The sequence below is a fragment of the Streptomyces sp. NPDC085927 genome (assembly GCF_044540975.1).
Taxonomy (GTDB): Bacteria; Actinomycetota; Actinomycetes; order Streptomycetales; family Streptomycetaceae; genus Streptomyces; species Streptomyces hirsutus.
The window spans coordinates 313,626-369,322 of the sequence record NZ_JBITSN010000002.1 but is presented as its reverse complement, the minus strand read 5'-3'; the positions used below and the strand labels follow the sequence as shown (position 1 = coordinate 369,322).

General features: G+C 72.3%; 53 protein-coding genes, 1 other RNA gene, 3 pseudogenes and 1 riboswitch (1 of these 58 only partly in view). Of the genes and pseudogenes, 35 read left to right on the top strand and 22 right to left on the bottom strand.

Going from position 1 to position 55,697, the window contains the following annotated elements:
- Positions 1–89: 89 nt before the first annotated feature.
- The 3 genes from ACIF80_RS06640 to ACIF80_RS06630 all read right to left on the bottom strand — a co-directional run bounded on the left by ACIF80_RS06640 (position 90) and on the right by ACIF80_RS06630 (position 4,423).
- A complete protein-coding gene (locus ACIF80_RS06640; protein ID WP_399800203.1) occupies positions 90–821 on the bottom strand; it encodes a hypothetical protein in 732 nt (243 codons plus the stop codon).
- A gap of 210 nt (positions 822–1,031) precedes the next feature.
- Positions 1,032–2,321 (bottom strand): serine/threonine-protein kinase, encoded by a 1,290-nt coding sequence (locus tag ACIF80_RS06635; RefSeq protein WP_399800201.1) that lies wholly within the window; start codon positions 2,319–2,321, stop codon positions 1,032–1,034.
- A 389-nt stretch (positions 2,322–2,710) separates the two neighbouring features.
- Positions 2,711–4,423: a serine/threonine-protein kinase gene (locus ACIF80_RS06630; protein ID WP_399800198.1), complete on the bottom strand. Its 1,713-nt coding sequence runs from the start codon at positions 4,421–4,423 to the stop codon at positions 2,711–2,713.
- A gap of 389 nt (positions 4,424–4,812) precedes the next feature.
- Here ACIF80_RS06630 and ACIF80_RS06625 point away from each other — a divergent pair, with 389 nt between their 5' ends.
- The gene (locus ACIF80_RS06625; protein ID WP_399800195.1) at positions 4,813–5,163 is read left to right on the top strand and encodes a type II toxin-antitoxin system Phd/YefM family antitoxin; all 351 of its coding nucleotides are present in this window, start codon (positions 4,813–4,815) and stop codon (positions 5,161–5,163) included.
- Between the two features lie 14 nt (positions 5,164–5,177).
- Positions 5,178–5,732, top strand: coding sequence for a Fic/DOC family protein (locus ACIF80_RS06620; RefSeq protein WP_399800192.1), 555 nt, complete (start codon positions 5,178–5,180; stop codon positions 5,730–5,732).
- A 234-nt stretch (positions 5,733–5,966) separates the two neighbouring features.
- Here ACIF80_RS06620 and rnpB read toward each other — a convergent pair.
- The 4 genes and pseudogenes from rnpB to ACIF80_RS06600 form a co-directional block, all read right to left on the bottom strand.
- Positions 5,967–6,372, bottom strand: an RNA gene (gene rnpB, locus ACIF80_RS06615) — RNase P RNA component class A.
- Positions 6,373–6,487: 115 nt separating this feature from the next.
- Positions 6,488–7,204, bottom strand: a pseudogene (locus tag ACIF80_RS06610) (DMT family transporter); the annotation flags it as partial.
- An 82-nt stretch (positions 7,205–7,286) separates the two neighbouring features.
- Positions 7,287–8,120 carry an AraC family transcriptional regulator gene (locus ACIF80_RS06605; RefSeq protein WP_399800189.1) on the bottom strand — a complete coding sequence of 278 codons (834 nt, stop codon included), beginning with the start codon at positions 8,118–8,120 and terminating at the stop codon, positions 7,287–7,289.
- 36 nt (positions 8,121–8,156) lie between these two features.
- Entirely contained in the window at positions 8,157–8,726 is a 570-nt protein-coding gene (locus ACIF80_RS06600) for a Uma2 family endonuclease (RefSeq protein WP_399801206.1), read from the bottom strand.
- A gap of 173 nt (positions 8,727–8,899) precedes the next feature.
- Between ACIF80_RS06600 and ACIF80_RS06595 the strand changes: the two are divergent.
- The 10 genes and pseudogenes from ACIF80_RS06595 to pqqE form a co-directional block, all read left to right on the top strand.
- Positions 8,900–9,081 (top strand): annotated as a pseudogene (locus ACIF80_RS06595) (MerR family DNA-binding transcriptional regulator); the annotation flags it as partial.
- A 331-nt stretch (positions 9,082–9,412) separates the two neighbouring features.
- Positions 9,413–10,807: a LytTR family transcriptional regulator DNA-binding domain-containing protein gene (locus tag ACIF80_RS06590; protein ID WP_399800187.1), complete on the top strand. Its 1,395-nt coding sequence runs from the start codon at positions 9,413–9,415 to the stop codon at positions 10,805–10,807.
- Positions 10,808–10,828: 21 nt separating this feature from the next.
- Positions 10,829–13,129, top strand: a complete 2,301-nt coding sequence (katG, locus tag ACIF80_RS06585; protein WP_399800182.1) for a catalase/peroxidase HPI — start codon at positions 10,829–10,831, stop codon at positions 13,127–13,129.
- Positions 13,130–13,544: 415 nt separating this feature from the next.
- Positions 13,545–14,006 (top strand): MSMEG_3727 family PQQ-associated protein, encoded by a 462-nt coding sequence (locus tag ACIF80_RS06580; protein WP_399800179.1) that lies wholly within the window; start codon positions 13,545–13,547, stop codon positions 14,004–14,006.
- A 13-nt stretch (positions 14,007–14,019) separates the two neighbouring features.
- Positions 14,020–15,720: a PQQ-dependent dehydrogenase, methanol/ethanol family gene (locus ACIF80_RS06575; protein WP_399800176.1), complete on the top strand. Its 1,701-nt coding sequence runs from the start codon at positions 14,020–14,022 to the stop codon at positions 15,718–15,720.
- A gap of 47 nt (positions 15,721–15,767) precedes the next feature.
- Positions 15,768–15,866: a pyrroloquinoline quinone precursor peptide PqqA gene (gene pqqA / locus ACIF80_RS06570; RefSeq protein ID WP_055626326.1), complete on the top strand. Its 99-nt coding sequence runs from the start codon at positions 15,768–15,770 to the stop codon at positions 15,864–15,866.
- A gap of 105 nt (positions 15,867–15,971) precedes the next feature.
- Positions 15,972–16,859 (top strand): pyrroloquinoline quinone biosynthesis protein PqqB, encoded by an 888-nt coding sequence (pqqB, locus tag ACIF80_RS06565; RefSeq protein ID WP_399800172.1) that lies wholly within the window; start codon positions 15,972–15,974, stop codon positions 16,857–16,859.
- 4 nt (positions 16,860–16,863) lie between these two features.
- Positions 16,864–17,562 carry a pyrroloquinoline-quinone synthase PqqC gene (gene pqqC / locus ACIF80_RS06560; RefSeq protein WP_399800169.1) on the top strand — a complete coding sequence of 233 codons (699 nt, stop codon included), beginning with the start codon at positions 16,864–16,866 and terminating at the stop codon, positions 17,560–17,562.
- A gap of 5 nt (positions 17,563–17,567) precedes the next feature.
- The gene (pqqD, locus tag ACIF80_RS06555) at positions 17,568–17,897 is read left to right on the top strand and encodes a pyrroloquinoline quinone biosynthesis peptide chaperone PqqD (RefSeq protein ID WP_399800167.1); all 330 of its coding nucleotides are present in this window, start codon (positions 17,568–17,570) and stop codon (positions 17,895–17,897) included.
- On the top strand, positions 17,890–18,996 hold the full coding sequence (gene pqqE / locus ACIF80_RS06550; protein WP_399800164.1) for a pyrroloquinoline quinone biosynthesis protein PqqE: 1,107 nt from the start codon (positions 17,890–17,892) through the stop codon (positions 18,994–18,996). The genes pqqD and pqqE overlap by 8 nt, the downstream gene beginning before the upstream one ends.
- Positions 18,997–19,005: 9 nt before the next feature.
- Here the strand turns inward: pqqE and ACIF80_RS06545 are convergent, their stop codons facing one another.
- Together ACIF80_RS06545 and ACIF80_RS06540 are read right to left on the bottom strand one after the other, a co-directional pair.
- A complete protein-coding gene (locus tag ACIF80_RS06545) occupies positions 19,006–19,542 on the bottom strand; it encodes a manganese efflux pump MntP family protein (RefSeq protein WP_399800162.1) in 537 nt (178 codons plus the stop codon).
- A 318-nt stretch (positions 19,543–19,860) separates the two neighbouring features.
- Positions 19,861–20,280: a hypothetical protein gene (locus ACIF80_RS06540; protein WP_399800160.1), complete on the bottom strand. Its 420-nt coding sequence runs from the start codon at positions 20,278–20,280 to the stop codon at positions 19,861–19,863.
- 130 nt (positions 20,281–20,410) lie between these two features.
- Between ACIF80_RS06540 and ACIF80_RS06535 the strand changes: the two genes are divergently transcribed.
- The 4 genes from ACIF80_RS06535 to ACIF80_RS06520 all read left to right on the top strand — a co-directional run bounded on the left by ACIF80_RS06535 (position 20,411) and on the right by ACIF80_RS06520 (position 23,376).
- The gene (locus ACIF80_RS06535; RefSeq protein ID WP_399800157.1) at positions 20,411–21,169 is read left to right on the top strand and encodes a MerR family transcriptional regulator; all 759 of its coding nucleotides are present in this window, start codon (positions 20,411–20,413) and stop codon (positions 21,167–21,169) included.
- A complete protein-coding gene (locus ACIF80_RS06530) occupies positions 21,166–21,765 on the top strand; it encodes a hypothetical protein (protein ID WP_399800154.1) in 600 nt (199 codons plus the stop codon). The genes ACIF80_RS06535 and ACIF80_RS06530 overlap by 4 nt, the downstream gene beginning before the upstream one ends.
- A 50-nt stretch (positions 21,766–21,815) precedes the next feature.
- A complete protein-coding gene (gene yaaA, locus ACIF80_RS06525; RefSeq protein WP_399800152.1) occupies positions 21,816–22,598 on the top strand; it encodes a peroxide stress protein YaaA in 783 nt (260 codons plus the stop codon).
- Positions 22,599–22,677: 79 nt separating this feature from the next.
- Complete coding sequence (locus ACIF80_RS06520) at positions 22,678–23,376, top strand: bifunctional 4-hydroxy-2-oxoglutarate aldolase/2-dehydro-3-deoxy-phosphogluconate aldolase (protein WP_399800149.1); 699 nt, start codon at positions 22,678–22,680, stop codon at positions 23,374–23,376.
- On the opposite strand, the gene ACIF80_RS06515 is transcribed toward ACIF80_RS06520, so the two are convergent.
- From ACIF80_RS06515 to ACIF80_RS06505, 3 genes are read right to left on the bottom strand one after another with little or no spacing between them, the layout of a single operon-like run.
- Positions 23,351–24,598: a bifunctional RNase H/acid phosphatase gene (locus ACIF80_RS06515; RefSeq protein ID WP_399800146.1), complete on the bottom strand. Its 1,248-nt coding sequence runs from the start codon at positions 24,596–24,598 to the stop codon at positions 23,351–23,353. The two genes, ACIF80_RS06520 and ACIF80_RS06515, sit on opposite strands and share 26 nt — an antisense overlap.
- A gap of 30 nt (positions 24,599–24,628) precedes the next feature.
- The gene (locus ACIF80_RS06510; RefSeq protein WP_399801203.1) at positions 24,629–25,372 is read right to left on the bottom strand and encodes a zinc ribbon domain-containing protein; all 744 of its coding nucleotides are present in this window, start codon (positions 25,370–25,372) and stop codon (positions 24,629–24,631) included.
- Positions 25,369–26,286: a Nif3-like dinuclear metal center hexameric protein gene (locus tag ACIF80_RS06505; RefSeq protein WP_399800143.1), complete on the bottom strand. Its 918-nt coding sequence runs from the start codon at positions 26,284–26,286 to the stop codon at positions 25,369–25,371. The genes ACIF80_RS06510 and ACIF80_RS06505 overlap by 4 nt, the downstream gene beginning before the upstream one ends.
- 195 nt (positions 26,287–26,481) lie before the next feature.
- Between ACIF80_RS06505 and ACIF80_RS06500 the strand changes: the two genes are divergently transcribed.
- Together ACIF80_RS06500 and ACIF80_RS06495 are read left to right on the top strand one after the other, a co-directional pair.
- The gene (locus ACIF80_RS06500) at positions 26,482–27,798 is read left to right on the top strand and encodes a hypothetical protein (protein WP_399800140.1); all 1,317 of its coding nucleotides are present in this window, start codon (positions 26,482–26,484) and stop codon (positions 27,796–27,798) included.
- A gap of 97 nt (positions 27,799–27,895) precedes the next feature.
- Positions 27,896–28,063, top strand: coding sequence for a hypothetical protein (locus tag ACIF80_RS06495; protein ID WP_399800138.1), 168 nt, complete (start codon positions 27,896–27,898; stop codon positions 28,061–28,063).
- Between the two features lie 189 nt (positions 28,064–28,252).
- Here ACIF80_RS06495 and ACIF80_RS06490 read toward each other — a convergent pair whose 3' ends face one another.
- The gene (locus ACIF80_RS06490; protein ID WP_399800135.1) at positions 28,253–29,158 is read right to left on the bottom strand and encodes a MaoC/PaaZ C-terminal domain-containing protein; all 906 of its coding nucleotides are present in this window, start codon (positions 29,156–29,158) and stop codon (positions 28,253–28,255) included.
- 251 nt (positions 29,159–29,409) lie between these two features.
- On the opposite strand from ACIF80_RS06490, the gene ACIF80_RS06485 reads away from it, so the two are divergent.
- The gene (locus ACIF80_RS06485) at positions 29,410–30,042 is read left to right on the top strand and encodes a response regulator (RefSeq protein ID WP_399801200.1); all 633 of its coding nucleotides are present in this window, start codon (positions 29,410–29,412) and stop codon (positions 30,040–30,042) included.
- Between the two features lie 92 nt (positions 30,043–30,134).
- Here the strand turns inward: ACIF80_RS06485 and ACIF80_RS06480 are convergent, their stop codons facing one another.
- Positions 30,135–31,574, bottom strand: coding sequence for a DHA2 family efflux MFS transporter permease subunit (locus ACIF80_RS06480; RefSeq protein ID WP_399800132.1), 1,440 nt, complete (start codon positions 31,572–31,574; stop codon positions 30,135–30,137).
- 279 nt (positions 31,575–31,853) lie between these two features.
- Between ACIF80_RS06480 and ACIF80_RS06475 the strand changes: the two genes are divergently transcribed.
- The 6 genes from ACIF80_RS06475 (at position 31,854) to ACIF80_RS06450 (ending at position 36,982) form a co-directional block, all read left to right on the top strand.
- Positions 31,854–33,353, top strand: coding sequence for an MFS transporter (locus tag ACIF80_RS06475; RefSeq protein ID WP_399800129.1), 1,500 nt, complete (start codon positions 31,854–31,856; stop codon positions 33,351–33,353).
- Positions 33,354–33,565: 212 nt separating this feature from the next.
- The gene (locus tag ACIF80_RS06470; protein WP_055630602.1) at positions 33,566–34,246 is read left to right on the top strand and encodes a class I SAM-dependent methyltransferase; all 681 of its coding nucleotides are present in this window, start codon (positions 33,566–33,568) and stop codon (positions 34,244–34,246) included.
- A gap of 65 nt (positions 34,247–34,311) precedes the next feature.
- On the top strand, positions 34,312–35,316 hold the full coding sequence (locus tag ACIF80_RS06465) for an N-acetylmuramoyl-L-alanine amidase (RefSeq protein ID WP_399800126.1): 1,005 nt from the start codon (positions 34,312–34,314) through the stop codon (positions 35,314–35,316).
- Positions 35,317–35,473: 157 nt separating this feature from the next.
- Positions 35,474–36,304 carry a hypothetical protein gene (locus ACIF80_RS06460; protein ID WP_399800123.1) on the top strand — a complete coding sequence of 277 codons (831 nt, stop codon included), beginning with the start codon at positions 35,474–35,476 and terminating at the stop codon, positions 36,302–36,304.
- A gap of 176 nt (positions 36,305–36,480) precedes the next feature.
- Complete coding sequence (locus ACIF80_RS06455; RefSeq protein WP_399800120.1) at positions 36,481–36,774, top strand: hypothetical protein; 294 nt, start codon at positions 36,481–36,483, stop codon at positions 36,772–36,774.
- A gap of 82 nt (positions 36,775–36,856) precedes the next feature.
- Positions 36,857–36,982 (top strand): hypothetical protein, encoded by a 126-nt coding sequence (locus tag ACIF80_RS06450; protein WP_399800117.1) that lies wholly within the window; start codon positions 36,857–36,859, stop codon positions 36,980–36,982.
- Positions 36,983–37,077: 95 nt separating this feature from the next.
- Here the strand turns inward: ACIF80_RS06450 and ACIF80_RS06445 are convergent, their stop codons facing one another.
- Genes ACIF80_RS06445 through ACIF80_RS06435 form a run of 3 tightly spaced genes read right to left on the bottom strand, consistent with a single transcriptional unit; the run spans position 37,078 to position 40,420 of the window.
- Positions 37,078–38,154 (bottom strand): prenyltransferase, encoded by a 1,077-nt coding sequence (locus tag ACIF80_RS06445; protein ID WP_399800115.1) that lies wholly within the window; start codon positions 38,152–38,154, stop codon positions 37,078–37,080.
- Entirely contained in the window at positions 38,151–38,957 is an 807-nt protein-coding gene (locus ACIF80_RS06440) for a methyltransferase domain-containing protein (RefSeq protein ID WP_399800113.1), read from the bottom strand. The genes ACIF80_RS06445 and ACIF80_RS06440 overlap by 4 nt, the downstream gene beginning before the upstream one ends.
- Positions 38,951–40,420: a glycosyltransferase family 4 protein gene (locus tag ACIF80_RS06435; RefSeq protein ID WP_399800111.1), complete on the bottom strand. Its 1,470-nt coding sequence runs from the start codon at positions 40,418–40,420 to the stop codon at positions 38,951–38,953. Before ACIF80_RS06435 ends, ACIF80_RS06440 begins: the two co-directional genes overlap by 7 nt.
- Positions 40,421–40,627: 207 nt before the next feature.
- Between ACIF80_RS06435 and ACIF80_RS06430 the strand changes: the two genes are divergently transcribed.
- The 8 genes from ACIF80_RS06430 (at position 40,628) to ACIF80_RS06395 (ending at position 49,915) form a co-directional block, all read left to right on the top strand.
- Positions 40,628–41,338, top strand: coding sequence for a TetR family transcriptional regulator (locus ACIF80_RS06430; RefSeq protein ID WP_399800109.1), 711 nt, complete (start codon positions 40,628–40,630; stop codon positions 41,336–41,338).
- A gap of 265 nt (positions 41,339–41,603) precedes the next feature.
- Positions 41,604–42,980 (top strand): endo-1,4-beta-xylanase, encoded by a 1,377-nt coding sequence (locus ACIF80_RS06425; RefSeq protein WP_399800106.1) that lies wholly within the window; start codon positions 41,604–41,606, stop codon positions 42,978–42,980.
- Positions 42,981–43,179: 199 nt separating this feature from the next.
- Positions 43,180–43,252: riboswitch (cobalamin riboswitch) on the top strand.
- 130 nt (positions 43,253–43,382) lie between these two features.
- Positions 43,383–44,636, top strand: a complete 1,254-nt coding sequence (locus ACIF80_RS06420) for a prenyltransferase/squalene oxidase repeat-containing protein (RefSeq protein ID WP_399800103.1) — start codon at positions 43,383–43,385, stop codon at positions 44,634–44,636.
- The gene (locus ACIF80_RS06415) at positions 44,633–45,331 is read left to right on the top strand and encodes an SCO2322 family protein (RefSeq protein WP_399800101.1); all 699 of its coding nucleotides are present in this window, start codon (positions 44,633–44,635) and stop codon (positions 45,329–45,331) included. Before ACIF80_RS06420 ends, ACIF80_RS06415 begins: the two co-directional genes overlap by 4 nt.
- A complete protein-coding gene (locus ACIF80_RS06410; protein WP_399800098.1) occupies positions 45,324–46,463 on the top strand; it encodes an energy-coupling factor transporter transmembrane component T in 1,140 nt (379 codons plus the stop codon). Before ACIF80_RS06415 ends, ACIF80_RS06410 begins: the two co-directional genes overlap by 8 nt.
- Positions 46,460–48,250, top strand: a complete 1,791-nt coding sequence (locus ACIF80_RS06405) for an ABC transporter ATP-binding protein (RefSeq protein WP_399800096.1) — start codon at positions 46,460–46,462, stop codon at positions 48,248–48,250. The genes ACIF80_RS06410 and ACIF80_RS06405 overlap by 4 nt, the downstream gene beginning before the upstream one ends.
- Positions 48,247–49,134, top strand: coding sequence for an ECF transporter S component (locus ACIF80_RS06400; RefSeq protein WP_399800094.1), 888 nt, complete (start codon positions 48,247–48,249; stop codon positions 49,132–49,134). Before ACIF80_RS06405 ends, ACIF80_RS06400 begins: the two co-directional genes overlap by 4 nt.
- A 364-nt stretch (positions 49,135–49,498) precedes the next feature.
- The gene (locus ACIF80_RS06395) at positions 49,499–49,915 is read left to right on the top strand and encodes a transglycosylase SLT domain-containing protein (RefSeq protein WP_399800092.1); all 417 of its coding nucleotides are present in this window, start codon (positions 49,499–49,501) and stop codon (positions 49,913–49,915) included.
- A 143-nt stretch (positions 49,916–50,058) separates the two neighbouring features.
- On the opposite strand, the gene ACIF80_RS06390 is transcribed toward ACIF80_RS06395, so the two are convergent.
- Positions 50,059–52,146, bottom strand: coding sequence for a phosphatase PAP2 family protein (locus ACIF80_RS06390; protein ID WP_399800090.1), 2,088 nt, complete (start codon positions 52,144–52,146; stop codon positions 50,059–50,061).
- Between the two features lie 367 nt (positions 52,147–52,513).
- Positions 52,514–52,906: an FHA domain-containing protein gene (locus tag ACIF80_RS06385; RefSeq protein WP_399800087.1), complete on the bottom strand. Its 393-nt coding sequence runs from the start codon at positions 52,904–52,906 to the stop codon at positions 52,514–52,516.
- 153 nt (positions 52,907–53,059) lie between these two features.
- Between ACIF80_RS06385 and ACIF80_RS06380 the strand changes: the two are divergent.
- Positions 53,060–53,531 (top strand): annotated as a pseudogene (locus tag ACIF80_RS06380) (DUF1992 domain-containing protein).
- 24 nt (positions 53,532–53,555) lie between these two features.
- Here ACIF80_RS06380 and ACIF80_RS06375 read toward each other — a convergent pair.
- Positions 53,556–54,155: a hypothetical protein gene (locus ACIF80_RS06375; protein WP_399800085.1), complete on the bottom strand. Its 600-nt coding sequence runs from the start codon at positions 54,153–54,155 to the stop codon at positions 53,556–53,558.
- 5 nt (positions 54,156–54,160) lie between these two features.
- Positions 54,161–54,835: a hypothetical protein gene (locus tag ACIF80_RS06370; RefSeq protein WP_399800083.1), complete on the bottom strand. Its 675-nt coding sequence runs from the start codon at positions 54,833–54,835 to the stop codon at positions 54,161–54,163.
- A gap of 124 nt (positions 54,836–54,959) precedes the next feature.
- Here ACIF80_RS06370 and ACIF80_RS06365 point away from each other — a divergent pair, with 124 nt between their 5' ends.
- Positions 54,960–55,451: a GNAT family N-acetyltransferase gene (locus ACIF80_RS06365; protein WP_399800080.1), complete on the top strand. Its 492-nt coding sequence runs from the start codon at positions 54,960–54,962 to the stop codon at positions 55,449–55,451.
- 14 nt (positions 55,452–55,465) lie between these two features.
- On the opposite strand, the gene ACIF80_RS06360 is transcribed toward ACIF80_RS06365, so the two are convergent.
- A protein-coding gene (locus ACIF80_RS06360) for a DHA2 family efflux MFS transporter permease subunit (protein WP_399800077.1) crosses the window boundary here: on the bottom strand, positions 55,466–55,697 show its end. Its footprint extends 1,904 nt past the window's final position; the window shows 232 of its 2,136 coding nt (coding positions 1,905–2,136); the start codon falls outside the window, past its right edge — the gene reads right to left on this strand; its stop codon occupies positions 55,466–55,468.

Genomic DNA, 55,697 nt, shown 5'->3' with positions numbered 1-55,697 from the left:
CACGCGAACCGGTCCTCAAGTCCGGCCCGCGCTGTCGCGCACCCCCGCGCTCGCACGCGGGGGCGATCATGGAGGCTACCGGTCCGGCGTCAGCCGAACAGGTAGCCGAACACCGCGTCGCCGGCCCGCCGGTCGGTGATCTCGGTGGCGTTGGCCTCCTCGCGGGCGAACTTGACCGCCTGCTGGAGCTTCTCCACCCGCTCCACCAGCTCGTTCACCCGCCGCGCGGGAAGCGCGCCGGAGAACTTCACGGTCGTCCAGTACCCGATGGGCACGTCCTCGTAGTACACCTCGACCTGTGCCGGGTGCTTCTCGGTCGCCTCGGCCTTGACGTGGTTGCGGGGGACCTTCTTCGTGCGGATCGTGCGGACCGGGTCCGTCTTCCACCAGTCCGTGGACGGGTCGTGGGACCAGGACTCGGCGGCGTCGAGGGTCGGCAGCTTCCGGACGAAGGCGTGCAGGTCGGTGAGCTGCTTCTCCAGGAGGAGCAGGTAGCTGACCGGGACATCGGCGAGGACGGTCCGTCCCTCGACGGCGACGTCCGCGCGGGCCGTGCAGTTCGCCCAGTCCTTGGTCGCCGTCACGTCGAACAGCCGGGTCAGCGAGGCCGCCATCTCGCGCAGCACGTCCTCGCCCTGCACCTGCACCCGCGTGGACTCGGGCGGCAACTGCTCGCCCTCCTCGTCCTTCGGCTGGTACGTGCGCGAGATACCGGCGAGCAGCGCGGGCTTCTGCACCTTCTGGTGCGCCCCGTTGACGTCCTGGACGGCCTTGCTCTTGACGCCCTTTTCGACGGCGATGATCTGGTTCAGCCTGGTCACTGGTCCCCCTTCGAACAGGAGGAACCTATCTCAACTCCCTTGATCGGTCATATGAATTACCGCTGGTCGGGTCGCCACGAGGGATGCACGCGACGGACAAGCGGGACCGGTGCAACCGGTACAGCCGGTGCCGTCGATGCGGCCGGGCAGGGTCGGCGGAGAGCCCGGGAGGAGGTCCACCGACCCTGCCGGGCTCACCGGTTCACCGGTTCACCGGACCGTCGGGGCCTTCCCCGTCCGCGGGGGCAGGAAGGGGTGACCGACGGCGGGCCCGGCGTCCACCCGATGCTCGGAGGCGGGCAGCGGGATCGTCGGTGCCGTGGGCGTCCACCCCGTGCCGTCGTCCAGGAGCGTGAGCGGGTGGCCGCTATGGCTGTCCGCCCACCCTCCGGCCCACTCGATCTCCTCCACGGTCACGACGCCGTAGAAGCCCGGGTCGCCCTCCGCCCAGGGCGCGTCCGGCGCCTCACCCTCGTCGACCGCCTTCTGCGCAAGCTCCCGTACGACGGGATCGGCGCGGCCGACGAGCGCTTCGGGGGGCAGTACCGGCGTCAGACCGGCGGCGGCGACCCGCTCCCGGAGCTGCGCCGCCGCCTGTTCCGGGGGCAGACCGGCCTCGGCGAGCAGGGCGGACAGGCTCTCCCGCACACCGTCGAGACCCGGACGCCGGAGCGGTTCGGCGACGATCACCCGACCCAGCAGCGGCTGAAAGGCCGGATCGACGCCTTCCCACATCGGGGGCACCGTCAACGGCATGTAGGGATACGGCGCCCGGCCCGTCAGCGCGAAGAAGAGAGTGGCGCCGAGGGCGTACACGTCGGCGGGCGCCTCGACGCGCTTGGTGTCCCGCAACTGCTCGACGGGCATGTAGCGGCACGTGCCCAGGCGGTCGCCGGTCCGGGTGAGTGCCTGACTGGACTGGCGCTCGGCCACGGCCGCCAGGCCGAAGTCCAGTACCACCGGCCCGTCCGGGCCGAGCACGACGTTGCTCGGTTTGAGGTCGCGGTGCAGCAGCCTCGTACCGTGAATGGCGGCCAACGCGTCCACGAGGGCCAGACCGAGCGCCGCGCACGGCCCGACGGGGAGGGGACCGGACTCCTTCACCATGGTGTGCAGCGACGGTCCGGCGATGTAGTCCATGGCGAACCACGGCTCTCCGGCCTCCGGGTCCGCCGCGCGCAGCGCCGGAACCCGGTCGCTGACCACTGCGCGGACGGCGTCGATCTCCCGCGCGAACCGCTCGCGGGCCTGCGACTGGTCCAGCAGGTTCGGCTGGATCATCTTGACCACGACGAGCCGCGACGGGTCGGCCGCCTCGTCACGGCCACGATCACGGTCGGGTTCGACCAGCCGGTAGGCCGCGACCATCTCGTCGGAGAGACCGTCCAGCGGGATCTCGCGCGCCAGATAGGCGACGCCCATGCCGCCCGCGCCGAGCCGGGCGAGCAGTTCGAACGGCCCCACCACACGCGGGTCCGCATTGGTGTCCAACGGCTTCATCGGCGCTCTCGTATCCCCACACTCTCGTCGCGGTCCTCCCCCGGCCACACTGCCGTCCCGCACTCTACGGTCTGTGGTCGGACGAACACGGAAGGCTTCAGCCGGTCGTCCGGGGCTTGAAGCGGCGGTGTTCCGAGAGCTGTTCGAACGTGCTGCCGTGAGGTCGCGGCACGCGGGACTCTCCGGCCGCGAGGGCAGCGCGCCCATGGCCGTCCCGGTACGCAGGTGGCCCGGCACCGGATCCACTGCCGCGGCCCGACCGGGGAGCCGTTGACGAGCGCCGTTCGAGGTGTTCCTCGTCGTTCGGACCGCGCTGTGACCCGCACTCCCTTCGGGTGACCGGTCCCAGGGCACGGGGCTGACGGGCGGGAACGGCCGGCGGGGCCCCCTCACGGGGTGTGGGTGACCTCCACGGACACGGTCAGCTCGCCCTCGTTGTCATGGAGGCAGCCTTCGTCGTCGTTGATGCGCAGTTCCACCACTCCGTCGCCGGCCGCCTGGAAGGTGACGGCGTCCCCGACGGCGAGGACCGGCGCGGCGTCCTTACCCGACAGGCGTGTCAGCAGGGTGCCGAACGGCGCCTCCGGGGCGACCTTGCAGTGCTCCGCGAACTCCAGCAGCCGGTCGTTCTCCGCGTCGTAGCCGGCGGGCCCCGTCATGGGCATCTGCGCACGGTCGACCGACCACTCGCCCTCCTGGAACCTCACGGTGACGCTGTCGCCCTCCCGGGCCACCGCCTTCTCCACCGACTGCCAGCCCACGTCGGACCCCACGGCCTGCACGACGGAGGTCACCACGGGCAGTTCCGTCCCCTTCTCCTGCTCCTGCTCCTGACCGTTCGCCCGGTCGTTCGCCTTTTCCTGCCCCTGCCCCTTCGCCTTCCCCTGGTCGTTCGCCTGCTCCTCCTGCCCCTGCTTCTCGCCCTGGAACGGCGGCGCGCCCACGAGGAACAGCCCGCCGCCCACCCCCACGGCGAGCACGGCGGCACCGGCGATCACCGGTACCAGCCACTTCCTGTGCCTCGGCCGGCTCGCGGGCACCGGCAGGGCGGGGTGGACCGCGGTGCCCCCGATTCCGCCTCCGGTTCCGCCCGCGGGCACGAGGAGGGTGTCCCCCGCCCGGACGGGCTGCCGGTGAAGGTCGGTGACGGTGACCGCGTCGTTCACGGAGCCGCCCGTGCCCGCGGACGCGCTCACGGTGCTCGTCGCCGGCCGGTACGTACGAGGATCGGCCGCGGGCAACGGATCGATGTCCGTCTCCCCCGCCGCGACCCGCCGCAGCGCGATCTCCACGTCCGCGGTGGTGGGCCGTTCACCCGGCCCCTTGCGCAGCAGGGCTTCGACGACGGGGCGGAGCGGGCCGAGCCGCTCCGGGAGGACGGCCTCGTCGTACACGACCGCGTGCAGGGTCGCGGGGTAGGCGGGCCGGCGGAAGGGGGACCGACCACCGCAGACCGTGACCAGGGTCGCGCCCAGCGACCACAGGTCGGACGCCGGTCCGGACTCCTGCGCCAACGCCCGCTCCGGTGCCATGTATTCGATGGAGCCGACGAGTTGACCGGTGGAGGTGAGGAACTCGCCGTCGTCCAGGGCGGCGATGCCGAAGTCGGTGAGCACGGCGCCGCCGTCCGGGCGGAGCAGCACGTTGGCCGGTTTGACGTCGCGGTGCAGTGTCCCGGCGTCGTGAACGGCCTTGAGCGCGCCGAGCAGTTGGAGGCCGATGGTGGCGGCGCGCTGCGGGGTGAGGGGTCCGGAGCGGGCCACGTGGTCGGCGAGCGAGGGGCCCTGTACGAGCTCCATGACGATCCAGAGCCGGTCCTCGTACTCGACCAGATCGTGCACCCCGATCACATGGGGGTGCGGCACCCGGGCGACGGCACGCGCCTCACGGACCGCACGGCGCATCCTTACCCGGTGGTCCTCGTCGCCGTCGGTGGCGATGTGCAGTTCCTTGGCGGCGACCTGACGGTCCAGCAGCTGGTCGTGGGCCCGCCAGACGGTGCCCATGCCGCCCCTGCCGAGGATGTCGTGCAGCAGATAACGGTCGGCGATCAGGCGTCCGGAGCCCTGGTCCGCCTGCCGATCAGGAATACCGGACAGCACCGGTCCCTCACGTCCCCTTCGCTCCTACGCCCAGCCCTTGACGACCGTCGCGTCCTCCATAGCGCCACAAACGGACAGGTCAGCGCCAGATCCGGGCAAAAAAGAGAGGCGATATAAACATCACCGACACCCTACTCGAATCCATTCCCCAACAACCCATAGAACCAAGGGCCTTGTGCTGGACAAACGCGGCACGGGTCCGAACCCGCCGGGTTCGGAGTGGACGATCACCACCACGTCCGCCGGCTGCCCCGGTGCGGCTGTCCGGAACGAGGATGGGCACGGCGCGGCAGCAGCGAGCCATGCCTCGATCACCACACCTCGCATCCCAGCACAACCCGTACTAGAATCTGTACAGAATCAAGCATCTATAGGGGTACGGTGACGGTATGGAGATCCCCGAGGTCATGACTGTCAGTGACGCGCGCGCGAGACTGTCACGGATCCTGACCGACCTGTCGGAGTCCGGCGCGGGCGCCGACCCGATCCTGATCGGCGCCCACCGCAAGCCCCAGGGCGTCCTTCTGTCCGTCGAGGCCTTCGAGGCGCTGAGCGGCCGAGCGGCACGGCGTGCGGCCGTCGCCTCGGCCACCGGCTCCATCGAGGCCGAGGGGCTGCACGCCTCCGAGGCCTCCGACCACGACACCGAGGCGTACATGAAGGGCGACCTCGACGCGGACACCCTCGTCGCCCGCGCGGTCGCCCGCCACCGACAGACTTCGCAGCGGCGGGCGGGGTGAACGATCCGTACGCCATGCCCAACGGTGTGCTGCGCAACAAGCTCGGCATCACCGACCCTCAACTGCTCGCGGCAGCGGAGGCGGACATCACCCGGGCGCGCCTCGTCATGCTCGCCGAGCGCCTTCTGCCCGGCGCGTACGACCTCGGCCATCTCCAGGCGTTCCATGCCGCGATCTTCGGCGATATCTATCCGTGGGCAGGCGAGTTACGCACCGTGAACATCGCCAAGCGCACGCCGTTCTGCCCGGCGAGAAACCTGGTGCTCTACGCCGGAGAGGTCTTCGGCCGTCTCGCCTCCGCCGGTCATCTGCGGGATCTCCCCCGGCAGGAATTCGTCATCCGGCTGGCCGAGCTGTACGGCGACATGAACGTCCTCCACCCGTTCCGCGAGGGCAATGGCCGTGCCCAGCGGGCATTCCTGGCCCAGCTCAGCGTCGACGCGGGATACGACCTGAACTGGTCGGGCATGGACCCTCAGCGCAACGAGGACGCCTCGGTGAAGAGCTTCCTCGGCGACAACAGCCTGTTGGAGCAGATACTCGACGAGCTCATCACCACCACGGGGTGACGCTCCCTTCGTCCGGACCCGACGCGTCGGGGGATTCAGTCCCGGCGGCGGGTACAGACGTCACCCGGTCGTTCCGGTGCACGGCCTCTCCGAGGCCACTGGCAGCCCGGGTCGTCGATGGCGTGCGGGAAAGGCCGGTGAGGAGCCAGCACATGGCGACGGGCGAGCTGATCGACGGCCGCTACGAACTGGCGGAGCTACTTGGCAGAGACTGCATGAGCGAGGTGTGCGCGGCAGACGAGTCGGGCTGTACGCCGGGTTCTGTCGCCCGGTCGCCTCGCGGCGGCCGGGGAGACGGCCATCCATCTAGGGCCGGCGTTGCCGCCGGCCTCGTGCGGTCTACCCGCGGACTCGGGCGGGCAGCCCTCGAACGTCCGCGCAGAAACACCGGGGTGTTTCCTTTTGACCTTGCTCCGGGTGGGGTTTACCTAGCCGTCTGAGTCGCCTCAGGCGCTGGTGGTCTCTTACACCACCGTTTCACCCTTACCGGGGGCCGAAGCCTCCGGCGGTCTGTTTTCTGTGGCACTGTCCCGCGGGTCACCCCGGGTGGCCGTTAGCCATCACCCTGCCCTGTGGAGCCCGGACGTTCCTCGGGGAGCTCCCCGTCAGGGGGTCTCCACGCGGCCGTCCGCCCGGCTCGTCTGCCGTGTCGACCATGGTACCGGGCGTGGGCGGGGCTTCGGTGCCGCGGCCGTCGCCAGGACGGAGCCGGTGAGGATCAGGGCGAAGGCGGCCAGGACCGTCGCGGTCAGGGACTCGCCGAGGAGGAGTACCCCGGCCGTCACGGCGACCGCCGGGTTGACGTACGTGATGACGCTCGCCCGGGTCGGCCCCACCTCCCTGATCAGCTCCAGGAAGGCGACGAACGCGATCGCCGTGCAGACGGCGCCCAGGCCGGCGAGGGCGGTCAGGGTGCCGGCCGAGGGCATCTCGGCCGGCCGCGTGAGCACGGCGGCCGGGGCGTAGACCAGTGCCGCCAGGGTCAGGCAGACCGCGGTGAGCTGGAGGGACGGGACCTGCTTCAGATGGCGGGCGGCGATCAGCGGGGCGATGGCGTAGCCCAGTACCGTCACCAGCACCTCGGCCAGGGAACGGGCGTTGCCGCCGGTCAGGTGCGGGACGGTGAGGACGGCCACGCCTCCCAGGCCGAGCCCCAGGCCGGCGAGGCGGCGGGCGCTGAGGCGCTCCGTGTCGCCGAAGAGCCTGGCGAGCGTCACGGCGACGATGGGGACGCCCGCGATCAGCAGGCCGGCGGTGGAGCTGGAGAGATGGCGTTCCGCGGAGGTCAGGGTGTACCAGGGGCCGATGATCTCGATGACCGCGAAGGCGAGCAGGGGGCGCCAGTGGGCGCGGACGGTCCCGGTGAGGCCTCCTTGCCGTAGGGCGAAGGGCAGCAGGAGCAGGGCGCCCAGGGCACAGCGGGTGAAGACGACCCCGGACGGGGACACCTCCTCCACCGCCACCTTGATCATCAGATAGGGGACGCCCCAGACGACTCCCATCAGGGAGAACAGGAACCAGCCGCGTGCAGTCATGCGGCGAGTCTCGGCCGGGTCAGCGTCCGGTGTCTTGAACGCTGTTGCGGTACGCCGCCGGGGTCACCCCGAGGACGCGGCGGAACCAACGGGTCAGATGGGCCTGGTCCGCGAAGCCCACGAGTCCGGCCACTTCGGCGGGACGCAGCCCGGCCTCCAGCAGGCCACGGGCCCTGGTGACCCGGTACTGGGCCAGCCAGGCGTAGGGCGGTATCCCCATCGTCGTACGGAAGGCGCGCAGGAGCTGGTAGCGGGACAGGCCCAGGTCGGTGGCGAGGGAGGCGAGGGAGGGCGGGGCGAGCAGTTCGTCGGCGAGGCGGTCGCGGACGGCCAGGGCGATGCGCCCGGCACCGGGGACCGCGCCGGCGTCCGCGCGGGCGGTGGAGTGGCGGTGCGCGAGGGCGGTGAGCAGCCAGGGCAGGCGGGACTCCGCCTCCAGGGGGTCGGGGCAGGCGGTGACCTCGGTGTGCGCGCGGCGCAGGGCGCCGGCCAGCTCGGGGTCGTCGAGGACCGGCTCACGGAAGTGCGGGAGGCCGGTGCCGTGGGTGCCGTCGGTGAGCAGGGCGGGGGCGGCGTAGAGGGCGCGGTAGGAGTAGCCGTCGGAGGCGGCCGGGCCTCCGGTGTGCATCTCGCCGGGTTCGAGGACGACGATGGTGCCGGGTCCGGAGACGATGCGCCCGCCGCGGTACGCGATGGCCTCCAGGCCGCCGACGGTCACGCCGACCGTGAACTCGTCGTGGGCGTGCGGGGCGTATTCGTGCCGGTCGAAGCGCGCGGTGAGCAGGTCGACCGGCGGCCCGCAGCGCCCGAGCCGCGCCCTGGTCCAGCTGGCCTGTTCCCGTACGTTCGTCACCTCGCACCCCCTCCCGATCCCAGGGGATCAAGGGGATCAGAGGAAGTCGGCGGTGTCCAGGTCGAAATCGAAGGGTGCGGGGAGGGACAGGGGCTTGCCGAGGGGGCGGGTGCACTGCTCGCGGTAGTCGTCCCGTTCCGGGGTGCTGAACAGCGTGATCGAGGAGGCCTCACGGTCGACCAGGAGGTAGAGAGGGATGCCGCCTCGGGCGTAGCAGCGGCGTTTGGCTTCTCGGTCGGCCTGGGGTCTGGTGGACGTCACCTCAAGGACCAAGGCGACGCCTTCGCAGGGCATCCAGGGGTCGGCGCCACGGTAGAGCCGCAGTCGTGTCGGGGCGAAGGTGCCGTCCGGGATCGCGTGGTTCTTCGGGCAGGAGCCTCCGCTCTTCAACTTCAGGCCCTTGTTCCCTGAGAACTGCATGTCCGTTTGGGATCCTCTGATCACCTGCGTCACGATCAGCCCGATGTAATCCTCGTGATCCCCGTCCGGTGGCGGTGTCACAACGATCTCCCCCTCGATCAGCTCCGCCCGGAAACCTTCCGGGGTGTCCAGGGCGAGAAAACCCTCCAGCAGGACGTCTTCCTGCGTGAGCGGCTCGTGGGCCATGGCAGTCATGTCACGCCCCTCCTTCTGTCGCCCGTCAGACTGGGACATCGGCTGATCACCTGTCCGTGATATCGGGAATCGTCCACTCGATCGTGGCACAGGATCACGGCCCTCGTCAGATGCCACGACCACTCGCTTGACCCTGCCGCAACGTCAACGTCTCTACCGGGGGCATGTGGATCGGAGAACTCGCCGCGGCCGTCGGTGTCACCACCCGGACCGTGCGGCACCACCGCCACCTGGGGCTGCTGCCGGAGCCGGAGCGGCGGGCCGACGGGTACCGGGACTGCACGCCGTCGGGTCGGCGCGGATCAGGCGGCTGACCGAGCCGGGGCTCGGGCCGGCGCGGCTCCGGGTACCGATCCACCGGGTGGACCGACCGCTGCGAGCCGCCCGCCTTGCCCGTGGCCCCCGGGTGCGCTGTCCGAGGCCGGCCCGGAAGCGGCATTTCGCACACGCGGCCCGGAGCGGGACGTGCGCGGCCCGGCAACGGTACCTAGGGTGGGGGGTGCGGGAGTGCAGGCCTGTGACACGGCCTGGAACGAGTGACGAAGTAGGAAGAAGGAAGACGCGCGACGCAGTGCCCGGTCCGCTGCCGGCCCGGCCGCGACGAACGGCGACCGGCGACCGGCGCGGACCGCGCACGCCGTCGGGCGTTGGGGATGGACCAAAGGCGGTTCTGAACCATGAGGGATGCACATCGGCTCGAGCCCGTCTCGGCGAACCTGGGCAGCGGCACCGTGCTCGCGGCGTGGGAACGGTTCGTGCAGGGCGAGGATCAGGTCCCTGGTGTCCGGCCCCTGGTGGCGATCTCCTGGCATCGCAGCCGGGAGCAGTACCGGGTCGATCCTCACCTCACAGAGGCTCCGGTGGCCGTCGCGGCGCCCGACCGTACGCCCGAGCACGATGTCGTATTCGCCGAGCTGGGTTTTCGTGCCGCCTCCGTGGCACATGAGGTGGGCAACCTCGGTGGCGTCGTCACCGTCGCCGATGCCACTGGCCGGATTCTGGCCGAGTGGGGTGACCAAGCCACGCTCGCCAGAGCCGGCGACTCCCATCTGGCACCCTGGTTCTGCTGGTCCGAGTGTGCGGTCGGCACGAACGGCATGGGCACGGCGCTCGAGGCGCACGGCCCGGTACCGATCAGGGGTGCGGAGCACTGGTGCCAGGCGTTCCACAACTGGGTCTGCGCGGGCATCGCGGTGCGTGACGTGGTGACCAGGGAACCGATCGCGGTCCTGAACATCTGCTGCTGGCGCAGCCTGCTTCCCGCGGCCGCGGAAAGCTGGCTGGCGAACGCGGTCGCCATGACCCAGCACCCGCTGAAGAGGCGCGCCCGGGACAACGGCGCCGAGTTGGTCGCGGCCTACACCCGGGCCAGGACACGCTCCGGTGCGGCGCTCGCCGCGGTGGACGCCGGGGGCAAGGTGGTGATAGCCGACGACATGGCAAGCATGCTCCTGGGCGTCCCGGCATCAACCCCGGCGGTCGACCCCACGCTGCGATGGAACGCCGGGCTGCCGGAATTGATCGCAGCCGCCCGGTATGCCGCTGGGCAGGCAGCCCACAATCCTGACTGGGTCGGCTCGACGCAGATCTTCGCCCCGCTCGCCGATGAGCCGACATCGATCAGCATCCGCCCCGTCTTCTCGTCCGGACACCTGATCGGGAACCTGGTCTCGTTCGGTGCCTCCGACGGGGCGCAGTTGCCCCGGGCGGAGGGGCCCGCGCACCCCCGGGTGCTGCCCCGCCGACTGGTCGCGGTGCGCGACAACCGGATGGTGCTGCTGCGGCTGCCGGAAGTCTCCTTCGCTGAATCGCAGGGAAACGACGTGTGGCTCTCCACCGATCAGGGGCGGTTGCGAGCCGCTTCTCCGAGCCTGGACAAGCTCGACGGTGAGCTGGCGGATGTCGGCTTCCTGCGGGTGCACCGCCGGTATGTGGTCAACCTCAGCCGCATCCGGGAGATCGAGCGCGGCCCCAAGGGCGAGCTGTCTCTGGTCATGGATGACCGGACGAACGAGCTGGTGCCCGTTTCCCGGCGAAACGCGCCGGCCGTGCGTCGCGCGCTGGATCTCTGAGTTTCCCGGAAGGAAATCGCCGTGTCTGACAGTCCGGACGCCGTTGCCGGCGAGACGAACGCGGGGAGTGCGGGCGGCCTCGGCCTCTCTGTCCCGGCCGGGGCCCCGGCCGGGCACCGCGGTCACCCGGTCGGGGGCGCGAGCAACCGCGACTGGTGGCCGAACCAGCTCGACCTGAGGATCCTCCGGAAACACCCCGCCATGGCCGACCCCATGGGCGAGGACTTCGACTACGCCGCGGAGTTCCGGACGCTCGATCTCGACGCCCTGGCGCGGGACGTCGACGAGGTGCTCACGACGTCGCAGGAGTGGTGGCCGGCCGACTTCGGCCATTACGGGCCGCTCGTGATCCGGTTGGTGTGGCATTGCGCCGGGACGTACCGCATCGACGACGGCCGCGGTGGCGCGGGCGCCGGCATGCAGCGTTTCGCGCCGCTGAACAGCTGGCCGGACAATCGCAACCTCGACAAGGCGCGCCGGCTGCTCTGGCCGGTGAAGAAGAAGTACGGCCGCAAGGTTTCCTGGGCCGACCTGATGGTCTTCGCGGGCAACCGCGCCCTGGAGACGATGGGCTTCACGACCTTCGGCTTCGCCGGCGGCCGGGCGGACGTCTGGGAGCCCGACGAGGACGTGTACTGGGGTCCCGAGCGCGCCTGGCTCGGCGACGAACGCCACGGCGGCGTCCGGAAGCTGGAGAGCCCTCTGGCCGCCTCTCAGATGGGCCTCATCTACGTCAACCCGGAGGGACCGAACACCGTTCCGGACCCGCTCACCGCGGCCCGGGACATCCGCGAGACGCACCGGCGCATGGGGATGAACGACGAGGAGACCGTCGCGCTGATCGCGGGCGGCCACACGTTCGGCAAGACCCACGGCGCGGCCGACCCGGACGCCCACCTCGGCCCCGAACCCGAGGGCGCCCCCCTCGAGGAGCAGGGCCTGGGCTGGAAGAGCGGCTACGGCACCGGAAAGGGCGCGGACGCCATCTCCAGCGGGCTCGAGGGTACGTGGACACCCACCCCGACGAGATGGGACAACAGTTTCTTCGAGACGCTGTTCGGCTATGAGTGGGACCTGGAGCTGAGCCCCGCCGGTCTGTGGCAGTGGATCCCGAGAGAGGGCGGCGGAGCCGGTACCGTGCCGGACGCCCACGACCCCTCGACGACACACGCCCCGACGATCCTGACGACGGACCTCGCGCTGCGGCTGGACCCGGTCTACGAGCCGATCTCGCGGCGCTTCCTGGAGAACCCGGACCGGCTCGCGGATGCGTTCGCCCGGGCCTGGTTCAAGCTGACGCACCTCGACATGGGTCCGAGCCGGCGCTACCTCGGACCGCTGGTCCCCCGGGAGACACTGCGCTGGCAGGACCCGGTCCCCGCCGTGGACCACGAGCTCGTCGGGGCGGCGGAGATCGCCGCGCTCAAGAGCCGGATCCTCGCCTCCGGGCTGTCGGTCTCCCAGCTCGTCTCGACCGCGTGGGCGTCGGCCTCGACGTTCCGCATCAGCGACAAGCGCGGCGGGGCGAACGGCGCGCGCATCCGCCTCGAGCCGCAGCGGGGCTGGGAGGTCAACGACCCCGACACGCCGGCACAGGTGCTGCGCACCCTGGAGGGGATCCAGGAATCCTTCAACAGCTCCCAGACCTCCCGGACCGGGGACAAGAAGATCTCGCTGGCCGACCTCATCGTGCTCGGCGGAGCAGCCGCCGTCGAGCAGGCCGCCAGGACCGCCGGCCATGACGTCCAGGTCCCCTTCACCCCGGGACGTACGGACGCCACGCAGGAGTGGACCGATGCGGAGTCCTTCGCCCCGCTCGAGCCGACCGCGGACGGGTTCCGCAACTACCGCGGCGAGGGCAACCGGCTGCCGTCGGAGCACCTGCTGGTCGACCGCGCGAACCTGCTGAACCTGAGCGCGCCCGAGATGACCGTCCTCGTGGGGGGCCTGCGGGTGCTGGGCGCCAACTACCGGCAGTCACCGCTGGGCGTCTTCACCTCGGCGCCCGGGTCGCTGACCAACGACTTCTTCGTGAATCTGCTCGACACGGGCACGGAATGGAAGCCGACATCCGCGGCCGCGGAAACCTTCGAGGGTCGCGACCGCGCCACCGGCGAGGTCAAGTGGACCGGTAGCCGCGTCGACCTCGTCTTCGGCTCGAACTCCGAACTGCGTGCCGTCGCGGAGGTCTACGCGAGCGACGACGCACGGGAGAAGTTCGTGCAGGACTTCGTCGCCGCGTGGGACAAGGTCATGAACCTCGATCGGTACGACCTCGCTCGACCCTCCGTCGGAGCCCGGATGCCGGGAGAGGCGTCGTGACCGGTCAGCCGGTGTTGATCGGCGACGATCGATCGGAGCGACTGCCGGCCCCGGCGCGACGCGGTGCAGCCCGGCTCCTCCCAACGGTGGCACATCCGGTACGAACGGTAGCCGGTCGCGGACGAACGGCATGAGCCGGTCCGAACCGGCGCTCACCCTTGTTGCGGTGATCCGCCCAGCGTAGCGTGCTTCTTGAATACCGATTCTTCGCCCTTTCCGGTGTGATTCATCTGAGATAGCGCACCCTTTGACTACCGATTACAGCTGGACAGCGGACGACGCAAAAGAAGCAATTTCGAGGTCAATTCGGAGAACATTTTTCCGGGCGGAGGTGGAACCGGTCGCGGCGTGCCGCCGTCAGCGCGGCAAATGCGAAGTGGACACAGAGATTCGGGACGAGGAGAGTGAAGCCCCGATGACGACCGCGCAGGAGCGAGTCGACCTGCTGAACAAGATCGGGTTGGCCGCACAGAACAAAGCAGCACTGGGTCAAGTGCTGGGAACCGGAAGCATTGGGCAGGCCACCGAGGGATCGGATGGCCGCATGCAGGCCACCATTCGCATCAACCCGGATGAGCTGATCTGGGATCCCTCTATTCTGGTCATGCCCCACGGAGGCGATATCGAGCTCGAGCTCGTCAATGACGACCTGAACACGCACTGCGCGCTCCTGCCGAGCAATGGCGACCGGAAGTTCATCTGGTTGGTGAACCATTCGCGAGGACGGGCGACCCTCAACCTCGACGGGCCCGGCTACTACTGGTTCGGCTCGCCCACGGGCAATGACGAGGGCCGGGGGCTGACCGGGGCCATCGTCGTCATGGGGGACGCTCCGCCGGAGGCTCGCCTCGACCGCCCCGAACAGCCGCAGCCGTAGAAAGGAGGAAGCAATGACCGTCGCATACGTGGACGCGGGTGAGGCTGTCGACCAGGGAAACCTGAGCGGCAAGGTCGCGGGCGGGGAGCTCGCGCCGCCGGTAGTGGCCGGCGTCGACTACGAGCGCATACTCAATGCCCGCGAGGAACCCCAGAACTGGCTCACCTACTACGGCGCCTACAACGGGCAGCGGTACAGCCCGCTGGATCAGATCAACACGGAGAACGTCAAGCGCATCGTCCCCGCGTGGATCTTCCAGGCCGGCACGACCGGCCTGATCGCGGGCGCGTCGACCTACTCGTTCGAGGCCGCCCCGGTCGTCGTCGACGGGGTCATGTTCCTCTCCGGCTGGGACGGCTGGGTCTGGGCCCTTGACGCGAAGACGGGTGTGGAGATCTGGCGGTACAAGCATGCGGTCCCCTTCGACGTGTCCTTGTGCTGCGGGAACGTGAACCGTGGGGTCGCCGTGGCTCAGGGGAAGGTCTTCTTCGTCACGGCGAATGCTCGTGTGCTCGCGCTCGACGCCACCACCGGCAAGCGGGTCTGGGACAGGACCTACGGAGACGTCCGGGCCGCGGAGAGCGCCACGGTCGCCCCGCTGGTCGTGAAGAACATGGTCATCGTCGGGAGTTCCGGCGGTGAGTTCGGCGTACGCGGCCACCTCGACGCGTTCGACCTCGAGACCGGCGAGCACCAGTGGCGCTGCTACACGGTGCCCAAGCCCGGGGAGCCCGGCTCGGAGACCTGGCCCGCCGACGGCGAGGCCTGGGCACGGGGCGGGGCGAACTGCTGGATCACCGGCACCTTCGACCCGGAGACGAACCTGCTGTACGTCGGCACCGGCAACCCGGCGCCCGACTTCGACGGAGGCGTCCGCGAGGGCGACAACCTCTTCACCGACAGCGTCATCGCCGTCGACGTGGACAGCGGCCAGATCCGCTGGCACTACCAGTGCACCCCGCACGACCTGTGGGACTACGACAGCATCGCCGAGTGCATCCTGTTCGAGCAGGACGGGCGCAAACTGCTCGGGCACTTCGACAAGAACGGCTACTTCTTCGTCCTTGACCGCACGAACGGCGAGAGGGTCCGGATCACCCCCTTCGTGGACCGCATCACCTGGGGCGCGATCACGAGGGACGGCCAGGTGACGGCCAAGGTGTACCCGGACAAGGAGGGAGAACCGGTCCACTTCTACCCGGGCCCGGCCGGCGCCAAGGAATGGACCCATGCGGCCTACAGCCCGAAGACCGGGCTCTTCTACGTCCCGGTCCAGGACACCGGCGCCACGGCCACCCGGCGGCGCCGGGAGTTCAAGGAGAGCATTCCGTACTGGGGCGCGGGCGTTCAGGTGGACATCGAGGACATGGCGGGGTCCATCAGCGCGTTCGACGCCGACGGCGAGGAGAAGTGGCGCTGGCGCAACGAACTCCCGATGTGCGCCTCGGCGCTGGCCACCGGCGGTGACCTGGTGTTCGCCGGTGAACCCTCCGGGGAGTTCAACGCGCTCGACGCCCGCACCGGGGAGCTGCTGTGGCAGTTCCAGTGCGGAAGCGGCCACCACAGCAACCCGACCACCTACATGGTCGACGACAGGCAGTACATCGCCGTGCCGGTCGGTTGGGGCGGATGGGCCGAGGGGTTCCTCCCCGGCATGCTCGGCGCGGGGCACGGAAGCGCCCTGATGGTCTTCGCCCTCCCGGAATCGTCGTAGTGCGTGACCGGAGCCTGCCGCAATGCGGACCGTGAGGAGGTGAATCCATGGAGTCCCAGCTCCCGGTGTGGGAGACCCCCGAGTTCGACGAGATCGGAGTCGCGGCCGAGGTGACCATGTACGTCGCTCGGTTGGAGGACGAGTGACGCGGGGCGGCGCCGGACCCGGTCCGGCGCCGCCCGAGGGCTCGGGACGGCCACGGACGGCCGGGCCGGTGACGGACCCGGCTCCTCGATGAACGGAGTGCCGGCGTGTTGCTGCGGGTGCTGGGCTCGGCGGCGGGGGGCGGCTCCCCGCAGTGGAACTGCGGCTGCCCGGTGTGCGCCGCGGTCCGCTCCCGGCCCGGCCTCGCGCGCACCCAGTCGTCGGTCGCGGTCAGCGCCGACCACCGCCGGTGGTTCCTCGTCAACGCCTCGCCCGACGTCCGTACCCAGATCGAGGCCTTCCCCGGCCTGCACCCGCACGACGACCGGACGACGCCGCTGGAGGCGGTGCTGCTCACCGACGCCGAGCTGGACCACACGCTGGGCCTGCTTCTGCTGCGCGAGGCCCGCGCCCTGCGGCTGTACGCCACGCCGGCGGTGCGCGAGACCCTGTGTACCGGCTCGGGGATTCTGCGCACGCTCGAGCGCTACTGCCCGGTCGAGTGGCGGGCGGTGAGCCCCGGCACCGACCTTGCCCTGGCGGACGGGCTGTCCTGCCGGGCGTTCGACGTGCCCACCGTCAAGCGCGATCGGTTCGGATCCGGTGTGGACCACGGCCGCGTCGTGGGCTACCGGCTGACCGACGAGCGCAGCGGGGGGACGCTGGTGTACCTGCCGGGGGTGCAATCGCTGACGCCGGCGCTGCGCGTGGAGATCAAGGGCTGCGCATGCCTGCTGATCGACGGGACCTGCTGGCGCGACGACGAGCTCGTACGGCTCGGACTGGCCGGCAGGACGTCCCGGGAGATGGGCCACCTGCCCATCGACGGCCCGGACGGCAGCCTGGCGCAGCTCCCGTCGCTGGGCGTGGGGCGGACGGTCTTCGTGCACATGAACAACACCAACCCGGTCCTCCTGGAGGACACGCCCGAGCGGCGTATCGTGGAGGAGAGCGGCATGGAAGTGGCCATGGACGGCCTCGAGGTCCAGGTGTAGAGCCGTGATGACGACAACCACGAGAACCGGTGCCGACGCCTTCGTCGAGACGTTGCGGGCCCACTCGCGCCAGTACCACGACCAGCATCCGTTCCACGTCCGGATGAACGCCGGCAGGCTGAGCCGCCGGCAGATCCGGGGCTGGGTGGCCAACCGCTTCTACTACCAGGAGAACATCCCCCGCAAGGACGCCGCGATCCTCTCCAACTGCCCCGACCCCGAGGTCCGCCGCCGCTGGACCCGACGGATCATCGACCACGACGGCACCGCCGCCGGCGAGGGCGGTATCGAGGCGTGGCTGCGCCTCGGCAAGGCCGCCGGACTGACCCGCGAGGAGGTCCGGGACCACCGGCACCTGGTACCCGGGGTGCGGTTCGCCGTCGACGCCTACGTGAACTTCGCCCGGACCCGCCCGTGGGTGGAGGCGGTGGCGTCCTCGCTCACCGAGCTGTTCGCGCCCGACCTGATGGCGGCGCGGCTGGCCGCGTTCGAGCGGTGGTACCCGTGGATCGACCCCGAGGGCCTCGCCTACTTCCGCGCCCGCCTGGAACAGGCCCCCCGCGACTGCGAGCACGCCCTCGAGGTGGTCACCGCGCACTGCCTCTCCGCCGAGTCCCAGGCACGCGCCGTCGACGCGCTGTCGTTCAAGTGCGACGTCCTGTGGAGCCTGATGGACGCCATCGACCAGGCCTACCCGGAGTGACCACCATGGACCCGACCCCTACCGGAACGACCCGGACCGGAACCGGGGCCCGGCCCGGCGTCGGGGTGTCCGGCTCGGACCGGCCCCGGTTGGCGCGCCATGTCCGGCTGACCTTCTCCCGGACCAGGCAGCGTCAGACCCTGCAGCTCCCCGAGACGGTGGTGGTTCTGAACGGCAGCGGCGCGGACATCCTCGAGCTGTGCGACGGGCGGCACACCGTGGCCGAGATCGTGGCCGAGCTGGGCGCGCGCTACCGGACCGTCCCCGACGACGAGGTGCGGCAGTTCCTGACCCGGCTCGTCGCCCGGCGCTGGGTGGAGCTCTCCGATGGATAGCCCGTTCGGATTGCTCGCCGAGCTCACCTACCGCTGCCCGCTGGCCTGCCCGTACTGCTCCAACCCGCTGAACCTGGCCGGCTACCAGGACGAGCTGACCACCGACGAGTGGCGGCGGGTGCTGGCCGAGGCCGGTGAGCTGGGGGTTCTGCAGTGCCACCTGTCCGGCGGGGAACCGCTGCTGCGGCGCGACCTGGTGGAGCTCGTGGCGGAAGCCCACGACCTGGGCCTCTACACCAACCTCATCACCAGCGCCCTCGGACTCTCGCGTCCGAGGGCCGAGCAGCTGCGGGCCGCCGGCCTGGACCACGTGCAGATCAGCATCCAGTCCGACGAGCCGGCCGTGTCCGACCGGATCGCCGGGACCCCGTCCTTCCAACGCAAGATCGAGGCGATGGGCGTGGTCAAGGAGCTGGGCTGGCCGCTCACCGTGAACGTGGTGCTGCACCGGCTCAACATCGACCGCGTCGCCGACGTGCTCGGGCTGGCCGAGGAGGTGGGCGCCGACCGGGTGGAGCTGGCCAACACCCAGTACTACGGCTGGGCCTGGCGAAACCGTGACGCGCTGCTGCCGAGCCGGGCCCAGCTCGAGGCGGCCGAGGTCGTTGTGCGGGCCGCCCGCGAGCGGTTGCGGGACCGCATGGACGTCATCTACGTCCTCCCCGACTACTACAGCCGCTACCCGAAGCCCTGCATGGGCGGCTGGGCCTCCCGGCAGCTGACCGTGACGCCGAACGGCGACGTCCTGCCCTGCCCCGCCGCCCAGTCCCTGCCGTTGCCGCGGGCCAGCGTGCGGGAGGACTCGCTGGAGCGGATCTGGGCCGAGTCCCCGGTGATGACCGCGTTCCGGGGGACGGACTGGATGCCGGAACCCTGCCGGAGCTGCCCCCGGCGGGAGCTGGACTTCGGAGGGTGCCGCTGCCAGGCGTTCCTGCTCACCGGCGACGCCGCCCGCACCGACCCGGTCTGCCACCTGTCCCCCGACCACGACCTGGTCGCCCGGGCGGTCGAGGCCGCCAACGCCGACCCGCGGGCCGACGGTCTTCCGCTGATCCCCCGCCCGCACCGGGTTCGCCGGCCGACCCGCTCCCGGGATTGAGTGAGCGGGCTAGCCGAACACGAACGGCAGCGCCACAGCAGCGATGATCAAGGTGACCCCGCTCAGCAGGTCCGAACGGATCCGGATGAGACGCGCCGCGGCCCGCCCGAGCCGCAGCCCGATCAGCGACATCGCCGCCGTCATGACACCGAAGACGGCGGCCGAGAACCACGGCGAGAGCCCGAGGATCCCCAGGCTCGCTCCGGCGACCAGGTTGTCCAGGCTCAGCGTCAACGGGATGCCGAACAGCGCCCATGGGTGGTCCAACTCGTCCGGCTCGGAGTTGCGAAGGGCCGAGATGACGAGGTACAGACCGTACCCGCCGAGCGCGGCCGCGCCCACCAGCTCGGCGACGCCCCCGACGGCCTCCCCGATCTGGCGACCGATCAACAGCCCGACAAGGGGCATGACCGCGTCCCACAGCCCGAAGGTCAGCGCGACCTGCACCGCGCGCTTCAGACCGAATGGGACGGTGCCGAGCGCGATCGATACCCGGAAATTGTCAAGACTGAGTACGAAACCCAGGACCAGAATTTCCCAGATCATGGCGACGTCGCTGCCCGATGACGCCCGACGCGAGCAGGCACGATTCCGCCTCGGCTGACATTCGCCATGCTAAAGACGATATCTCAGATGATCCGTGAAATAAACCCGTTCAGCCGATTTCCGGAAGTTTCTCGACACTCCTCGCCCGACGGTGGTCCGCTTCCAGAAACGCTCCCGCATCGACGGAAATCCGCCGGAGCCAGGAGCCGACCCCGGACGAGCCGGCGGTCCCGGACAATGGACTCGTAGGATCCCACCCTTGTCGTTCACCTTTTCAACATTCGACCATGCGTCGCGAACTCCATCCCGGACAGTTGTTCAGAACAGTTCGGGATGTTGCTTACTGATGTGTTCCCCAGGAGAAGCGTCAGCAATTCCGCACCCACACGGAGGGACCAATGCCACTTGCTTGAGCCAAGGCGATCCCATGGGCGAGAGCTTGCGAGTGATCAGCTGGGGCACTGGTGCCGAGAAACCCCCATCCGGCATACGAATCAACGGGCGGTCGGCCCCTTCGGGAAGGATCTCGTCGCGGCCGTGGGCGGTGGCGCGGGTCGTGCCCGGCAGCGGCACAACCCGCCGGGGAAGCTCATTCCCGGGTAGCAGATCAATGGCAGACGAGTCGGGCTGTACGCCGGGTTCCGTCTCGATGAGTTCCGCCCGGAATCCCTCCGGCGGGTCGGGAACGACGAACCAGTCCAGCAGGAGCTTCTCCGAGCTCGGGGTGTAGGTCAGCACGATGCGGCGCCTCCCTTTCACTCATTCGCCAGGCTGAGGCCCGCAGGGGGCACTCCGAGTGACATGCGGTTCCTTTTACTCGACCGCGTTCGCTTGACCCTGTCGCGACGTCAACGTCTCTACTGGGGGCATGCGGATCGGAGAACTCGCCACGGCCGTCGGTGTCACCACGCGGACCGTGCGGCACTACCACCATCTGGGGCTGCTGCCGGAGCCGGAGCGGCGGGCCAACGGGTACCGGGACTACACGCTGCGGCACGCCGTCGTGCTGGCGCGGATCAGGCGGCTGACCGAGCTGGGGCTCGGGCTGGCCGAGGTGCGGGACGTGCTCGCGGACGACGCCGGCAAGGACCTCGTCGAGGTGCTGACCGAGCTGGACGAGGACCTGGCGCGGCAGGAGGCGGCGGTCCGGGAGCGTCGGGCGCGGTTGCGGGCCTTGCTGGAGACGGAGGGCGGGCTGACCCCGGAGGGGCCGGTCTCCCCCGAACTGGCCACGATCTTCCGGGAGATGCCGGACGTGTCGGGCTCACCCATGGCCGCCAAGGACCGGGAGGTGCTCGCGCTGATCGAGACGACGGCGACCCCGGAGGAGCGGGAGCGGTTCATGGGTCTGTTCAGCGGTGCGATGGGCGCGCCGGGCGGGGTGGAGCGGGCGCTCGCCGCGTACGCGCTGCTCGACGCGCTCGCCGACGCCGCATCGGACGATCCCCGGGTGGACGAGGCCGCCCATGCCCTCGCCGCGTGTCTGCCGGCCGGTCTGCTGCCGGAGGACGCCGTCATCGACCAGGACGACAGCTTCCTGCGCGCCCTCTACGCCGACTTCGCCCCCGCCCAGGCGGAGGCGATCCGCCGGACACTGCGGATCGCCATGGAGGGCGGGCGGTCATGAAGGCCGTCAGGGGCGGCTGGGTTCTCGCCCGGCACGAGCTGCGGCTGATGGTGAGCCTCGTGCTGTGGCTGGCGCGGCGGACGCATGGCGTCGGGGGCGGGACGGCCTTCGGGTACGCGCGGGGCCAGGGCGCGGTCATGTTCGGGTTCGCTTTCGTGTGCGTGGTCGAGACGGTGGCGTTGTCCGTGCTGCTGCTGGACTGGCCGACCGTTCACGCGGTGGTGCTGTTCCTGGACGTGTACACCGTCGTGTTCGTCGTCGCGCTGCATGCGGCGGGCGTCGTACGGCCCCATGTGCTGGACCCGGACTCGGGCACGCTGCGGATCCGCCGGGCCGTCCACGTCGATCTGCGGATACCGCTGGAGCGGATCGCCTCCGTACGGCGTGAGCTGCGGATGAGCCATGAGCGGGCCGACGGGGAGCTGAACGTCGAGGTCGGTGCGCAGACCACGGTCACGCTGGAACTCACGGAGCCGGTCACCCACGTCACCTTCTTCGGGCGGCGCCGGGACGTGTGCGTCGTACGGCTCCACGCCGACGAACCCGATGCCCTGGTCCGGGCGCTGGCGGCGGGGCGGTGGGCCGCTCGGGCGTAAGGTCCGGCACCGTACCCTGGCGGCTGAGTTCTACCGTGAGGAGTAAACGCGTGCTTGTCCTGCTGCCGCCGTCCGAAGGCAAGGCCGCTTCCGGCCGCGGCGCCCCGTTGAAGCCGGAGTCCCTGTCGCTGCCGGGGCTGGCCGGCGCCCGGGAGGCCGTTCTCGCCGAGCTGGTGGACCTGTGCGCCGCCGACGAGGACAAGGCGCGCGAGGTGCTGGGGCTGAGCGAGGGGCTGCGGGGCGAGGTCGCGAAGAACCTGGAACTGCGGACCGCCGGGGCCCGGCCCGCCGGGGAGATCTACACCGGGGTGCTGTACGACGCCTTGGACCTGGCCTCCCTCGACCCGGCCGCCCGGCGCAGGGCCGCCCGCTCGCTGCTGGTGTTCTCCGGGCTGTGGGGCGCGGTCGCGGTCACCGACCGGATTCCCTCCTACCGCTGCTCGATGGGCGTACGGCTGCCGGGGCTCGGGGCGCTGGGCGCGTACTGGCGTACGCCGATGGCCTCGGTCATGCCGGAGGCGGCGGGCAGCGGTCTGGTGCTGGACCTGCGGTCGGCCGCGTACGGGGCGGCGTGGAAGCCGAAGGGGGAGGTGGCCGCCCGTACGGCGACCGTGCGGGTGCTGCACGCGCCGACCCGGAAGGTGGTCAGCCACTTCAACAAGGCGACCAAGGGGCGCATCGTCCGCAGTCTGCTGACGGACGGGGCCGCGCCGGAGGATCCCGCCGCGCTGGCCGAGGCGCTGCGGGATCTCGGGTACGTGGTGGAGGCGCGGGCGCCGGGCCGTGCGGGGACGCCGTGGGCGCTGGACGTGCTGGTGGACGAGGTGCACTGACAACCACCGAGAACCTTGCGCGTTGCATTCTCCGCAACACCCTTTGCGCAGGGTGCTTCGCCGCGGGCAGGATGTCGCCATGAGCTCACCCCTGCCCTCCGCTCCCCTGCCCCCGTCGGCCCCCGCCTCCGCTGCCACCGCCGCCACCTCCTCCGTCCTGGATCTCGCGCCCGTCATACCGGTCGTCGTGGCCGAGGACGCCGCCGACGCCGTGCCGCTGGCGCGGGCGCTGGTCGCCGGCGGGCTGCCCGCGATCGAGGTGACCCTGCGGACACCCGCCGCGCAGGACGCCCTCCGCGCGATCGCCGCCGAGGTGCCGGACGCGGTGGTCGGGGCCGGCACGGTGATCACGCCGGGGCAGGTGCACGAGGTGGTGGCGGCCGGGGCGCGGTTCCTGGTCAGTCCGGGCTGGACGGACGTCCTGCTGGAGTCGATGCGGGCGTCCGGGGTGCCGTTCCTGCCGGGGGTGTCGACGGTCTCGGAGGTCGTGGCGCTGCTGGAGCGCGGGGTGCGGGAGATGAAGTTCTTCCCGGCACAGGCCGCGGGCGGCACGGCGTATCTGAAGGCGATCGCCGGGCCGCTTCCGCAGGCCCGCTTCTGTCCGACCGGAGGGATCGGCCCGGACTCCGCGCCGGACTATCTCGCGCTGGAGAACGTCGCCTGTGTCGGCGGGAGCTGGATGCTCCCGGCGGACGCGGTGGCGGCGCGCGACTGGGCGCGGATCGAGCGGCTGGCCCGTGCGGCGGCGGGGCTCAGCGCAGGTGGGACGTCTCGTTGAACAGCCGGACGCTGGCGTTGCCGTCGGCGTAGTACGCCACCGCCGAGAGCGAGGCCGCCGACAGTTCCATCCGGAACAGGGCCTCGGGCGGGGCGCCCAGGGCGAGCCGGATCAAGGTCTTGATCGGTGTCACGTGGGTGACGAGCAGGACCGTGCGGCCGGCGTACGCGGCGGTGAGCTTGTCCCGGGTGGCGGCGACCCTGGTCGCGGTCGCCTCGAAGCTCTCGCCGCCGCCGGTGGGCTCGGCGTCCGGTGAGGAGAGCCAGGCGTTCAGGTCGTCGGGGTGGCGTTCGCGCACCTCGCCGAAGGTGAGGCCCTCCCACGCGCCGAAGTCGGTCTCGCGCAGCCCTTCCTCCACGCTCACCTCCAGGCCGAGCCGGGCGGCGACGATGCCGGCGGTCTCGCGCGTGCGGGCGAGGGGGGAGGCGACGACGGCCTGGACGGTGCCGCGCCGGGCGAGCGCCTCGGCGGTCCTCTCGGCCTGCTCGCGGCCGGCGTCGGAGAGGGAGGGGTCGCTGCCCCCGCTGCCGGAGAACCGCTTCTGCGGAGTGAGCGGTGTCTCGCCGTGCCGGAGGAGTACGAAGGTGGCCGGCGGTCCCATGTCGGCGGGCGCCCAGCCCGAGGAGGGGGTGGCGGCCGACGCCGGCTCGGGACCGCGGGCGGCGGCGGCCCCGGTGCCAGGGGCGGCCACTGCCTGCGCGGCCCGCAGGTCGGCGGTGTTCTTCCCGTCGGGGGCGTCGCCCGCGCCGGCTCCGACGCCACCGGCTCCCCGCACGCCCGACTCCGTTCGAGCAGGGGAGACCCCAAGTTCGCCCCGCCGCCCCGCGTCCATCGCCTCGTTCGCCAGGCGGTCCGCGTGCTTGTTCCGCTCGCGCGGAATCCACTCGTACGTGACCCGGTCCGGCGGGAAGACGCGTGCCGCCTCGGCCGCCAGCGGCTTCATGGCGGGGTGCTTGATCTTCCAGCGGCCCGACATCTGCTCGACGACGAGTTTGGAGTCCATCCGGACGTGGACCGCGGCCTGCGGGTCCAGCTCGCGGGCGGCCCGCAGGCCGGCCAGCAGGCCCGAGTACTCGGCGACGTTGTTCGTGGTGGTGCCGAGGTACTCGGCCGCCTCCGCCAGCGTCTCCCCCGTCGCCGCGTCACTGACCACGGCCCCGTAGCCGGCGGGTCCCGGGTTGCCCCGCGATCCGCCGTCCGCCTCGACGATGAACTCCCGCACCGGGAAATCTCCTCGGATCTCCTTGGATTCCTACAGTCCCGAATCCGACGTGCGGACCAGGATGCGGCGGCAGTTCTCGCAGCGCACCACGGTGTCGGGCGCTGCGTGACGGATCTCGTTCAGCTCGGTGATGGCGAGTTCCTGGCGGCAGCCCTGGCAGCTGCGGGCGTACAGCTTCGCCGCACCGACGCCGCCCTGCTGCTCGCGCAGCTTCTCGTACAGCTTGAGCAGGTCCGCGGGGACGGAGGCGGCGACGACCCCGCGCTCCTTGGTGATCGTGGCCGTCTCGCCGTCGATCTCCGCACAGGCCGCGTCCCGGCGGGCGGTCGCGTCGTCGATCCGCGACTGGACGGAGGTGACGCGCTCGGCCAGTTCGCCGACCCGCTCCTGCGCGGACTCACGGCGCTCCATGACCTCCAGGACGACGTCCTCGAGGTCGCCCTGGCGCTTGGCGAGGGAGACGATCTCGCGCTGGAGGTTCTCCAGGTCCTTGGGCGAGGAGACGGCGCCGGAGTCGAGGCGCTTCTGGTCGCGGGCGGCGCGCTGGCGCACCTGGTCCACGTCCTGTTCGGCCTTGGTCTGCTCGCGGGCGCAGTCGCTCTCCTCGGTCTGCGCGGCCACGTGCAGGTCACGCAGCTGGGTGAGGTCCCGGGTCAGCGACTCGATCTCGGCGTGCTCGGGGAGCGACTTCCGCTTGTGCGCGAGCTGCTGGAGGCGGACGTCGAGATCCTGGAGGTCGAGGAGTCGGATCTGGTCGGCGGGCTCGGCGTTCAGTTGGGGGCTCCCGATGTATCGGTGTCGGAAGGGGCGCGCGAAGCGCTCCTTGGAAGGGTGGTGGCGGGCGACGGGTGGGCGGACGGCGCATGGGCGGTCCAGGGGTCGGTGACCGTGGCGGAGACGTGGACCCGGAGGCCCCATCCGTGACGGTCGGAGATCGTGTCGAGCTGGGCCGCGGCCAGTTCGCACCAGGGCCACTCGGTGGCCCAGTGTGCCGCGTCGAGCAGCGCGGGAGGCCGGCCGACGGCGTGCTCCGCCGCGAACTCCGATGCCGGGTGGTGGCGCAGGTCCGCGGTGAGGTAGGCGTCCACGCCGGCCCCCCGGACATGGGCGAAGAGGCTGTCGCCGGAACCGCCGCTGACCGCGACCGTGCGCACGAGCGCCTCGGGGTCGCCGGCGACGCGGATGCCCTGCGCGGTGCGGGGCAGGCGCTCGGCGGCGCGGGCGGCGAGCTCGCGGACGGTCAGCGGGTGGTCCAGTTCGCAGACGCGGCCGAGCCCGCGGCGGCCCTCGGGGTCCGTGGTGTCCGGCACCAGCGGCCGGACGACGCGCAGGTCCAGGGCGCCGGCCAGGGCGTCGCTCACACCGGGGTCGGCCGTGTCGGCGTTGGTGTGGGCGACGTGCAGCGCGATGCCGTTCCTGATGAGCGCGTGCACCACGCGGCCCTTGGAGGTCGTGGCCGCGACGGTGGTCGTGCCGCGCAGGTAGAGCGGGTGGTGGGTGACGAGCAGGTCGGCGCCCAGCTGCACCGCCTCGTCGACGATCTCCTGGACGGGGTCCACCGCGAACAGGACCCGGCCGACCTCCTGGTCGGGGTCGCCCGTGACGGTACCGACCGCGTCCCAGGACTCGGCCCGCTCGGCGGGCCACAGGGTCTCCAGCGCGGTGATGACTTCAGACAGACGGGGCACATCGCAAGGCTACCTGCCCGTATGGCGCGGTAGTACCGGAGCGGGTACGGGAACCGCGCCCGCCCCGGCCAGCACATACGCCTCCGCTTCCTCGGGCGAATCGTTCCTGGAACACCCTTATGTGTGAAGCGGAGTCCGGTGGGTCTCCCGTCCGCGCGTACGAAAACTACGTTCGTCGCCGGAGGTGACCGAACGATGACAACGATGACGATGCGTGCGACCGAGCCTTCCACGGGCCGGGAGGCTCCGGATCACGGGGTCCCGGGTCTCGGGGCACGGGTCTCGGGGTCCGGGGTCATGGGGTCTCGGGTCACGGGTCACGAGGACACCGGGCACGAGGAGAGGACGGCGGTGGCGGTGGCGGCGCCGCCGGGCTGCGTCCTCAGCGCCGACGGTTCGTACGGTGCACGCCTCGCCCGCGAGGGCGACTTCCTGTTCCCGGAGCGCTGGACCCTGGACGGCCCCGAGCCCTACGCGGTGCCGCTGCGCGCCGGCCAACCCGAGGAGCCCGGCACCGAGGTACAGCCCATGGGCGACGGGCGGGTCCTCATCCGCCGACCGGTGGACGGGAGGCACGCGTTCTCCCTGCTGTACCCGACCGGTCCCGGCACCGGCGAGGTGACGCTCGGCGCGGTCGCATGCCCGGACGGGGGGACCCGGCTGCGGCTCCTGCCGCCCGTGCCGTGCGGGCAGCGGGCGTACGCCGTCGCCGTGGGCCCGCGGTCGACGGCCCTGTGGCTGGTGGCGGGCGGCGCCTTCGGGCCCGAGCGCGTCGCCGAGATCCCGGGCCGCTGCTCGGGCGGGGTGTGGCTGGACCGCACCGGCCGGATGCTCTCCCTGGACCGGGAGGCCGGCGGGCGCACCAAGGCGGTCGTCGTGGACCTGGAGCGCGGGGGCGAGGTGTCGCCGCTGCTGCAGATCGCCGAGGAGAGCGACGACCGGGTCCTGCTCGCCGACCCGGACAGCGGCCTGCTGCTGATCCGCTCGGACGCGCCCTCGCCGGGGCAGGACCGGCTGGGCTGGGGGGTGCTGGGCAGCACGCTGCCGGTGCGCTTCCCCTCCTGCCTGCGGCCGGCGGACTGCGCGGTCACGCCGTTCGCGATCCAGCCCGGCCAGGCGCTGACGCCGGAGGGGTGCGCGGTGGCGCTGCGCGTGGACGGGCCACTCGGCAGCTGGGTCGGGGTGTGGCGGCCGGCCCAGCGGCAGCTGCACCATCTCCCGGCGCCCGAAGGATGGTTGACCGGCACCGGACTGTGGACGGCGGACGGGGTGCTGCGCCTGCCGTGCGCCACCCCGGCGATGCCGTGCGGGGTGGCCGTGCTGAACCCGCCGGGACTGGGACGGCAGCCGGAGCGAGACCGGGAGGAGGACCGGGAGGAGGACCGGGAGAACTCCTCCGCGAGGCCCGAACAGCCTTCTCCGGAAGGGGAGTCCACGACTCCGGCCGGACCGGCCGCACCTCGTCCCGTCCCCCTGCAACAGGCGCCCCTGGGACGGCTTGTAACGAAGTAGTGGCGGTCGGCGTGGCCGCCTGGATTCGCCCCCTGTTCCCCCGGTTAAACTCGCCCGGCTGTAGGAAAGATCATGTTTACGGGGTGAGTTCCTTCCGATGAATGATGCGAGCACCAACCAGCCACGGACCGTCGACGGCGGGCAGATCGCCGTCGGACACGGCAAGCACCGCGGACCGGTGTCCCGGCAGGACACCACGACGGCCCCTCGTGGCCGCCACCGGAGGCCTGCCGGCGAGAACGAGCACGTGGAGACGGCTGCCTGACGTCACGTCGGGCACGTACTCGGGTACGCGCTCAGGCGCCGAGTGGACAGCTGATCGGCCCCGTTCGTCGTGGACGAACGGGGCCGATCCGTGGCCGCGTCCCTGCCGTCGGGCACAACGAGCGGTTGTCCGTCGATGCCCACGGCGGCGCGCGTGGCCGGGCTCCCCTCGGCCTGTGAGCCGGCTGGTTCAGGAATGTGCGACGACCGTGTCGGCGAGCACGGGCGCGTCGCCTCTCTCGACGGTGCTCACGGCCACCCGCACCTCGCCGCCGTCACCGTCACTGTCGCCGTCGGCACCACCGTCACCGCTGTCGCCGCCGCGCCACATGCGGATGCGGAGTGTCTCGCCCGGGTACACGACCCCGGCGAACCGGGTGGTGTAGCCGCGGACACGGGTGACGTCCCCGTCGAGCAGTGTGTCGACGACCGCCTTGAGCGTCATGCCGTAGGTGCACAGTCCGTGCAGGACGGGCCGCTCGAACCCGGCGCGCTTCGCGAAGCCGGGGTCGGCGTGCAGGGGGTTCCGGTCGCCGGAGAGGCGGTAGAGCAGGGCCTGGTCCTCCCGGATCGGCCGCTCGACGGTCCGGTCCGGCGGCCCGGCGGGCGCCTCCCGTCGGAGGGACGGTCCGCGGTCGCCGCCCCAGCCGCCCTCGCCGCGTACGTAGATCTGCGCGTCGCCGGTCCACAGCGGGCCGTCGGCGTCGGCGACGTCGGTGCGCATCACGAGGACGGCCGCCTTGCCCTTGTCGTGGACCGCCGCGATACGGCTGGTGGTGGAGGCGGCGGTGCACTCGGCGGGCAGGGGACGGTACAGGGTCAGTGACTGGCCGCCGTGCAGGACGTGGGCGAGGTCGACGTCGACGCCGGGCATCGACAGTCCGCCGATCACCCCCGGGGATCCGGCTCCCGCGACGGTGGCGAAACTCGGCAGGACGTGCAGCCCGGACTCCAGGGTGTAACGCAGTTCGTCGGGGTCGGTGGCGGGGACGCCCGCGCCGATGCCGAGGTGGTAGAGCTGGACGTCCTTGTGACTCCAGGAGATTTCGCCGATCCGGGGTTCCGCGGCGAGCGCCTTGGCTGCGTCGATGGGCATGGGTCTCCTGATCGCCGGAAGGACGCCGGGCTCGAAGACCTCGGCGGGGCCCCGGTACGGCCGTCCGTGCCGTCGGTCGCACCAGGGTCGTCACGGGCCGCGGGGACCCGCCGGTTGCAGAACGCGTTCCCGCACGGCGTCCCCTGTATAGCCCAGTCCCCGACCGTTGCGAAGACTCCCACGTCGAGTGGACCATACGCCCTGACAGGGACATACCACCCCATCCGTCCTAAGCTTCCTACGTGAACGAGATGCCCGCGGACCACCGGCCCGCCAAGTCCGTACGGGTCCTGCTCGCGGAGGACGGCGGGACGGCGCACGGGGCGCTGGCCCTACTGCTCCGGATGGAGCCGGACCTCGAGGTCGTCGCCCAGGTGGCGGCGGGGGACGAGATCCTGGACGCGGCGCTCACCCACCGCCCCGACGTCGCCCTCCTGGACATCGAACTGCCCGGCATGAGCGGCCTGGACGCCGCCGCCGTGCTGCGCGACCAGGTGCCGGACTGCCGGGTGCTGATCCTCGCCACGTCCGGCCGCCCCGGCCATCTGCAGCGGGCCACGGCCGCGGGGGCCGCCGGTTTCCTGGTCAGGGACGGTTCGGTGGACGAGCTGGCCTCGGCGATCCGCCGGGTGCTGACCGGGGAGACGGTGATCGACCCCGTCCTGGCCGCCGCGGCCCGGAGCGCGGGCCCTCCTGCCCTCACCCCCGAGGAGTGCGCCTCCCTCCATGCCGCGGCGAACGGCACACCGCTCGCCGACCTGGCCGCCCGGCTCCACCTCTCCGAGGCCGCCGTCACCGCCCACCTCGCCGGCGCCCTCGCCAGGACCGGCACCTCCCACCCCACGGAGGCCCTGCGCGAGGCCCGCAGACTGGGCTGGGTCTGAGACGGCCGGTCGGTCGGTCAACTGCCCGGCCGGTCGGATCCCTCCCCCGCCCCCCAACCCTCAGTCCCCCGCTCACCCGTCCCCCCAGGAACTCAGTGGGCCGCAGCGGCCTTTCGGGGCAGCCACAGCCACATCAGGACCAGGCCGACGGCCAGGATCGCCGTTCCGGTGCGGAAGGCGAGCGCGTAGCCCTCGGCCAGGGCCTCCGGGGTGGCACTGTCTCCCGTACGGGCCGCCGCGAGGGTCGACAGGACGGCCAGACCGAGCGAACCGCCCATCGTGCGCGAGGTGTTGATCAGGCCGGAGACCAGACCGGCCTCCTCCGGCGCGGTGCCGGAGGTGGCGAGCGCGGCGAGGGGGGTTCCGGCGAGGCCCGCGCCCAGCATCATCAGGATGCCGGGGAACATGATCGCGGTCAGGTAGGTGCCGTCGGCCGTCATCGTCGACTGCCAGGCGAAGCCGGCCAGCGCGACGAGCGTGCCGAGCACGGCCACGGCACGCGCTCCGGCGGCGCGCATCAGCCGGGGCGCGACCTTGGAGCCGACGACCACCGCGAGCGAGCTGGGCACCAGGGCGAATCCGGCTTCGAGCGGGGTGTAGCCGAGCACGTTCTGGGCGTAGAGGGTCATGAAGAACCACATGCAGAACATGGCGGCGCCGCTCAGGAACATCGCCGCGTTCGCCGACGAGACCGACCGCACCCGGAACAGTCCCAGCGGCATCAGCGGGGCCCTGGTCCGTGCCTCGACGAGGAGGAACAGGGCGATGAGGGCGAGTCCGGCGCACAGCGGCACCAGGGTGGGCGGTGCAGTCCATCCCTCGGCCTCGGTCTGGGAGATGCCGAAGGCCAGGGTGGCGAGGCCGGCCGTCACCAGCATCGCGCCGGGCAGGTCGAGCCGCCGTCCGTCCCCGGCCCGGCCCTCCGCCAGCCACCAGGCCGCCCCGGCCAGCACCAGTACCCCGATCGGCACGTTGATCAGCAGCACCCACCGCCACGACAGGGTGTCCACCAGCACCCCGCCGACGAAACCGCCGGCCGCGCCGCCGCCCGCGCCGACGGCGGTCCAGGTCGCGATGGCGCGGGCCCGGGCGGGGCCCTCCGGGACCGCCGAGGTGACGATGGTGAGGGTGGACGGTGCCAGGACCGCGGCCCCGAGCCCTTGCACCGCCCGCGCCAGCAGCAGCTGCCAGTCGTCCTGGGCCAGCCCGCCCGCCAGGCTGGCCAGCGTGAACAGGCCGAGGCCGACGAGGAACATCCGCTTGCGCCCGTAGAGGTCGCCGGCGCGTCCGCCGAGCAGCATGAACCCGGCGAAGGCGATGGCGTACGCGTTCACCACCCACTGCAGGCCCTGCTCGCTGAGCCCGAGGCCGGTACGCATCGACGGCAGGGCGACGTTGACCACGGAGATGTCGAGTACGACGAGGAACTGCCCCAGGCACGCGAGGGCCACCGCCAGCCAGGGGGGCGGCGTGCGGCGACGGGGTGTGCGGGCGGTGAGGGCGGCGTCCGGGGCTCCGAGCATGGGGGTCATGGTCTCAACCGTCCGGTGCCCCTTGCATCGGGATTTCGCCGGGCGGGTCCTCGGTCTTCCGTCCTAGGGCGGCCGGGAAGGGGCCCGCACCCGTCGGCATCCCGCAGGATGGTCCGGTGGTCCGCGGTGGCCCAAGGGTTGGTCAAGAAATCGTTAGTGTGCCAAAGCATCGGAATAGTTGCCCCGGTACACAGGTTCCGTACGCACGTATCCGGCATCCCCTGCCCCGTACCGACTGTCCCGTACCGACCTCACGCTTCGGCCTGGAGGCCCTCTTCCATGACCCAGTCGACGAACGACCGTCCCGCGGGCGGAGTGGACGGAGCGGGCAGAGCCGTGGTCCCGGTGCTCGCCTTCGCGGGCATCGTCGTCGCGGTGATGCAGACCCTGCTCGTCCCGGTGATCAAGGATCTGCCCCGCCTGCTGGACACCACGCCCGGCGACGCCACATGGGTCCTGACGTCGACGCTGCTGTCCGGTGCCGTCGCCACCCCCATCATGGGCCGCCTCGGCGACCTCTACGGCAAGCGGCGCATGCTGGTCGCCAGCCTCTCGGTCATGGTGGCCGGCGCCCTCGTCAGCGCGCTCACCAGCGACCTGCTGCTGATGATCGCCGGCCGTACGCTCCAGGGCGTCGCGATGGGCGCGATCCCGCTCGGCATCGGGCTGATGCGCGACATGCTGCCCCCGGAGCGGCTGGGCTCCGCGATGGCGCTGATGAGTTCCTCGATAGGCGTCGGCGGCGGCCTCGCGCTGCCCGCCGCCGCGCTGGTGGCCCAGACCTCCGACTGGCACGTTCTCTACTTCGGCGCCGCCGGCCTCGGTGTCCTCGCCATCGCCCTCACCCTGACCCTCGTACCGGAGTCACCGGCGCGGGCGCCCGGCACCTTCGACCTGCCGGGCGCGCTGGGGCTGTCCGCCGGGCTGATCCTCTTCCTCCTGCCCCTCACCAAGGGCAGTGACTGGGGCTGGACGTCCGGGACCACGCTCGGCCTGTTCGGGGCGGCGGTCGTGGTGTTCCTGCTCTGGGGCCTGATGGAACTGCGGGTGTCCGCGCCCCTGGTGGACCTGCGCACCACCGCCCGCCGCGAGGTCCTCCTCACCAACCTCGCGTCGATCATGATCGGCGTCTCCTTCTTCGTCATCTCCCTGGTGCTGCCCCAGTTGCTCCAGCTCCCCGCCTCCACCGGGTACGGCCTCGGCCGGTCGATGGTGGTGGCGGGGCTGTGCGTGGCGCCGCTGGGCGTGACGATGATGTTCACGGCGCCCGTCTACGCCCGCCTGTCCGCCCGCTACGGTCCCAAGGTCACCCTCGTCCTGGGCCTGTTGATCATCGGGGCCGGTTACGCCGGCGGTCTGGGCCTGCTGGACGCGGTCTGGGGAGCCGTCGTCATCTCGGTCGTCATCGGCGCGGGCATCGGTCTGGCCTACGCCTCCCTGCCCGCCCTGATCATCGGCGCGGTCCCGGCCTCGGAGACGGGCGCGGCCAACGGCCTCAACACCCTGATGCGCTCGATCGGTACGTCGATGTCGAGCGCGGTCGTCGGGATGGTGCTGGCCAGTACGGCGAACACGGTGGGCGGGGTGGAGATCCCGAGCATGCACGGCTTCCGCCTCTCCTTCATGATCGCGACGGTGGCGGTGACCCTGGGCCTGGTCCTGGCCCTGTTCATCCCCGGCCGGCGCCCGTCGAACTCCCTGCGGCTGCGCGCGAGCAGCGAGGAGGACGCCAACCTGGAGCGCGCGGAGCAGGCCCTGCGCGGACCGGTCTCGGCCTGACCGCCGGACCGGCGCCGCTCCTCCGCGGTACTTCTCGCCGGTACCCCTCCCCGCTGCTTCTCGCCGGCACCCCTGCCGCACCGCACGACAGGCGGTACGGCAGCATGGGAACCCCGAACCATGCGCTCAAGCCATGTGCTCGGGCCATGCGCTCCAGCCATGCGTCCCGGGCCATGCGTCCAGGACACACCACCGAGAGGACGCCGGAACCGATGCCGACCCCGACTCCGACTCCGACGCCGAACCCCCCGGCACCGGGTCCCGAGATCCTGGCCGCGTTCGAGGCGGCGAAGGGCTTCATGCCCGTCGGTGAGGGTCTGGCCCTGTACGCGGCGGCGGTCGAGGCGGGACGGCTGGGCCTCCCCCTGCTGGAGGTCGGCACCTACTGCGGCCGCTCCACGATCCTGCTCGCCGGTGCCGCCCGCGAGGCCGGGGTCACCGCGCTCACCGTGGACCACCACCGGGGCAGCGAGGAGCAGCAGCCGGGCTGGGAGTACCACGACCCAGAGACGGTCGACCCCGAGCTGGGCGTGATGGACACCCTCCCCACCTTCCGCCGCACGCTCCACCGGGCGGGCCTGGAGGACCATGTGGTCGCCCTGGTCGGCCGCTCCCCCAAGGTCGCGGCCCTGTGGAACTCCCCCCTCGCCCTGGTCTTCATCGACGGCGGCCACACGGACGAGCACGCCACGGCCGACTACGAGGGCTGGGCCCCGCACGTCGCCGAGGGCGGTCTCCTCGTCATCCACGACGTCTTCCCCGACCCCGTAGACGAGTTCACCGGCCAGGCCCCGTACCGCGTCTACCTCCGCGCCCTGGCCTCCGGCGCCTTCACGGAACTCCCGGCGACGGACTCGCTGCGCGTCCTGCGCCGTACCGGAGACGGGATCTGAGGCGAAGGCCGCCCGTCCGGACGATCAGGACGATGGCGGGTGCGGGCGGCCGTTAGGGTGGCTGCGTGTCGTACACAGGCCCCGACTTCGATCCGCCGCCGTCCCGCCGCTTCCGGCGTGGACCCCTGACCGTGGCGCTCGCCGCGCTCGTGCCGGGCGCGCTGCTCGGCTGGGCCGTCTACGCGGCCGTGGGCGGATCGGGGGACGACGGGGGCGACGCGAGCACGTCCGCCGGGGCGTCCGCCTCGGCCTCCTCCCCGGCACCGTCCTCCGCCGGCGCCTCGCCCTCGGGCGGGTCGGACGAGTCCGACGAGTCCGACGGCAAGAAGCCGAACGCCTCCCCCGGCTCCGCATCCGCGTCCTCCTCCCCGTCCGCGTCCGCGCCCGCCGGGACCGGGCCGCTCAAGGGGAAGGTCGTGGTCGTCGACCCCGGGCACAACCCGGGCAACTTCCAGCACACCGCCGAGATCAACCGCCAGGTGAACATCGGGACGAACTCCAAGGAGTGCGACACCACCGGCACGTCCACCAACGACGGTTTCAGCGAGGCGAAGTTCACCCTGGACGTCGCCCACCGGATGCGCGCGCTCCTCGAGGCGCAGGGCGCCACGGTGAAGCTGACGCAGGACGACGACCGGCCGTTCGGGCCGTGCATCGACGAACGGGCACGGATCGGCAACGAGGCGAAGGCCGATGCCGTCGTGTCGATCCACGCGGACGGTTCGGGCACCGGGAACCGCGGTTTCCACGTGATCCTTCCCGGCTCCGTGAACTCCGGCGCCGCCGACACCCGGGCCATCGTCGAGCCGTCCCGCGAACTCGGTGAGCGCATCGCGGGCAATTTCGTACGCGCCACCGGCAACGGGCCGTCCAACTACGTGGGCGGCGGTACCGGTCTCGTCACGCGTAAGGACCTGGGCGGTCTCAATCTGTCAACGGTTCCCAAGGTGTTCATCGAGTGCGGCAACATGCGCGATAGCAAGGACGCGGCACTTCTGACCAGCGGTGCCTGGCGGCAGAAAGCGGCGCAGGGAATCTCCGAGGGAATCGTGAGTTTCCTGCGCGGGTAGGGGTAGGTGGGCTGATCCGGGCGGACAGCCAGATCGTGCGGACGATAGTGTCGTCCCCACGATGAGGGGTCACCCCCGCGCTTCACACCGGGCCCCGAGGGCGACGTGGTGACAGCGACGCCTCTGCCGACGACGAGACGACCGAGAAGGACCTGAAGTGAATATCCGCTCCCTCACTCGAGGCGACGGCGTGGTGATCGGAGCAGCGGTATTGCTGTTCATCGCGTCGTTCCTCGACCTCTACTCGATCGACGGCGCCCCCGACGACGTCATCCCCAGCCTGTGGGGAAGCGGCCCGGTCGTGTTCGGTGTCGTGCTGGCGGGCATCATCGGCGCGGCGCTCGTCGTCGTGTCCCGCGGACTGCCGCAGCCGCCGAAGGTCGCGGGCCTGGACCTCGGCCAGTTCGGCGTCGCGTTCATCGTCTTCGCGGCCTGGAGCGCACTCGGCAACATCTTCGACCCGGCCGGCGGCGCCAACAACGTCACCAGCGGTTCCTCCACGGACGGGCCCGACTCCGGTATCGGTCTCATCCTGGCCCTCGTCGCGACGCTGATCATGGCCGCCGCCGCCGTCGCCACCCCGCTGGTCCCGGCCCTCAAGGGCTCGCTCGTGCCGGCGGCCCGTCCCGCAGCCCCGCAGCCCTACGGCGCCCAGCCGCCCGGCGGTTACGGCTACCCGGGTGCGCAGCAGGCCGGCTTCGGCGGTCAGCCGCAGCCGGGCCAGCCCGGTCAGCCCGGTCAGTCATTCGCCGGCCAGCAGCCCGGTCAGCCGGCCGCACCGCCCGCCGCCGACTTCTCGCCGTTCTGGTTCGCCGTGCCGGTGCCCCGGCCGCTGTTCCCGGAGGACGGTTCGCAGACTCCGATCGCCGAACTGGCCCCCGGCACCTGGTACCTGGCCGTCGAGCAGCGCGGTCCGGCCCTCGTCGCCCAGACGCAGGACGGCCGTCGTGGCGTCCTCCAGGACACCTCGGGCATCCAGCGCGGCTGACCCGCTCCGCAGCACGCGGCCCCTCGTCCTTTTGGACGAGGGGCCGTTGTCGTACGGTCGACGCCCGCGCGGCTGACCCACCGGCCGGCTGACCTGACGGCCGGCCAACCGGCCGACCTGACGGCGCCTGCCCGGCCGTCGGGTTTCAATCGCGGTTTCGAGGCCAGACGGACACCATGTCCCCACGAACTCGCAGTGGTTCCAGCTCCGCAGGGACGGTCGTCGCGGTGATCGCGGACATCATGGCCGCCATACTCGGACTCTGGATTCTGATGTACCTGTTGGACGCCAACCGGGCCAATGAACTGGTCCAGTTCGTCCATGACGCGGCCAACTGGCTGGCAGGCTGGTCGCGTGACCTGTTCACCTTCGACGAGGACTGGGCCCGGGTGATCGCCGGATACGGCCTGGCCGCCGTGGTCTACCTCTTCATCGGCCACGGCATCGCCAACAGCCTCCACCGGCGCTGACCCCCACCCCGCACGGCCCCCGCCCCTCCGCCCACGACCCGACCGGCCGAGCGGCCGGTCGCGTGACCAGGGGGGTCTGGGGGTGTCCCCCGGAGAACACAGCACCTTCGACGAGGACTGGGCCCGGGTGATCGCCGGATACGGCCTGGCCGCCGTGGTCCACCTCTTCATCGGCCACGGCATCGCCAACAGCCTCCACCGGCGCTGAGGTCGAGGCTCTTCGTCCGTCGTCCGCCGGGTCGCGGCCGCCGGACCGAGGGCGGCTCCCGCCCCGGCGGCCGTTCCTCCGGTCGGACTCCGGTGTCAGACCCCGGCGCAGCAGTCGGGGTCGAGGCCCCTCGGGAGGCGGTCACCGCTGAAGACCGCGCAGGTGGCCTCGTGACCGCCGAGCGCGGCGACGGCCAGCAGCAGCGAGCCGGCCGTCCAGGCGGTCAGCTCGACCGGCCAGATCGCCTCGTCGTCGAAGACGTACCCCGTCCAGTACAGGCCGGTCTCCGGATCGCGCAGGTGCTGGATGGACTGGAGCACCTCCAGCGCGCGGTCGGACTCGCCCATCACCCAGAGGGCCAGGGCGAGTTCGGCCGACTCGCCGCCGGTCACCCACGGGTTGGGGGCCACGCAGCGCACCCCGAGCCCGGGGACGACGAAGCGGTCCCAGCCCTCCTCGATCCGCTCCTTGGCCTCGGCGTCGGTGAGGGCGCCGCCCAGCACGGGGTAGTACCAGTCCATGGAGTAGCGGTCCTTGTCGAGGAACCGCTCCGGGTGGTGCCGGATCGCGTGCCGGAGCGCGCCGGCCGCCAGCTCCCAGTCCGGCTGCGGTTCCTCCCGCTGCTCGGCGATGGCGAGGGCGCAGCGCAGCGCGTGGTGGACGGAGGAGCAGCCGGTGAGCAGCGCGTCCGCGGTGGGTGTGCCGTCGTCGTCGCGCCGCCAGCCGATCTGCCCGCCGGGCTGCTGGAGCCGCAGCACCCACTCCACGGCCGCGTACACGGTGGGCCACAGGCGGTCCAGGAAGGTGTCGTCGCCGGTGGAGAGGTAGTGGTGCCAGACGCCGACGGCGACGTAGGCGACGAAGTTGGTCTCCCGCCCCCGGTCGGTGACGTCGTCGGGGTCGCCGTCGGCGTACGCCGCGTACCAGGATCCGTCCGCCAGCTGGTGCCTGGCCAGCCACAGGTAGGCCTGCTCGGCGGCCTCGTGGGCGCCTGCGGCGTCCAGGGCCATCGCGGCCTCGACGTGGTCCCACGGGTCGAGGTGGTGGCCCCTGAACCAGGGGATCGCCCCGTCCTCACGCTGCACGGCGAGGATGCCGGCGACGGTCGCGGCGGCCTGCTCGGCGGTGAGGACCTCGGGCAGGACGAGGTGTTCCGTCCGGGGGGTCGTCACGGGGTGGCCGCCCCGGCCTCGGCAGCCGTCGCGGTGTCCGCACCCGCTCCGGCCCCGGCTTCCGCCACGGCTCCGGCCGCGGCGCGCGGCAGGTGCGGCTTGGTCGCGTACGCCACGAAGCTCTTGCCCATCACCGGGTTCAGGGTCCGCTCCGCGAGGCGGGTGGCCAGCGGCTTCTTCATGATGTCCCAGACCAGCAGCTTGTGGTACGCCCGTACCGGCAGCGCCTTGTCGTTGTCCACGCCGAAGGCGCACTTCAGCCACCAGTACGGCGAGTGCAGCGCGTGCGCGTGGTGGGTGCCGTAGGGGCGCAGGCCGGCCTCGCGCATCCTGGCCAGCAGCTGGTCGGCCTTGTAGATGCGGATGTGGCCGCCCTCGACCTCGTGGTAGGCGTCGGACAGGGTCCAGCACACCTTCTCGGGGCCGTAGCGCGGCACGGTGACCGCGATGCGGCCGCCGGGCCTGAGCACGCGGACCATCTCGGCGAGGACGCCCTTGTCGTCGGGGATGTGCTCCATGACCTCGGAGATGATCACGACGTCGAAGGACTCGTCGGGGAAGGGCAGGGCGAGGGCGTCGCCCTCCATCGCCGTGGCGGTGGCCCCGGCGGGCGCCTCCCCGGCCTCCTTCATCGCGGCGAACCACTTGGCGACCTCGCGGATCTCCTCGCCGTTCTGGTCCAGCGCCACGACCTGCGCCCCGCGCCGGTAGCACTCGAACGCGTGCCGGCCGGCCCCGCATCCGAGGTCCAGGACACGGTCGCCCGGGGCGAGCGGGAACCGGGAGAAGTCGACGGTCAGCACGTGGCCCTGCTTTCACGGTGGGAGGTGACGGGTTCTTCTGCGGCAGGCGTCCGGACCGCCCCGGGGCCGGCGGCACCCTCGGCCGCCGGGCCGGCCGCCACGGGCGCCGGGCCGGCCGCGGGAGCGGGAGCGGCGGCGACGGGATCGGCCGCTGCGGTCCCGCCGGTGCGGGCCATCGCCTCGCGGTAGCGGGCGACCGTGCCCTCGGCCGCGCGGGCCCAGGTGAAGTGCCGCAGCACCCGTTCCCGTCCGGCGGCGCCGAGCCGCGCGCGCAGCTCTGGGTCGCCGAGCAGCCGGTTCAGCCCGGCGGCCAGCGCCTCCGCGTCGCCGGGCGGGACGGCCAGGCAGGTCTCGCCGTCGCGGCCGGCGACCTCCGGGATCGCGCCGCCGGTCGTGGCGAGCAGTGGGGTGCCGGTGGCCATCGCCTCGGCGGCGGGCAGCGAGAAGCCCTCGTACAGCGACGGTACGCAGGCGACCTGGGCGGAGCGCACGAGATCGACCAGTTCCGCGTCCGAGATGCCCTTGACGAACTCGACGGCGTCGCCGAGCCCGTACCGCTCCATCGCCTGCGCGACGGGCCCCTTGGCGGGGCGCGTGCCGACGACGACGAGGTGCGCCCCGGGCTGTTCGACGCGGACCTTGGCCAGCGCCTCGACGAGGAAGACCAGGCCCTTGAGCGGCACGTCCGCGCTGGACGTCGTCACGATCCGGCCCGGCACGACGGGCACCGACGGGTCCGGTGAGAACAGGTCGGTGTCGGCGCCGATGTGGACGACGTGGATGCGGTCCTGGCGTACGCCCAGGTGACCGACGATCTCGTCGCGGGAGGTGCCGGAGACGGTGAGCACGGAGGGCAGACGGCGGGCGACCCGCTTCTGCATCCTGGTGAACGCGTACCAGCGGCGCACCGAGGCGCGCCTGCGCCTGCTCTCCGCCGCGTCCAGGTCCAGCTGCCGGTCGACGGTGATGGGGTGGTGGATCGTGGTCACCAGGGGCGCGCCGACGTCACCGAGCAGGCCGTAGCCGAGCGTCTGGTTGTCGTGGACGACGTCGAAGTCGCCGCGCCGGGCCCGCAGGTGACGGCGGGCGCGCAGCGAGAAGGTCAGCGGCTCGGGGAAGCCGCCGGTCCACATGGTGCCGACCTCGAGCGCGTCGATCCAGTCGCGGTACTCGCCGCGGCCCGGGGTGCGGAAGGGATCCGGCTGGCGGTAGAGGTCGAGGCTGGGCAGCTCGGTCAGGCTCAGCCTGTCGTAGCCCTCGTCGAGGACGGGGTAGGGCTGGGCGCCGATGACCTCGACCTGGTGTCCGAGGCGGGCGAGCTCGCGGGAGAGGTGTCGGACGTAGACACCCTGTCCGCCGCAGAACGGGTTCCCCTTGTAGGTGAGGAGCGCTATGCGGAGCGGTCGCAAGCCGTCGGAGGACGGACCCTGCGAGAGCCCGGCCTGACTGGCCTCAGCGGTCACTCTGGGCCCCCTTCTCCCTGCACGGTCCCGCGACTCTATGTCGGGACGCTAACCTAGAACAAGTTTCAGAGTTGATCGTTCGGAGGCTCCGAATCTACCGGCAGGTAGGGACGCGGCGGGCAGTGGATCAGGTGATTCACGCCACGACGGGATGCGTGCCATGCTGTCCGATCATCAACCCTCACCGACGGTCACGGAATGGGGCCCATGCCCGCGGAAGCCCACAGGGACAAGGCGGCCGAGGCGGCGAAGCCGGGTGAACCGGCCAAGGCGGACAAGGCGGCGAAGATGAAGGCCGGCACCACTCGAACCTCCCCGGCCTCACCCCTGACCGAGCGACAGGAGGCGCGCAGGCGGCGCATCCTGCGCGCGAGCGCCCAGCTGGCCGGCCGGGGCGGCTTCGACGCGGTGCAGATGCGCGAGGTCGCGGAGTCCTCCCAGGTGGCACTGGGCACCCTGTACCGGTACTTCCCGTCCAAGGTCCACCTGCTGGTGGCCACGATGCAGGACCAGCTGGAGCACATGCACGGCACCCTGCGGAAGAAGCCGCCGACGGGCGAGACGGCCGCCGAGCGGGTCGCGGAGACCCTGATGCGGGCCTTCCGCTCGCTCCAGCGCGAGCCGCAGCTGGCCGACGCGATGGTGCGCGCCCTGACGTTCGCGGACCGCAGCGTGAGCCCGGAGGTCGACCAGGTCTCCCGCCAGACGACGGCGATCATCCTGGACTCCATGGGCCTCGAGAACCCCACGCCGGACCAGCTCTCGGCGGTCCGCGTCATCGAGCACACCTGGCACTCGGCGCTCATCACCTGGCTGTCGGGGCGCGCCTCCATCGCCCAGGTCAAGATCGACATAGAGACGGTGTGCCGCCTGATCGATCTGGCGGCACCTCCGTCGACATCGAAGGATTCCGGCTGACGAGTTCGAAACTTTCGAAGCCTTCTCCTCGGCCACTCACCTCTCCCGCACCTGTCACCCTTCGGCCATACGCGGCCCGATTGCGCGCGAACGGTTGACCACCCCTCCGTTCATTCATATCGTCTGCGCTGCCATTCGGAGTTTCTTCCGAAACATTCGAAACCGCAGGGCGCGCTTCGAGCGCCTCGGCGCAGAACACCGCAGCAGACGATCCCCGCCATCCGCACCATCACGGCACCCCCACCGGAGAAGGGATGACATGCGCATGATCAAATTAGGAGTCCGAGAGGTACGAGCCAAAGCGGCCCGAGGCCCCCTGGCCGTCGCCGCGACCGCGCTGCTCACCGTGACCGCGCTCGTGGCGCTCCCCCAGAGCACCGCACACGCCGCCGACACCCTGGGCGCGGCGGCGGCCGAGAAGGGCCGCTACTTCGGCGCCGCGGTCGCGGCGAACCACCTGGGCGAGACGCAGTACGCCGCCACGCTCAACACCGAGTTCAACTCGGTGACGCCCGAGAACGAGATGAAGTGGGACGCCCTCGAGCCCAGCCGCGGCTCGTTCAGCTTCGGCAACGCCGACCGGATCGTGAACCACGCCCGGGGCCGGGGCATGGCGGTCCGCGGGCACACCCTGGTGTGGCACTCCCAGCTGCCCGGCTGGGTCTCCGGCCTCGGCACCGCCGATCTGCGGTCGGCGATGAACAACCACATCACCCAGGTCATGACGCACTACCGGGGTCAGATCCACTCCTGGGACGTGGTCAACGAGGCGTTCCAGGACGGAAACAGCGGCGCCCGGCGCAGCTCGCCCTTCCAGGACCGGCTCGGCAACGGCTTCATCGAGGAGGCCTTCCGCACGGCCCGCACGGCCGACCCGAACGCCAAGCTCTGCTACAACGACTACAACACCGACGGCGTCAACGCGAAGAGCAACGCCGTCTACAACCTCGTCCGGGACTTCAAGTCCCGCGGCGTGCCCATCGACTGCGTCGGCTTCCAGTCCCACTTCAACAGCGCGTCCCCCGTCCCGTCCGACTACCGGGCCAACCTCCAGCGCTTCGCCGACCTCGGCGTGGACGTGCAGATCACCGAGCTGGACATCGAGGGCTCGGGCACGACCCAGGCCACCCACTACGGCAACGTCGTCACGGCCTGCCTCGCGGTCTCGCGGTGCACCGGCATCACGGTGTGGGGCATCCCGGACAAGTACTCGTGGCGGGCGAGCGGAACGCCCCTGCTGTTCGACGACAACTACACCAAGAAGCCCGCCTACCACGCGGTCCTGAGCGCGCTCGGGGGCTCCGACGGCGGTGGCGGCGACCCCGGGAACCCGGGCGCGAGCTGCACCGCCGTCTACAGCAGGGCGGAGGTGTGGGGGGACCGCTTCAACGGCAGGGTGACCATCACCGCGGGCAATTCGGCGATCAGCAACTGGTCGGTGAACGTCACGGTGACGTCCCCGCAGAAGGTCTCGGCCACCTGGAACGGCTCACCCAGCTGGGACGGCAGCGGCAACGTGATGACGATGCGGCCCAGCGGCAACGGCTCACTGGCGGCCGGGGCGTCGACCAGTTTCGGGTTCACTGTCATGACGAACGGCAACACGACACCACCGAGCGTCGGCACCTGCACCGCGTCCTGACCACCCCGTCCCGGCATCACAGGCACCACGGACAGACCCGCCGGCCCGCCCCGGAACCCACGGGGGCGGGCCGGTGGCGTACGCGGCGGTGTGAGCGGTGACGTACGCCGCCGGTGACCTCGGCCACCCTCTTCGGGCCACCCCTGACCGCTTTCCTACGGGCGGGTAGAGTGGCGACGTCGTCATCACACCCGTACGGGGGGAAGCCGGTGCAATTCCGGCGCTGACCCGCAACCGTGAGCCGTCCGCCAGGACGGCGAGCCGGAATGCCCCGGACGGAACGTGACCGGCTCACGCGCCCGGCGGTCCGCCGGTGCGCGGCACCGTCGAGGTATACGGAGCCGAGCCGCCGGGGTGTCCCGTGCTGCCCGACTCCCTCACAGGGAGAGGCCCCCGCCGATCATGAACGTCCGCAGCAGCGCAGCGGTCCTGGCCGCGATAGCCGTGATCGGCGCCGCCGCACCGGCCACCGCCGATTCGTCCCCGTCCCCCTCGCCGTCCCAGCAGGCCCTGCCCTCCGCCCTGTACGGCGAGAGCGATCCCCAGTACGACGGCGTGTGGCGCCAGTCGCTGGCCCTGCTCGCCCAGCACACGGTGGGCGCCGAGCCGCCGGAGGAAGCCGTCGACTGGCTGGCCGGCCAGCAGTGCGCCGACGGGTCCTTCGCCCCGTTCCGCGCCGACACCGGCACGGCGTGCGACGCCAAGACCATGGTCGACACCAACCAGACCGCCGCCGCCGTGCAGGCCCTCGCCGCGCTCGGCGGGCACGACGCCGTCACCGGCAAGGCCCTCGGCTGGCTGAAGTCCGTACAGAACAAGGACGGCGGCTGGGGCTACACGGCGGGCGGGGCCAGTGACGCCAACTCCACCTCCGTCGTCGTCGGCGCGCTCGCCGCCGCGGGCGAGAAGCCGGCCGAGGTGGTCAAGGGCGGCAAGTCCCCCTACGACGCCCTGCTGAAGCTGGCGCTGCCGTGCGACGCCAAGGGCGACGGGGCGGGCGCCTTCGCCTTCCAGCCGGACAAGAAGGGCGAGCTGGTCGCCAACACCGACGCCACCGCGGCCGGCGTGGCCGGCTCCCTCGGCGCGGGCCTGGTGGTCGAGCCCGGCAAGGGCAAGGACGGGGCGGCGGACGCCGCGTGCGAGAAGGCCGGCACGCCCGAGCAGGCCGCCGCCAACGGTGCCGCCCACCTCACGGACGCGCTCGCCGCCGACGGTCACCTCGTCTCCGCGCTCCCCGGCGCCGAGGACCAGCCCGACTACGGCAACACCGCCGACGCGGTGGTCGCGCTCGCGGCGCAGGGCGCCACCGGGCCGGCCGCGAAGTCCGTGGCCTGGCTGGAGAAGAACGCCGCCGACTGGGCCGCCCAGAGCGGTCCCGCCGCCTACGCCCAGCTGATCTTCGCCGCCCACGCCACGGGCACCGACCCGCGCGCCTTCGGCGGCACCGACCTGGTGAAGCAGCTGACCGCCACGGGGCCCGCCGCCCCGGCGGCCGGCACGTCCGGCGAGAAGAACGGGCAGGAACAGAAGGACGAGAAGGAGAAGGACGACTCGGGCGCCGGTTCCGGCGTCTGGTGGGCCCTCGGGGTCTGCCTGGTCGCCGGCGCCGGCGTCGGCATCCTGGTGAGCAGCCGGAAGAAGAGGCAGCAGCCGTGATCCGCCGGGCCGTCGTCCTGTTCCTGGCCGCGCTCCTGCCCCTGCTGACGGGCGCGGGCCAGGCGCAGGCCGCCGGCTACCGGTACTGGTCGTTCTGGGACCTCGACGGCGACAGCTGGACGTACGCCACCCAGGGCCCGTCCGTCGCCCGCCCCGCCGACGGCGACGTCCAGGGCTTCCGCTTCGCCGTCAGCGAGGAGGCCGACGACTCGGCGCAGCCCCGGGGCGCCGCCGACTTCGCCGGCATCTGCGCGAAGACCCCCGCGAAGGACGGCAGCAAGCGGGTCGCCCTCGTCATCGACTTCGGCACGGCCGGGGACGCCCCGTCCGGCGAGACCCCGCCCGCGCACCGCACCGCCTGCGCCCGGGTCGCCCCGGACGCCAGCACCGCCGAGGCACTGGCCTCCGTCGCCGAGCCCCTGCGCTACGACAGCAGCGCCCTGCTGTGCGCCATCGCCGGATACCCGGAACGCGGGTGCGGGGAGCAGGTGTCGGGGACGGGCACGGGCACGGAGTCCGGCACGGGCGCCTCGGCGCCCGAGAAGGGGACGGAGGGCGGGTCCGAGGGGGCCGGTTCCCCTGACTCCTCGGCGTCCGGGGACGGCGGTGGTCCGTCCCTCGGTCTCTTCGCCGGGGTCGCCGTGATGGCGCTGCTCGGGGCGGCGGCCTTCTGGCAGGTACGCCGTCGTGGCTGAGTCCGGCGGCAGCCGGCCACGGGAACGCACCGCCCCCGCCCCCCGTCGCCGGCAGGGCACCCCCCTGCACCCCGGCGCCTGGTGGCTGTGGGCGCTGGCCCTCGGTGTCGCCGCCACCCGCACCACCAACCCCCTGCTGCTCGCCCTCCTCGTCATGGTCTCCGCCTACGTCGTGGCCACCCGCCGGCCGAACGCCCCCTGGGCCCGCTCGTACGGCGCGTTCGTCAAGCTGGCGCTGGCCGTGATCCTCGTCCGGCTGCTCTTCGCGATCGTCCTCGGCTCCCCCCTCCCCGGTGCGCACGTCCTCGTCGACCTGCCCGAAGTCCCGCTCCCCGACTGGGCGCAGGGCATCCGCCTGGGCGGCCGGGTCACGGCCGAGGCGCTCACGTTCGCCCTGTACGACGGCATGAAGCTGGCCACGCTGCTCATCTGCGTCGGCGCCGCGAACGCCCTCGCCAACCCGTCCCGCCTGCTGAAGTCCCTGCCCGGCGCGCTGTACGAGATGGGTGTGGCCGTGGTCGTGGCGCTGACCTTCGCGCCGAGTCTGATCACGGACGTCCAGCGGCTGCGCGCCGCCCGTCGGCTGCGGGGCCGCCCCGACCGCGGGGTCCGCGGTCTGCTCCAGGTCGGACTCCCGGTGCTGGAAGGCGCGTTGGAGCGTTCGGTCGCGCTCGCCGCCGCGATGGACGCCCGCGGGTACGGCCGTACGGCGCAGGTCCCGGCCGGGGTCCGGCGCACCACCGCCGTCCTCACCCTCGGCGGGCTGCTCGGCGTCTGCGCGGGCACCTACGGTCTGCTCACCGCCGAAGGCGCCGCGTACGGCGTCCCCGTGCTCCTGGCCGGTCTGGCCGCCGCGCTCGCGGGGCTGTGGCTGGGCGGACGGCGTTCCCCGCGCACCCTTTACCGACCCGACCGCTGGGACACCCGCGCCTGGCTGGTCGCCGGCTCCGGCGCGGCGGTCGCGGCGCTGCTGGCCGTCGCCGCCGCACGCGACCCGGCGGCCCTGCACCCCGGTGTGGTGCCGCTGGTCGCACCCGTCCTGCCCCTGTGGCCGGCGGCGGCCGTACTCATCGGCCTGCTCCCCGCCTTCGTCACCCCCGCCCCCGAGGACACCGGCAAGGAGCCGTCGTGATCCGCTTCGAGAACGTCTCCGTGACGTACGACGGCTCCCCCGAACCCTCCGTGCGGGGCGTCGACTTCCAGGTCCCGGAGGGCGAACTCGTCCTGCTCGCCGGGCCGTCCGGGGTCGGCAAGTCCACGGTGCTGGGCGCGGTCAGCGGCCTCGTCCCGCACTTCACGGGCGGCACCCTGCGCGGCAGGGTCACGGTGGCCGGCCGCGACACCCGTACCCACAAGCCACGCGAACTGGCCGACGTGGTGGGGACGGTGGGCCAGGACCCGCTGTCGCACTTCGTGACGGATCTCGTCGAGGACGAACTCGCCTACGGCATGGAGTCGTTGGGCCTGCCTCCGGACGTGATGCGCCGTCGCGTCGAGGAGACGCTGGACCTGCTGGGCCTGGCCGACCTGCGGGACCGCCCCATCTCCACGCTCTCCGGCGGCCAGCAGCAGCGCGTCGCCATCGGCTCGGTCCTCACCCCGCACCCCCGGGTGCTGGTCCTCGACGAGCCGACGTCCGCGCTGGACCCCGCGGCGGCCGAGGAGGTCCTCGCGGTGCTCCAGCGTCTCGTCCACGATCTCGGCACCACCGTCCTCCTGGCCGAACACCGCCTGGAACGCGTCGTCCAGTACGCCGACCGGGTGGCGCTGCTGCCGGGGCCGGGCCAGCCCCCGCTGCTCGGGACCCCGGCGGAGGTGATGGCGGTGTCCCCGGTGTTCCCGCCGGTGGTGGCCCTGGGCCGGCTCGCCGGCTGGTCCCCGCTCCCGCTGACCGTACGCGACGCCCGCCGCCGCGCGACCCCCCTGCGCGAGCGCCTCGCGCAGGCGGAAGCGGAGGCGAGGACGGAAGCGAGGGCGGAGGCGAGGGCGGAGGCCGCATCCGTCACGGCGGCGTCAGCGGCGACGACCGCACCGGACCCCGCCCGGCCGGCCCCGGAAGCCCTCACCACCGCCACCACCCGCGCCACCCGCAGGACCCCCCTCTCCCTGTTCACCCGCAAGCGGCCGGACACAGCCACGGCCTCTCCCGCCCCCGCACCCGCACCCGCCCATGTGGCCGAGGTCCGTGCCCTGGCCGTCCGTCGCGGCAGCGTCCGGGCGCTGCGCCACGTCGATCTGACGGTCGCCCCGGGCGAGACGATCGCGCTCATGGGCCGCAACGGCGCCGGCAAGTCCACGCTGCTCGGCGCACTGGTCGGGCTCGTGGAACCGTCCGCCGGTTCGGTCCGCACCGGCGGCGCCGTACCGCACCGCACCCGCCCCCGCGACCTGGTCCGCCGGGTGGGACTCGTCCCGCAGGAGCCGCGGGACCTGCTGTACGCGGACACGGTCGCCGCGGAGTGCACCGCCGCCGACCGGGACGCGGAGGCGGAGCCGGGCACCTGCCGCGCCCTGCTGTCGGAGCTGCTGCCCGGCATCGCGGACGACACCCACCCGCGTGACCTGTCCGAGGGACAGCGCCTGACCCTCGCCCTGGCGATCGTCCTCACCGCCCGCCCGCCGCTGCTCCTCCTCGACGAGCCGACCCGCGGCCTGGACTACGCGGCGAAGGCCCGTCTGGTGACCGTCCTGCGCGGGCTGGCCGCCGAGGGCCACGCGATCGTCCTGGCCACGCACGACGTGGAGCTGGCGGCGGAACTCGTCCACCGGGTCGTCCTCCTCGCCGAGGGCGAGGTCATCGCCGACGGTCCGGCGGCCGACGTGGTCGTCGCGTCGCCGTCCTTCGCCCCGCAGGTGGCCAAGATCCTGGCCCCGCAGCACTGGCTCACGGTCTCCCAGGTCCGGGAGGCCCTGTCATGACACCCGCACCCACCCCGGCCCCGGACAAGGCGGCCACAGCCACCGGCACCACCGGCAGGGCCACCGGCACCCAGCGCCAGGCGCGGGCCGTCCGTCTGGGTCCGCGTTCGCTGGTGGCGCTGGCCCTGGTGAGCGCGGTGGGCGTGGCCGCGTTCGGCTGGCCCTTCCTGGCCCCGCCCGCCTCCACCCTCAACGCCCACGCGCAGGACGCGCCGTGGCTGTTCGCGGGGCTCCTCGTGCTGCTGGTCGGGGTGGTGGCGGCGACGATCTCGGAGTCGGGCCTGGGTCCGAAGGCGGTCGCGATGCTGGGCGTGCTGGCGGCGGCGGGAGCGGCGCTGCGCCCCATCGGCGCGGGGACGGCCGGCCTGGAACCCATGTTCTTCCTGATGGTCCTCAGCGGGCGGGTCCTCGGGCCGGGTTTCGGCTTCGTGCTCGGCTCGGTGACGATGTTCGCGTCCGCGCTGCTCACGGGCGGGGTGGGCCCGTGGCTGCCGTTCCAGATGCTGTCGATGGGCTGGTTCACGATGGGCGCGGGCCTGCTCCCGGGCCCGGACCGGCTGCGGGGCCGGGCGGAGCTGTGCGTGCTCGCCGCCTACGGATTCCTGGCGGCCTTCGCCTACGGCACGATGATGAACATGGCGGGCTGGCCCTTCATGGCCGCCCTGGCCTCGAACATCTCCTTCGACCCGGACGCGTCGGTCCCCGCCAACCTGGCCCGTTTCCTGGCGTACTGCCTGGCCACGTCCCTCGGCTGGGACCTGGGCCGGGCCCTGCTGACCGTCGTCCTGGCCCTGACGCTGGGCCCCCCGGTGCTCCGCGCCCTGCGCCGCGCCACCCGCAGGGCGGCTTTCGAGACACCGGTCACCTTCACCGGCCACCCCTGAGTGTTCCCGCGCACGCCGACGGTGACGGAACTGACGGCCCGTCGTGAGGCGCCCCACATGACCCGGCTCACATACGAAGCGGGATCGTAGTCCCGGAGGCCTCCCCCGCCCCCGGGCCCGCCCGCTCCGGCCTGCGCGGATGACCGTCGGCCACAGGCCGACACTCACCCCAGATGCGGCCGTGGTTAGTAAAAGGGACCTTTGCGGACAAACCTCGAAAGCTGTTTCTGTGGAGCAGTCGCCAGGCGCCGACGTGCCCCACCCGGGCCGCGGCGCCGACGTATGCCCCACCCCCACGCACCACCAGGTGTTCCGGGGGCCGGAGCTACGACGACCGCCCTGCAGCCGAAGAAAAGGTTTCTAGATGTCCGCCGTTTCCATCCTCCGCACCGTCGCCACCCCGAAGAAGGCCCTCGTCGGTGCCGCTCTCACCGCCGCCACCTGCGGTGCGCTGATCACCGCCGCCCCCGCGCAGGCCGCCACCACGGCCACGGGCTCGGCCCAGGCGACCGCGCAGGCGATGATCGGCGACTCCGCGCAGTACCAGTGCTTCTCGAACATCGTCCAGCACGAGAGCGGCTGGAACCACACCGCCACCAACGCCTCCAGCGGCGCCTACGGCCTGGTCCAGGCCCTGCCCGCCTCGAAGATGGCCTCGGCCGGCTCGGACTGGAAGACCAACCCCTCCACCCAGATCTCGTGGGGCCTCGGCTACATGAACGAGCGCTACGGCAGCCCGTGCGCCGCCTGGGACTTCTGGCAGGCCAACAACTGGTACTGACCGGGCCGGAACCAGCCCTCGCACCACCCCGGCAGCACCCGCACCACCCCCCCCCATACCGAAAGCGGCGGCCCCCAGATCCCCGGGACCGCCGCTTTCGCCATGCGCGGCGGAGCCCTGTGACGGACCGGCCGCGCAGGAACCTACTTCCGGGCCGGTTCCTCCGGTGCGGGGGCAGGGCCCGGCAGCTTCGCTCCCGGGGTCCCGGGGCCTGACGCGGTGTCGGTGGCGGTGGCGGCCACCGCCGTCCGGGCACGCGGCCCCTGGAGAAGGTACGTCAGACCGAAACCGGCCACGACGACGAGGGCTCCGCCCACCGCGTCCAGCACCCAGTGGTTGCCGGTGGCGACGATCGCGGCGACGGTGAACAGGGGGTGGAGCAGACCGAGCGCCTTCATCCACATCCTGGGCGCGATGATCGCGATGGCCAGGCCGCACCACAGGGACCAGCCGAAGTGCAGGGACGGCATCGCCGCGTACTGGTTGGTGAGGGCGGTGAGGGTGCCGTAGTCCGGCTTGGAGAAGTCCTGCACGCCGTGCACGGTGTCGATGATCCCCAGGTTCGGCATCAGGCGCGGCGGGGCCAGCGGGTAGAGCCAGAAGCCGACCAGGGCCAGCAGCGTGGTGAAGCCGAGGCTCGCCCGCGCCCACCGGTAGTCGACGGGGCGCCGCCAGTACAGCAGCCCGAGGACCGTGAGCGGGACGGCGAAGTGGAACGACGTGTAGTAGAAGTCGAAGAAGTTCCGCAGCCAGCCGATCCCCACGACCGCGTGGTTGACCGCGTACTCGATGTCCATGTGGAGCAGGCGCTCGAGGTCGAGGATCTGGTGGGCGTGCTCCTCCGCGCGGGCCCGCCCCTCCGTGTTGCTGCCGCCGGTCGCCGCGAGCCGCACCTTGGAGTACGCGGCGTAGGTGACGCGGATCAGCAGCAGTTCCAGCAGCAGGTTGGGGCGGGTCACGACCCGGCGCAGGAACGGCAGCAGCGGGACATGCTCGAAGCGGGTGGGGACGGGTTCGGCGTACCGGGTCGGGACGGGCGTGCGGAAGTACGGCGAGGTACGCGACAGGAACGGGACCGCCGTGGCGGCGGCGAGGGCGGCGAGCAGGACGATGTTGTCGCGGACGGGGTGCAGGACCGGCAGGTTCGGCAGGATCATCGTGGCCGGCAGCGTCATCGCCAGGACGACGGCGACGGGCCACACCAGCCGGTCGGAGGCGCGTCTGCCGGCCACGCCGACGACGGTGAGCAGCACCCACAGCAGTTGGTGCTGCCACGCGGCCGGGGAGACGACGATGGCGGCGCAGCCGGTGATCGCGACGGCGAGCAGCAACTGGCCGTCGTGGGCGTAGCGCACCGCGCGGCGCAGGCCGAGGACGACGACGGCCGCGCCTATCAGCAGGAAGAGGCCGATCTCCAGGGGGCCCTCGGCTCCCAGGCGGAGGAGGGCGCCGTGCAGGGACTGGTTGGCGAGGTCGTCGGCCCGGCCGCCGAGTCCGGCGCCCGCCATGTGGTGCACCCAGTAGGTGTGCGAGTCCTGGGGCATCGCGGCCCAGGCGAGCGCGGTGCCCGTGGCGAAGGTGATGCCGGACGCGGCGGCGGCCCGGCGGCGGCCGGTGAACCAGAGCAGGGGGGCGAAGAGCAGCAGGGCCGGCTGGAGGGCGGCGGCGACACCGATCAGGATGCCGCCGGCCCGCTGTCCGCGGGCGACGAAGCAGCCCAGCAGGACGAGGAGGACCGGGATGATGCTGGTCTGCCCGAGCCACAGGGTGTTGCGCACCGGCAGGGACAGCATGAGCAGGCTGATCGCGACCGGCGCGGCCAGCAGCGCGGTGCGGCGGCCGACCGGCCGGGGCAGGGCGCGGGCGGCGATCAGGCCGAGCGCGACGACCAGCAGCAGCGTGCCGAAGGTCCAGCCCCAGCCGAGCGCCTGTTCAGCCGACCGGGTGAGGGGTTTGAGGACGAGTCCGCCGAACGGCGTACCGGTGAAGCGGGTCGATTCGTAGAGCGAGCCGCTCACCTGCAGCACGCCGTCGTGTCCGAACCAGGTCTCGAGGTCCGTGAGCCGCTCCCCGCGCGGGGTGGTCAGGACGGCCGCGACCTGGCGTACGGCGAGGACGGCGGCGAGCAGCCACAGTCCGAGCCGCACCGTGTGCAGGCGTGATCCGATGTCACCGACCGCCGCGGCGTGGAAAGCCTCCGCCGGTCGCCCCCTGTGTTCCGCGTTTGCCACGCCTCGTCGGCCTCCCACCCCATTGATCCCACGCGCCCCGCGCGTGAGGGTCCCTCCGCGAACCCTATGAGGCTCGCGCCGCCCCCGGAAGAGACGCAGGCAACCCCCGGTTCACCTGACGTCCGTCCCGCTTTGGTCCGGCTTTGGCCGGATGGCGGTGGTCGGAGGGGGCGGGGCGCCCGCCGGGACGTGGGAGGGGTCACACGGGAGACCCGGGCGCGGGGCGCCCGGCGCCTCCTGGAGCGGGCCCGGAGTTCACCCGCGCGGGACGGCGGGCTGGGCGGCCGGCGTCGAGGGGGACGACGGTTCCGCCCCGGCACGGGTGCCGGAGTGGGCCGGCGGGCCCTGGCGGCAGCGGCTTTCCGCCTCACACCTCGTGGTAGAAACCCACGTTGACGCTGCGCGGGGCCGAGCGGTCCAGGACGACGATCTCGCCGTTGCCGCCCCGGGGCAGCGCGACGCTGCCGCCGTAGGCGACCGGGTGGACCTGGTCGCCGATGGTCAGCCGGACCTCGGAGGACGGCTCGGGGAGCGAACCGCGCAGCCAGCTCAGGTACCAGGTGCCGTCCTGGGCGCACTGGAACTCCAGGTGGACCCTGGACACGAACAGCCAGTCGTCCGGCGTGGAGAGCCGGCACACCGACCTGTCCCGGCCCACCCGCAGCACGGCGCCCGGCTCGGACGGCGCGTCGGCCATGAGCATGCCGGCCGTGGCCCCCGATTCCGCCGACGACACGGTGGCCATGGTGAGTTCGAGCACGGGCGCTCCTCCTGAGACGTTCTGGCGGACCGGCGGCGCCGGCCCGACGGCGGCCGGAACGGCCTGGTGCGGCGGCCGGAACGGCTCGCTGTCGCCGCATGATAAAACGCCCGGCTCCCTCCCGTCCGGCCGTCCGGCGGGCACAAGGGCCTCATGACCGAGCGAAAGCCGCCGGGCATCGATTTCGAGGTGGGGGTCCCCCCGCTCGAACGGAGTGGAGAGTGGGGGAGGGTGGACCGGCAGATCCGTGACGCCGAGGCGCGCGAGGACTTCGCGCGGCTGCCGGGAGCGGGCAGACCCCTACCGCGCGACATGGAGGCCCCCTACGACGAGATGTGGTGGGTCGAGCGGAAGCCGGCCCGCGAGGGCTACTCGGTGCTGCCGCCGACGCCGGCCCTGCGCAAGGAGGCCGAGGACGCCCTGGAGGCGGCCTACGCGGCCCCCTCGGAGCGGATCGTCCGGAGGATCCTCACGGAGATCAACGTCAAGATCCGCGACTTGATGTACAAGCCGCCGCCCGGCCCCCCCCCCGCTGGGCAAAAAGCCGTACGACGTCGAGGACGTCGTACGGCAGTGGCGGGAGCGCCGGGCGGGGGCGGACGGCCCGGCGCCCGGGGATGCCTGACGGCGGCCCCGGGCGCGGAGCCGGTCAGGCGCGCAGGAGCCGTTCCGCCAGTTCGCGGTAGTCCCGCAGGGCCAGGCGCAGTTGCTCGGTGCCGGTCTCGGCGGCGTTCGGGCCCTCGCCGACGTCCTCGGTCTGCCAGGACCGGCGCAGGGCACGGCGTCGCTCGGCCACCGCGTCCGTGAAGCGGGCCGCGATGTCCTCCAGCACGCGGTCGGCCTCCGCGACGGAGTCCCGCGGGGTGTCCACGAAACCGGCCACGGCGTGCTGCAGTTGCGCGGAGAGCTTGTCGCCGTCGTCGAGCGGGAGCAGACGGGGTCCGTGCGCCTCCTCGAGGGCATGGTTGCCACCGTGGCGGTCGCGGCGCCCGTCCAGGGACGTGTGCGTGTCCGGCGTGCCGCCGGTGCCCTCGTGCCGGTCCGGGGCGCCGGCCCGGGCACCCTCCTCGTAGGTGTCACGGCGGGGGTCGCCGGGGTCGCCGTGCAGGTCCTGGCGGGCACCGTCGTGGATGCCGTCGTGGATGCCGCCGTGGACGCCGTCACGGGTCCCGGGGACGGACGTGCGGGTGGTGGTGCGGGGCGTCTCGGTCAGCGGTTCGCCGCCGGGGCGCCGGGTCGTGTCGGTCATCTCGTTCAGCTCTCCTTCGCCTGTCGCCGGTGGAGCAGTGAGGGCGTGTGGGAACGGCCGTGTTCGGCGGTCCGCACGCGGTGGCCGTCCGGCTCGCCGCGGTGGTCTCCGCCGTCGTGGCGGGACGGTCGTATCAGGTCGTCGAAGAGGGCGCGGGCCTCGACCATGGCCTCGCGCATCTCCTCGGTGCCGGCGCCGCCTTCGTGTCCGCCGTTCACGCGGGCCTGCGTGACCCGGTGCACCCGGCGGTAGCCGTCGACGTGGTGGGCGTGGTGCACGGACAGCGCGGCGAGCTGCTCCTCGTACTGTCCGCCGTCGGGGTAGCCCCGGGCGGCGGCGAGGTCGGCGAGCAGCCGGTCCGCCTCGGCGACGGCCTCCCGCGGCGAGTCGACGAACCGCTCCTGCGCGGCCGTCCAGCCCGCCTCGTACCTCTCCCGTTCGGCGGTCTCCAGCGGTCGTGTCCGCAGGTCGCCGTGGAGCTTCACACGCTGGGCCAGTTCACGTTCGGCGGCCTCTGCGTCCCCGTCGTGCCGGGCGACGACCCGGTCGTACTCGGGTCCGAAGCGCCGCTTCAGGTGCGCGCCGTGGCGTGGGCCGCGGGCGCGCAGGGTCAGTACGGCCGCCGCGACGACAACGACCGCCACGATCACGATCAAGGCAATGATCAGGCCAGTGGACATGGATGCCTTCCGGTTCGTCGGCCAACCGGCGCTCCTCGCGCGCCGGTTCTCCGTTCGGGTTGCCCGAAGTCCCGCCCGCAAACAGAGTTGCGGGTCCGGGGGCAGACAGACGCAGAATGCGGACATGACGTGGACCGTCCATCCCGAACCTCCCGACTCCCCCGTCGCCGCCGCGCTCTGGCGGGCGTACTACACGGAGGTCAGCGACCGCTGGTACCTGCTGCACGAGGGACGCCGGACCGATCCGGAAGAGCTGGAGCGGGAGATCGCCGCGGAGTCGGGCGCCGATCTCGTGCCGCCGCGCGGGCATCTGCTGGTCGCGCGGTACGGGGACGAGGCGGCGGGCAGTGCGGGGGTCCGCCTGCTGGACGGTACGACCGCCGAACTCACCCGGGTCTTCCTGCACCCGGGGATGCGGGGCAGGGGCGGGGCGGCGCTCCTGGTGCGCGCCGCCGAGGACGCGGCCCGCGCGTCGGGGGCCGCCCGGCTGATCCTGGACACACGCGGCGATCTGGTGGAGGCCCGCGCCCTGTACGCGCGGCTCGGCTTCACCGAGACGGAACCGCACAACAGCGAACCGACCGCCGAGCACTGGTTCGCCAAACGGCTCGGCTGAACCCCCGTGCGGGCTCAGCCGACCTGTGTACCCGGTCGCCCGCCGCGCGCGTCCCCCGGACGCCCGCCGCCGGCGTGCGGGCGTTCCCCGCGCGATCCGCCCAGTTCCCCCGACAGTTCGTGCACCAGGTGCACCAGATCGGTGGGCCGGTCCGGCCCCCACCAGTCGCCGAGCAGCTCGGCCAGGGACTCCTCCCGGGCCCGCGCCAGCCGCTCGACGGCCTCGAACCCGTCGTCGGTCAGGACG

Coding starts and splice junctions, on each gene's coding strand:
- ACIF80_RS06635 (WP_399800201.1), bottom strand. CDS start 2,321: ATGAAGCCGTTGGACACCAATGCGGACCCGCGTGTGGTGGGGCCGTTC.
- ACIF80_RS06625 (WP_399800195.1), top strand. CDS start 4,813: ATGGAGATCCCCGAGGTCATGACTGTCAGTGACGCGCGCGCGAGACTG.
- ACIF80_RS06620 (WP_399800192.1), top strand. CDS start 5,178: ATGCCCAACGGTGTGCTGCGCAACAAGCTCGGCATCACCGACCCTCAA.
- ACIF80_RS06600 (WP_399801206.1), bottom strand. CDS start 8,726: ATGGCCCACGAGCCGCTCACGCAGGAAGACGTCCTGCTGGAGGGTTTT.
- ACIF80_RS06590 (WP_399800187.1), top strand. CDS start 9,413: ATGAGGGATGCACATCGGCTCGAGCCCGTCTCGGCGAACCTGGGCAGC.
- ACIF80_RS06580 (WP_399800179.1), top strand. CDS start 13,545: ATGACGACCGCGCAGGAGCGAGTCGACCTGCTGAACAAGATCGGGTTG.
- ACIF80_RS06575 (WP_399800176.1), top strand. CDS start 14,020: ATGACCGTCGCATACGTGGACGCGGGTGAGGCTGTCGACCAGGGAAAC.
- pqqA (WP_055626326.1), top strand. CDS start 15,768: ATGGAGTCCCAGCTCCCGGTGTGGGAGACCCCCGAGTTCGACGAGATC.
- pqqD (WP_399800167.1), top strand. CDS start 17,568: ATGGACCCGACCCCTACCGGAACGACCCGGACCGGAACCGGGGCCCGG.
- pqqE (WP_399800164.1), top strand. CDS start 17,890: ATGGATAGCCCGTTCGGATTGCTCGCCGAGCTCACCTACCGCTGCCCG.
- ACIF80_RS06545 (WP_399800162.1), bottom strand. CDS start 19,542: ATGATCTGGGAAATTCTGGTCCTGGGTTTCGTACTCAGTCTTGACAAT.
- ACIF80_RS06535 (WP_399800157.1), top strand. CDS start 20,411: ATGCGGATCGGAGAACTCGCCACGGCCGTCGGTGTCACCACGCGGACC.
- ACIF80_RS06530 (WP_399800154.1), top strand. CDS start 21,166: ATGAAGGCCGTCAGGGGCGGCTGGGTTCTCGCCCGGCACGAGCTGCGG.
- ACIF80_RS06520 (WP_399800149.1), top strand. CDS start 22,678: ATGAGCTCACCCCTGCCCTCCGCTCCCCTGCCCCCGTCGGCCCCCGCC.
- ACIF80_RS06500 (WP_399800140.1), top strand. CDS start 26,482: ATGACAACGATGACGATGCGTGCGACCGAGCCTTCCACGGGCCGGGAG.
- ACIF80_RS06495 (WP_399800138.1), top strand. CDS start 27,896: ATGAATGATGCGAGCACCAACCAGCCACGGACCGTCGACGGCGGGCAG.
- ACIF80_RS06490 (WP_399800135.1), bottom strand. CDS start 29,158: ATGCCCATCGACGCAGCCAAGGCGCTCGCCGCGGAACCCCGGATCGGC.
- ACIF80_RS06485 (WP_399801200.1), top strand. CDS start 29,410: ATGCCCGCGGACCACCGGCCCGCCAAGTCCGTACGGGTCCTGCTCGCG.
- ACIF80_RS06480 (WP_399800132.1), bottom strand. CDS start 31,574: ATGACCCCCATGCTCGGAGCCCCGGACGCCGCCCTCACCGCCCGCACA.
- ACIF80_RS06475 (WP_399800129.1), top strand. CDS start 31,854: ATGACCCAGTCGACGAACGACCGTCCCGCGGGCGGAGTGGACGGAGCG.
- ACIF80_RS06470 (WP_055630602.1), top strand. CDS start 33,566: ATGCCGACCCCGACTCCGACTCCGACGCCGAACCCCCCGGCACCGGGT.
- ACIF80_RS06455 (WP_399800120.1), top strand. CDS start 36,481: ATGTCCCCACGAACTCGCAGTGGTTCCAGCTCCGCAGGGACGGTCGTC.
- ACIF80_RS06430 (WP_399800109.1), top strand. CDS start 40,628: ATGCCCGCGGAAGCCCACAGGGACAAGGCGGCCGAGGCGGCGAAGCCG.
- ACIF80_RS06425 (WP_399800106.1), top strand. CDS start 41,604: ATGATCAAATTAGGAGTCCGAGAGGTACGAGCCAAAGCGGCCCGAGGC.
- ACIF80_RS06420 (WP_399800103.1), top strand. CDS start 43,383: ATGAACGTCCGCAGCAGCGCAGCGGTCCTGGCCGCGATAGCCGTGATC.
- ACIF80_RS06400 (WP_399800094.1), top strand. CDS start 48,247: ATGACACCCGCACCCACCCCGGCCCCGGACAAGGCGGCCACAGCCACC.
- ACIF80_RS06395 (WP_399800092.1), top strand. CDS start 49,499: ATGTCCGCCGTTTCCATCCTCCGCACCGTCGCCACCCCGAAGAAGGCC.
- ACIF80_RS06375 (WP_399800085.1), bottom strand. CDS start 54,155: ATGACCGACACGACCCGGCGCCCCGGCGGCGAACCGCTGACCGAGACG.
- ACIF80_RS06370 (WP_399800083.1), bottom strand. CDS start 54,835: ATGTCCACTGGCCTGATCATTGCCTTGATCGTGATCGTGGCGGTCGTT.
- ACIF80_RS06365 (WP_399800080.1), top strand. CDS start 54,960: ATGACGTGGACCGTCCATCCCGAACCTCCCGACTCCCCCGTCGCCGCC.